The sequence below is a fragment of the Streptomyces sp. NBC_00385 genome, from assembly GCF_035917155.1.
GTDB classification, from domain to species: Bacteria; Actinomycetota; Actinomycetes; order Streptomycetales; family Streptomycetaceae; genus Streptomyces; species Streptomyces poriferorum.
The window spans coordinates 7,402,822-7,460,492 of sequence record NZ_CP107951.1 but is presented as its reverse complement, the minus strand read 5'-3'; the positions used below and the strand labels follow the sequence as shown (position 1 = coordinate 7,460,492).

The window sequence follows — 57,671 nt, the reverse complement described above, 5'->3', positions numbered from 1 at the left end:
GAGGTGGCCTCGGCGACGGGCAGCGAGTCGAGGCTGAGTCCGGGGCCGGGGCGGAAGGAGTACCAGGCCTCGGCGAACTTCCTGGGGTCGTTGGAGATCTGGCGCCCACGCCATTCGCTGACCTTGCCGACGACCACGCATTCGCCGGTGAGCGTGTGCTGCCATTCCAGCGCGACGTGTCCGCAGTCCTCCGCGAGCAGGAACTTGCGCAGGACGCCGGAGCTGGCGCCGCCCAGGGTGTTGCGGTGGCCGGGCAGCATCACCGAGAAGATCAGCTTCAGCAGGACGGACTTGCCGCCGCCGTTCTCCAGGAAGAGCACCCCGGCGGGGGCGGGCCGGCGCGGCGGGCCGACCGGTTCGTCCTCGAAGAACTCCGCCTGTGCCGGTGCGGGATGGGGCACGGGCTCACCGACGCCGCGCAGGTCGAGCACGGTGTCGGCGTAGCGCGCGCCGGCAGGCCCGATGGAGTAGAGGCGGACCCGGGACAGCTCGTACATGGCGGCGGACTCTCGTCGTTCAGGCAGCGGGAGGGTGGCGTCGGTGGCGGGGCCGGTCTGTGGCCGGCCCCGGCGGGGGTGGGCCGGTCAGCTGTGGAACGGCAGGCCGGCGTCGGCCACCAGTTCCAGGTCGTCGGGGTCGGGGGGCGGGAGCAGCGTGGCGGATCCGTCGGTGACCGGCACCACGCCGAGTTCCAGGAGCTCGGCCAGGGCGGCGCTTCCCGCCATGTCGCGGACCTGGAGCTGGTAGCGGGCCGTGGTGCGGAACGCGCCTCCGGCGTCGTCCCCGGTGCGCTGGAGGAAGCCTGAGTCGGTGAGGAAGGCCACGGCCTTGCCGACGATGCCGGTGGTGGATCCGGCCAGCCGCCGTGCGTCCTTGGTCGCTCCGGTGGCGCTGCGCCGGGAGTAGACACGCCAGCCCGCCTCCAGACCGGGGGCGTCAGTGGCCGGGTCGGTGTTGTCGCCGTGTTCGACCGCGCGCTCCTCCAGGCGGTGGCACGCCTGACGTACGAAGGCGTCGACGCCATTGACGGTGATCCGGCCGATGTACGCGTCGTCGGCGAGGTCCTCGGGGCGCGGGAAGGCCAGGGCCGCGACGGCGAGGTGCGCGAGGCCGTGAAGGAAGCGGTCGGCGGAGTCCGGGGAGGCCCGCCGGGCGTAGTCGCCCATGCGCACGGCGAAGACCGAGTCCTCGCCGGCCGTGACGGCCATCCCGGCCCGGGTGGACACCTCCAGCACGACGAGGCCGAGTCCGGTGGCCACGGCGTCGGCGAGCCGGGCGAAGGCGGGCTCCTCCCGGTAGCGGCGGAGCAGTTCGGCGTACTCGGCGTCCCGGGCGGGCAGCAGTTTCGGCTGGAGCCCGAAGGCGACGAGCCGGGAGGCGTCCGCCGCGTCCGCCGGGGTGACCGCGGCAGGCGCCGCCGGGCGCTCGGCGGGATACCCGGACGCCGCCCGGTCGGCCGGGTGCGCGGCGGTCGGGTGCGCGGCCGGGTCGCTCCACGCGTCGGTGTGCTCTGCGCGGTGTTCGCTCACGACGGTCGCTCCTCGTTGCGGAAGGTCTTCGGTACGGGGTGCCCTGCCCGGGCAGGTGCGGCTGCGGCGCAGGTTCTCGCGGGCGCGGTTCCCGAAGGGCCGGTTCTCGCGCGGGCGGCCGGCGTGTGAGGCGTCCTCATGTCGCCTCCGAGCGGTCCGCCGCCATGCCCACGGCGTCCAGCAGGGCCGTACCCACGATCAGGTCGGCGCCGCCGAACTCGGGGTCGTCGAGCTGGGTGCCGTCGTCGACGGAGAACAGCAGGCGGCGCTCGCCCTGGCGGTAGGCGGTGCCGACCGGAGGGCTGGCGGCGTGCACCGCGAGCAGGGCGACCAGGTAGGGCAGTTCCGCGTCGCGCCGCCGGGCCTCGGCCAGGAGACCGGAGAGGCGGCGCGGGGCGTCGTGCTCCAGATCGAGCAGTTCCATGGCCGAAGCCAGCTGCTCCTCGCTGAACCGGCTGTCGTCCGGGGTGGCGATCAGATCGGGTTCGGGCATCTCGGCGCCCAGGTGTTCCCGTTCGAGCGGCGGGGTGAGCAGCATGTCGACCAGGTCGCCCACCCGCACCGAGGTGGGTGTGCGCAGGCCCGTCCCCCGGGCGAAGAACGCGTCGGTGGCCCGGATCGCCTGCTCGACGGGGAGCGGCAGCAGTGGGGCCAGGAGCTGGCCGTAGAGGTCGAGACCGGTGCGGGCGGCCGGGGCGGCGAAGGCCTGGCGGTCCTGCTCGGCACGGAACAGCGGTCCGGCCTCCAGGAGGCGGGACTGGAGCTGGGTGTGGCGGCGGATGCAGTCCTTGACGATGTCGACGAGCTCGGCGGCGCGCCTCTTGTGCTCGGGTTCCTCGGCCTCGTCCCGGGCTTTGCGGATGTTGGTGAGGATGGCGTTCTCGTGGCGGTAGCGGTCGGCTACGTGGTCGAGTGCCTCGGCGATCATGTCGGGCACGGCGTTGAGCCAGTCGACCGCGCGGACGTTGCGCCGGGTCGCGTCGAGCGTCTTGCGGAGCGTCTCCGCGTACTGCACGGTCCGGTAGCGGGCCTGCTCGGCGGCGAGCTGGGCGTCGGCGAGGCGGCCGCGGCTGATCAGGACCTCCAGTTTCACCTCGGCGGCGATCTGGGCGCTGGTGACGTCCGTGTCGAGTGCGCCGACCAGGACGTTGACCGCTTCGTCGGTGGCCCGCAGGTAGACGCTGCCGCCGTATCCGGGGACCTCCTCGATCAGCTTGAAGTCGTAGTCCCGGCGGACGTAGACGCCGTCGGGTCCGAAGGTGCCGTAGACCGCCCGGAAGCCGCGGTCCACACTGCCGACGTTGATCAGGTTCTCCAGCACCCAGCGGGCGACCCGTTCGTGCTCGGCGACGGGGCGGCTCGGGGCCTGGGCGGCGACGCGGGGCAGCAGTCTGGCCACTATCTGGTCGTGGTCGGCCCCGGTGTCGAAGTCCATGTTGAGGGTGACGTGGTCGATGGCCGCGAGGGCGACCTCGGCCATCGCGTACACGGTGTACTCACCGGCGAGGTTCGCCTTGCGCACGTCGAGGTCGTGCAGCGGCGCCGTGCAGGCGAGCGCGCGCAGCCGTCGCGAGAGCCCCTCGTCGGCGGCCGGGCCCGGTGCGGGCCGCGGCCCCGCGCTGAGCTGGGGCGCAGCGTTTTCCGTGTAGGCAGGCGAAGTCACGCTGCACAGATTAGGTCCTCGGACTGACAACGGTCGAAACGGCGCAGAAGCGGCCGCTTGCCCCGAGTCGGTCATGCCCCGCCCTGGGGGTCACCAGGGGCCCGGTCGCCGGTCATGTCCGAGGCTCCCCGCCCCCGCCGCCCGGCCCTCCGCGGCCCCGGTCGCCGGTCGTGTCCGGGGCTCCGTACCCCCCGCCGCCCGGGGTGCGCAGGACCAGTACGTCCCCGGCGTCCAGCTCGGCGGTGTCGCAGCCCTTCAGCGGGGTGCGGCCGCCGTCGGCGCGTTCGACGTGCTGGCTGCCCAGGGTGCCCGGGCCGCCACCCGCCATGCCGTACGGCGGGACACGGCGGTGCCCGGTGAGCAGGGCAACCGTGACGGGTTCGAGGAAACGGATCCGGCGTTCCACGCCGCATCCGCCGTGCCGGCGGCCCGCTCCCCCGCTTCCCTCGCGCACCCGGAAGCTCTCCAGCAGCACCGGATAGCGCCATTCGAGGATCTCCGGATCGGTGAGCCGTGAATTGGTCATGTGCGTCTGCACGGCGTCGGTGCCGTCGAAGTCCTCCCCCGCGCCCGATCCGCTCGCCACGGTCTCGTAGTACTGCACCCGTTCGTTGCCGAACGTGAGGTTGTTCATGGTGCCCGAGCCCTCGGCCTGGACGCCCAGAGCGGCGTACAGCGCTCCGGTGACTGCCTGCGAGGTCTCCACGTTCCCGGCGACCGTGGCCGCGGGGTGGACGGGTGCCAGCATCGAGCCTTCCGGGACCCTGATGTCCAGGGGGGTGAGGCAGCCGCTGTTGAGCGGGATGTCATCGGCCACCAGGGTCCGGAACACGTACAGCACCGCGGCCATGACCACCGACTTCGGCGCGTTGAAGTTGCCGGGCTGCTGCGGCGAGGTGCCGGTGAAGTCGACGAGCGCGCTGCGGGCCTCCCGGTCCACGGTCAGCGTCACCTCGATCACGGCCCCGTTGTCGGTCTCGTACCGGCAGTGGCCGTCGTGCAGCCCGGCGACGATGCGGCGCACGGACTCCTCGGCGTTGTCCTGCACATGGCCCATATAGGCGTCGACGACGTCGGGACCGAACTGCTCGACCATGCGGCGCAGTTCGGCGATGCCCTTCTCGTTGGCGGCGATCTGGGCGCGCAGGTCGGCGAGGTTGGTGTCCGGGTCGCGGGAGGGGTACGCGGCGGAGCCGAGCAGCTCGCGGGTCTCGGCCTCGCGGAAGGTGCCGTCCCGTACCAGGAGCCAGTTGTCGAAGAGCACGCCCTCCTCGTCGACGGTGCGGCTGAAGGCCGGCATGGAGCCGGGCGTGATGCCGCCGATCTCGGCGTGGTGACCGCGCGAGGCCACCAGGAACCTCAGCGCGTCAGGAGCATCGTCCCGCTCGTCGAACACCGGCGTCACGACGGTCACGTCGGGCAGATGCGTGCCGCCGTGGTACGGATCGTTGATGGCGTACACGTCGCCGGGCCGCATCGTGCCGTGGTTGCGGCTCAGCACTTCCTTGATGGACTCCCCCATGGAGCCGAGGTGCACCGGGATGTGCGGTGCGTTGGCGATCAGGTTGCCGTCCGCGTCGAAGAGGGCGCAGGAGAAGTCGAGACGCTCCTTGATGTTGACGGAGTGGGCGGTGTTCTCCAGGCGCACGCCCATCTGCTCGGCGATGGACATGAAGAGGTTGTTGAAGACCTCCAGCATGACCGGGTCGACCCGGGTGCCGACGGCCTGTCTCGCCGGGCGCGGGCGTGCGCGGGTCAGGATCAGATGGCCGCAGGGGTCGAGGGCGGCCTGCCAGCCGGGGTCGACGACGGTGGTCGCGCCGTCCTCGGCGATGACGGCCGGGCCCGTCACGGTGTCCGTGGTCCGCAGCTCCGCCCGCCGGTGAAGGGCGGCATCCTGCCAGCTGTCCCCGGCGAACATCCGTGCGATGTCGTGGGGTTGCGGCGTGGTGGCCCCGCCCGGCTCCGGTCCGGACGGCCGCCCATCCGACCGCTCCCCCGCCGCACCGGTCGCCTCGACGGAGACCGCCCCGACGACCAGCGGCCGGTCCATCGTGAAGCCGTAACGGGCGCGGTGCTCCTCCGTGAACGCCTCGGTCATGGCCGCCACCGTGTCCAGGTCCACGGAGAGGCTCGCGTCCGTTCCCTCGTACCGCAGGAGTACGCGTGCCCGGGTGCCGATGGCGCGGTCGGGGACGCCGTCGGCGCGCAGTTCGGCCCGGGTACGGTCGGCCAGCGCCTCGCAGACCTGGCTCAGCCGGTCCCGGGCGCAGACGTCGAGCGGTGCCTCGACGGACTGTTCGCGCATCGCGGTCGCGTCGGCCAGCCCGATGCCGTAGGCGGACAGCACCCCGGCGAGCGGGGGTACGAGGACCGTGTCGATGCCGAGGGCGTCGGCGACGGCGCAGACGTGCTGGCCGCCGGCGCCGCCGAAGCCGGTGAGGGCGTACCGGGTGATGTCGTGCCCGCGCTGCACGGAGATCTTCTTGACCGCGTTCGCCATGTTGAGCACGGCGATCTCCAGGAAGCCGGCGGCGGTCTCGGCAGCCGTCCGGCGGGTTCCGGTGGCCCGTGCGACCTCATCGGCGAGTTCCTCGAAGCGTCTGTGCACGATGTCCGCGTCGAGGGGCAGATCGCCGTCCGGCCCGAAGACGGCGGGGAAGTGGGCCGGCTGGATCCGTCCGAGCATCACCTGCGCATCGGTGACGGTCAGCGGGCCGTCCCTGCGGTAGCAGGCCGGGCCCGGCACCGCTCCGGCCGAGTCGGGGCCGACCCGGTAGCGCCGGCCGTCGAAGTGCAGGACCGATCCGCCGCCGGCCGCGACGGTGTGGATGTTCATCATGGGGGCGCGCATCCGCACACCCGCCACCTCGGTGCCGAGTTCGCGTTCGAACTCGCCCGCGTAGTGCGAGACATCGGTGGAGGTGCCGCCCATGTCGAAGCCGACGACCCGGTCGTATCCGGCCTGGGCGGAGGTGCGGGCCATGCCGACGACGCCACCGGCCGGCCCGGAGAGGACCGCGTCCTTGCCCCGGAAGCGGGCGGCCTCGCGCAGACCGCCGTTGGACTGCATGAACATCAGCCGGATCCCGTCGAGTTCGGTGGCGATCGTGTCGACGTACCGGCGCAGGATCGGTGAGAGGTAGGCGTCGACGACCGTGGTGTCGCCGCGCGGCACCAGTTTGATCAGCGGGCTGACCTCATGGGAGCAGCTGATCTGGGTGAACCCCGCCGCGCGGGCCTCGGCGGCGACCGCCTTCTCGTGGTCCGGGTGGCGGTAGCCGTGCATGAGGACGACGGCCGCGCTGCTCAGTCCGTCGTCACGCGCCTCGCGCAGCCGCCCGGCCACCGCGGCCCGGTCCAGGGGCCTGACGGTCCGCCCCTGGGCGTCGATCCGCTCGGGAACCTCGATCACCCGCTCGTACACGGCCTCCGGAAGCAGGATGTGGCGGTCGAAGAGCCGGGGCCGGTTCTGGTACGCGATGCGCAGGGCGTCGCGGAAGCCTTCGGTGATGACGAGGACAGTGGGTTCACCGCGGCGCTCCAGCAGGGCGTTGGTGGCGACGGTGGTGCCCATCTTGACGGCGGCGACCCGGTCGGCGGGGACCGGTTCGTCCGGCCCGAGTCCCAGCAGCAGCCGGATCCCTGCGACGGCGGCGTCCCGGTAGCGGTCCGGGTCGTGCGAGAGGAGCTTGCGGGTGACCAGCTGTCCGTCGGGGTCCCGGCCCACCACATCGGTGAACGTGCCGCCTCGGTCGATCCAGAACTCCCAGCGCCCGGTCATCCCTCCATAGTGGCGCGCGGCCCTTCGGGAGGCGCGCGGGACGCGAGGAGGTCCGGTCCTGATGTACGGGGCTCTTCGGCGCGGCGCGCCCCCGACGCGCTGCGCTCCTGCCGTTCCCGGCCGTGCGGCCTCCGGCGGCGATCCCGGCGTGGTCAGAGCGCCGGTGCGTCCGGCCCGATCCTGCTGCGTACGGCCGACTGGACCTCGGCCTCCTCGGCCGGATCGGCGGCCAGCCGGCGCAGGCGCTCGGCCACCCTGATGTCACCGGTCTCCGCATGGCGTGCGGCGACCTCGCGGGTCGTCTCCTCGCAGTCCCACAGGCATTCGACGGCGAAGCCGGTGGCGAAGGAGGGGTCGGTGGCGGCGAGGGCCCGGGCGGCCCTGCCCCGCAGGTGGGAGGAGGACGTCTCGCGGTAGACGTGGCGCAGTACGGGCGCGGCGCAGGCGATGCCGAGCCGGCCGGCGCCGTCGACCAGGGTCCACAGGCGGAGCGCGTCCGGTCCTTCGCCCCGTACGGCGTTCCGCAGGGCGCCGAGGACGAGCGGGGCGTCCTGTGCGCCGCCGCGGCCGGCCAGTACACCGGCCGCCGAGGCGCCGAGCGCGTCGGGCCGCAGGGCCCAGCGGCGCGCGCGCTCCACGGCCGGCTCGCCGCACATCCGCTCGAAGGCTGCGACGGCCGCTTCGGCGACGGCCGGTGACGCGTTGAGCGTCGCGGCCTCGATCAGGTCGAGGACGACCGGGTCGCGGACCTCGGCGGCGAGGTAGTGCAGCGCGGTGCATCGGGCGCCGTCAAAACCGCTGCGGGCGGCCTCGACGATCAGGGGCCGGTCCTCGGGCCCCGCCACCGCGGAGAGGCAGCGGGCGGCCGGTACGTGCAGGGCACTGCCTCGGTCGAGCCCTTCCTGGGCCCAGTCGAAGACGGCCCGGACGCCCCAGCCGGGGCGTGGACCGCCCGGCCGCATCTGCCGCTGCCAGCGGTCGAAGGAGCCCTGTTCCGAGGCGGCCCTGACCCGGGCACCCACCGATGGGCGCGGATCCTCGGCCCAGAGCCGCCAGGGGCGGGGCTCGTAGGCGTCCCGCACGGTGGCGGCGAGCTCGGCACGGCCCTCGGCGTTCTCCGGGAAGCGGGCGAGCACGGGCACGGCGAGGGAGCGCAGTCCGGCGTCGTCGTCACGCAGCGCGAGCTCGTCCAGGGCCCAGGCCCAGTTGGAGCCGGTCGCGGCGTAGCGCCGCAGCAGGGCCAGGGCGTCGTCGCGGCCGTACGAGGCGAGGTGGCCGAGGACCGCCAGGGCGAGGCCGGTCCGCGAGTCGTCCGTGTCGAGGTGGTCGTCGGCGTCGCAGAGGTGCCGTTCGATCTCCTCGATCCCGCCGTCGAGGTCGAGATACAGGCGTGCGTAGTAGAGGGAGCGGTTCTCCACCTGCCAGTCGTGACGCGGGTCGCTCAGGACGCAGTGGTTGAGAGCCGCCAGGGCCTCGGGGCGTGGTGCGGCGAGTGCGTGGAGCGTGCCGTCGCCGCGGCCCCTCTGCAGCAGGCCGAGCAGGGTGCCGCTCGGCGCTATGAACGGATCAAACATGGGAAAAGCCTCACATCAAGCTGTCGACGCAACCGGGACTGTGCAGTTCCATGTGGACGAAACGCCCCCTAGACCGCGCAGCAACATGATCGGCCGACCGCCGTCTTCTGCCTGGTGCAGACCATCTTCCCTGCCTCTCGTCGGTGGCCCGAATCGGGCCCGCGACGTCATGATGACCCAGCCATTTCGCCACCGCGACCACATTTACGGCGAAGCCCCTTCAGCGGGCGCCGAAGAGTTCCAGCAGGTCGGCCTTGCCGAACATGCGCGCCGTGTCCAGCGCGGAGGGTGTTCCGGCCGCCGGATCGGCTCCCGCGTCGAGCAGGGCCCTGACGACCGCGTCCTCGCCCTTGAAGACGGCTCCGGCGAGCGGCGTCTGCCCTCGGTCGTTGGCACGGTCCGGGTCGGCGCCGCGGCCGGCCAGAGCGACGACCGCCGGGGCGTGCCCGTGGTAGGCGGCGAGCATCAGCAGCGAGTCGCCCCGGTCATTGGTGAGATTGGCCGGGACGCCGGCGTCGACGTAGGCCGCGAGGGCGTCGGCGTCGCCGTGGCGTGCCAGGTCGAAGACCTTGGTCGCCAGCTCGACCACCTCGGGATCAGGGGTTTCGCTCATCGGGGGACCGCCTTCCTGTAACCGTTCGCGCTGATGCCGGCCAGCCGGGGCGTGTGCCGGGTGGGCCGTACGAGTGAATCGACAGGGTACTGCCCGGGGGCACACATGCCCGGGCCCACCCATGGCAAAAGATCACGTCCAGTGACGACGACGAGAGGCCCGGCCCCCGAAACCCCTTCCGACGGCGCCCTCTTGTACGCCAGTCAAGTGAAAAAACAGACTTTTCACCCAATTGCAGCTTTTATCATATAGATACTTCCGGTGAGCTTGGAAGGACTCATGGTGACTGTCCCCCCAACCAGGAGAACCACTCATGATCCTTTCCATGTCAGGCGTCGTCATCCTCGGCATCATCGTCTTCCTGTTCTTCAGGAAGGACGGCCTCAAGGCGTCGCACGCCCTCGTCACCGCCCTGTTCGGCTTCTACCTGGCCGGCACCGCCATCGCACCGAGCATCACCGCGGGCGGAGCGAGCCTCGCCGGCCTCTTGGGCGGGATCAAGTTCTGACCTTCCGGTACCGCTCCCACCCCCTTCAGGAGACCGACGTGGCCCGGCGACCACTCCCCCGCATTCTGAGCAGCGGCAGCGCTTCGATCACTCGCAGTCGAGAGTTCGCGCGCACGGCCGCCGACAGCGCCACCGACGTGCTCCATCCGCTGATCATGATCACTCGTGGTCTGCGGCTGCTGGCCGGTGCAGGACGGCAGAAGTGGGCCGCGACGCCCAAGGACCGGCGTGGTCCCACGCTGTTCCTCGTCGCGGCCTGCGTACTCGTGGTCGCGCTCATCCCGTACGGGCCGCTGCTGGCCCTCGTTACGGTGATGGGCGCCGCCGCATGGAAGGGACGGGAACGCACACCCGTCAAGACCGGCCCGGACGAGGCGGAAACAGGGCGCCTGCAGGCTCTGTACGAGGCCCTCGTGCCGTACTTCTCGACTGCCGACGACCCCGGTCCGCTGTTCACCCACGGCGGCGACTGGGACAAGGTCTTCAGCGGGTACGAGTTCGACGGCGACGGCCGGGTCAGCAGTCTCCGTGTGACGTACCCCGCCTACTTCACCGACAGCGAGGCCGCCTCCCGCGCCCGGATCGAACAGTTGCTGCACGCCAAGTCGGGCCGCGGCCGGGAGTACCTCTTCAGCTGGGACGAGGAGGGCAACCAGCTCCTCATGAACGTGCTCGACGCCCTGCCCACCACCCTCACCGCCCAGCGCTTCGTCACCGCCCCCGGCGAGACGGTCCTCGGGTTCACCGACGACGACGCGGTACAGCGCACCGTGCCGGTGAGCGACGGCGACGAGACCCGCGACGCGCCCGGCGTCGTCTGGCGGACCGGCGCACGCTCCACCGAACCGCATCTGCTGATCGCCGGACAGCCCGGCAGCGGCACCACCACACTCATGCGCTCCATCGCCCTCCAGGCGCTCCAGCACGGCGACATCCTGATCGTCGAGGGCAGCGGCACCGGCGAGTACGCGTGCTTCACCGGCCGTGAGGGCGTCCTGGCCGTCGAATGCGCACTGGCAGGGGCGCTGTCCACCCTGGAGTGGGCGGCCAGCGAGACGGAGCGCCGGCTGATCGAGGCCAACCGCGCCCGGCAGTCCGGTCAGGCCGCGCCCGAGGACATCAGGCGGCCCCTCTGGATCCTGCTGGACCGGCCGAGCGTGCTCGGCCATCTCGCCGCCGCGGACGGCGGCCCCGATCCGCAGGAGCTGCTCCAGGTGCCCCTGCGCCATGGCAGGGCCGCCAACGTCACCGTGGTGATGACCGAGCAGTTCGACAGCCTGGACGGCCTGAGCGACACCGTCCGGTCCCACACCAGGGCCCGGGTCGTGCTCGGCCACTGCTCGCCGGGCCAGATCGAGTCCGTCCTCGGTCTGGAGCCGCACACCACCCCCACTCCGGACGTCCCGCCCGGCCGTGGGTACGCACGGCTCGGCACCGGCCAGGTGCTGCGCATCCAGGTGCCCGCCACTCCCGATCCGTACGACGACGCGACGAGCGAGGCGCAGCGCCAGGCGGTGCTCGACCTGCTTCCCGAGCGGCGCACCGCCGTCGAGGCGAGCAGGCCCGAACCCGTGATGGCGGACACCGTGACGGCGTCCGTCGCCGTCGAGGGCCTGGCGCTCAGCGACTGACCCAGCCATGACGAGGGGCCCGCGGACCAACGGATCGCGGGCCCTCGTCCTGTGCCGCGGCAGCTCAGGCGACGAACGTCCGGGGCGCCTCCGCCCCCGCGCCCGCCCCCGAACCGACCAGCTGGGCGGCGGCGGCCAGTCGCTGGGCCGCCTCGTCCGCGACCGGGCCGCCGACCGTGAACGGCAGCCGCACATAGCCCTCGAAGGCCCCGTCGACCCCGAACCGGGGCCCGGACGGCACGCGCACCCCGACCCGCTCCCCGGCCACCGCGAGCCGCGATCCGGAGAGCCCGCCGGTACGCACCCAGAGGGTCAGCCCGCCACGCGGCACGGCGAACTCCCAGTCAGGCAGCTCCCGGCGCAGCGCGGCGACGAGCGCGTCACGGTTGTCCCGCGCCTGCTCCCGGCGGATCTGCACAGCCTCCTCCCAGCCGCCGGTCCGCATCAGCCAGTTGACGGCGAGCTGTTCGAGGACCGGGGTCCCCATGTCGGCATAGGCGCGGGCGGCCACCAGGCTGCGGATCACGTCGGGGGCGGCACGGACCCAGCCGATGCGCATGCCCGCCCAGAAGGCCTTGCTGGCCGATCCGACGGTGAGGACGGTGCTGCCGGCGGGATCGAAGGCACAGACCCGGCGCGGCATGTCCACGTCGTCGTCCAAATACAGCTCGTGCATCGTCTCGTCGACCACCAGGACCGTGCCGGCCGAACGCGCGGCGTCCACCAGCGCGCGCCGGCGGTCCTCGTCGGCCAGGGCGCCGGTGGGGTTGTGGAAGTCCGCGACGACGTACGCGAGCCGGGGCGCCGCGTCCCTCAGCACCTGGCGCCACCGGTTCATGTCCCAGCCGCCGAGCCCCTCCTCCATGGCCACCGGCACGAGGCGGGCGCCCGCCTCCCGCATCAGCTGGAGGATGTTGGCGTAGCTCGGGGACTCCACCGCGATCCGTTCGCCGCGGCCGGCGAAGAGGTGGCAGATCGCGTCGATCGCGCCCATCGCCCCGGTCGTGACCATGATCTGTTCGGGCATCGTCGGGATGCCGCTCGCGGTGTACCGGTCGGCGATCATCTGCCGCAGCGCGGGAAGTCCGGCCGGATAGTCGCCATGGGTGTGGGCGTAGGGGGCCAGCTCCTCCAGGGCACCCTGGACGGCCCGGGTGAGCCATGGCTCGGGGGCGGGCAGCGAGGCGCAGCCCAGGTCGATCATCGATCCGAGCGCCTCGGGCGGCAGTGGTTCCAGTCCGCGGGCGGGCAGCGGGTTGCCCGCGGGAACCGCCGTCCAGCTGCCGGCTCCGCGCCGGGACTCCAGGAAACCCTCGGCCCGCAGCGCCTCGTAGGCCGCGGCGACCGTCGTACGGCTGACGGAGAGGGCCAGCGCGAGTTCACGCTCGGCGGGGAGGCGGGCGGCGACCGGGACCCGGCCTTCGAGGACGAGCAGCCGGATGCCGTCGGCGAGCGCACGGTAGGCGGGCGGCCTGCGGGTGCCGGGGCCGGCGGGCCGGGGCTGCTGGGCGTGGAGCTGCCGGGCGAGCTGCGCCGCACCGACGGCCGAAGTCCACTGCGCCATGAGAATCAGTCCACCTTCCTCTGATTGGCCATAGTTGGCAGCCAATCCCCTGCCACAGAGTGACATGCAGCAGTCCACCACCACCACACCAGGGGGCACCACTTGTCCATCACCGCCGTTCCGCGCGGGGCTCACCTCACCCGCCGGCTGATCCAGCTCTACGCGGGCCTGGCGCTGTACGGGGCGAGCTCGGCACTCCTGGTCGTCGCCGGACTCGGCCTGGAGCCCTGGGGTGTGCTGCACCAGGGGCTCGCGGAGCGCACCGGGATCAGCATCGGGGTCGTCTCGATCATCATCGGGGCGATCGTGCTTCTGGTCTGGATCCCGCTCCGGCAGCGGCCGGGCCTGGGCACCGTCTCGAACGTCTTCGCCGTCGGTCTCGCGATGGACGGCACGCTCGCCCTCGTCCCCGAGGTGCACGGGCTCGTGGCGCAGGCCGGGGTGATGGTGGCGGGGATCGTCCTCAACGGTGTGGCGACAGGCCTCTACATCGCCGCCCGGTTCGGTCCCGGGCCGCGCGACGGGCTGATGACCGGACTGCACCGGCGGACCGGCCGGTCGATCCGGTTCGTCCGCACGGCGATCGAGATCGCGGTCGTGGTCACCGGGTTCCTGCTCGGCGGCTCCCTCGGCGCGGGAACGGTCCTGTACGCCCTGGCCATCGGCCCGCTCGCCCAGTTCTTCCTGCGCTTCTTCACGATCACGGACGACGGTGGCACCACGGTCGCCGCCCGGACACCCGGGCAGGCCATACTGCCGCAGTGACTTCCGTACGCCACCCCTACCTGGACCACCCCGCCCCTCTCGCGTTCGCCCACCGGGGCGGGGCGGCGGACGGGATCGAGAACACGGCGGCCGCGTTCCGCCGGGCCGCCGACGCCGGGTACCGGTACTTCGAGACCGATGTGCACGCCTCGGCGGACGGCCGGCTGGTCGCCTTCCACGACCCCACGCTGGACCGGGTCACGGACTCCCGGGGCCGGATAGCGGAGCTGCCGTGGAGCGAGATACGGCGGGCCCGGGTGGCCGGGCAGGAGCCGCTGCCACTGTTCGAGGAGCTGCTGGAGGCGTTCCCCGAGGCCCGCTGGAACGTGGACATCAAGGCCGGGCCGGCCCTGGTGCCGCTCGTGGAGCTGATCCGCCGTACGGACTCCTGGGACCGGGTGTGCGTCGGGTCCTTCTCCGAGGCCCGGGTGGCCCGGGCGCACCGGCTCGCGGGCCCGCGGCTCGCCACGTCCTACGGCGTGCGGGGCGTCCTGGGGCTGCGGCTGCGCTCGTACGGGATCCCGGCGGCCCTGCGCGCCGGTGCGGTCTGCGCACAGGTTCCGGAGAGCCAGGGCGGTGTCCGGGTCGTCGACCGGCGCTTCGTACGGGAGGCGCACGCGCGCGGACTCCAGGTGCACGTGTGGACGGTCAACGAACCGGAGCGGATGACCGCGCTCCTGGACCTCGGAGTGGATGGCATCATGACCGATCACATCGAGACGCTGCGTACGGTGCTGAGCGAGCGGGGGGCCTGGGCCTGACGCGGGCCGGCGACGTCTTCACGGGGAGAGACGAGGGGTGCGCATGAGCGCCGAGACCGCGGACACCGCCGAGCCTGCGGACGGGACGGCCGGGCCGGACGGCCCCGGCGAGCGGCGCCGCGAGCAGCGTGGCTGGTACTTCTACGACTTCGCCTGTTCCGTCTACTCGACGAGCGTCCTCACGGTGTTCCTCGGGCCGTATCTGACGTCGGTCGCCAAGGCCGCCGCCGATGCCGAGGGATACGTCCATCCGCTCGGGGTGCCGGTCCGGGCCGGGTCTCTGTTCGCGTACGCGGTCTCGGCCTCCCTCGTCGTCGCGGTGATCCTGATGCCGATCGTGGGTGCGGCGGCCGACCGTACGGGCCGCAAGAAGCCGCTGCTCGCGGCGGCGGCGTACACGGGTGCGACCGCGACGGCAGCGATGTTCTTCCTGGACGGGGACCGCTATCTGCTCGGTGTCCTCCTGCTCATCGTGGCCAACGCCTCGATCTCCGTGTCGATGGTGCTCTACAACGCCTATCTGCCGCAGATCGCGGAGCCCGACGAACGGGACGCGGTCTCCTCCCGCGGCTGGGCGTTCGGCTACACGTCGGGGGCGCTGGTCCTCGTCCTCAACCTGGTCCTCTACACGGGCCACGACTCCTTCGGTCTCTCCGAGTCGGACGCCGTGCGGATCTGCCTCGCCTCGGCCGGTGTGTGGTGGGGCGCCTTCACCATCATTCCGCTGCGCCGGCTGCGTGACCGGAACGCGAAGGGGGCCGGCGCCGAGCCGGTCGGATCCGGTTGGCGGCAGCTGAGGGCGACCCTGCGCGACATGCGCCGCCACCCGCTCACCCTCTCCTTCCTGCTGGCGTACCTCGTCTACAACGACGGTGTGCAGACCGTCATCTCCCAGGCGTCCGTATACGGCTCCGAGGAACTGGGCCTGAGCCAGACGACACTGATCACGGCCGTGCTGCTGGTCCAGGTGCTGGCGGTCGCCGGGGCGCTCGGCATGGGACGCATGGCCCGGGTGTACGGGGCGAAGCACACGATTCTCGGGTCACTCGTGGTCTGGACGCTGATCCTCGTCGCCGGCTACTTCCTGCCCGCCGGCTCGCCTGTCTTCTTCTACGCGCTGGCCGCGGCGATCGGCCTGGTCCTCGGCGGCAGCCAGGCGCTGTCCCGGTCCCTCTACTCGCATCTGGTGCCGCGCGGCAAGGAGGCGGAGTACTTCTCCGCGTACGAGATGAGCGACCGCGGACTGAGCTGGCTGGGGCCACTGGTGTTCGGGCTCGCATACCAGCTGACCGGCAGTTATCGGGATGCGATCATCTCGTTGGTGGTCTTCTTCGTGGTCGGTTCCGTGCTGCTTGCGAGGGTGCCGGTACGGCAGGCTGTGGCGGCCGCCGGTAACCCGGTTCCCGAACGGATTTAGACGTTGAAGTGAAAGGCCGGTAGTGTACGCCTTTGGCCTGCCCGGAGGACCGTTACTGCGAGTGGAAGAATCCAAACCGTTGGGTGACAACTTCCGCCAGATGTGACAAACCGGGCATTGGCGGGTACTTCAACACTCGCAAACCTGAAAAAGCAGCGGCACGACGGGCGACGCATGACCGGCAACGGGAATCTTTGCCGCCGACCGGACGTTGACCGGATGACGACGACAGCGACATTTGTCCTGTGGGCGACAAGCCCGGGAGGCACGATTCATGAGTGAGCGAGCTCTCCGCGGCACGCGACTCGTGGTTACCAGCTACGAGACGGACCGCGGCATCGATCTGGCCCCGCGCCAGGCGGTGGAGTACGCATGCCAGAACGGACATCGATTTGAGATGCCGTTCTCGGTAGAGGCGGAAATTCCGCCGGAGTGGGAGTGCAAGGCGTGTGGCGCCCAGGCACTCCTGGTGGACGGGGATGGCCCCGAGGAGAAGAAGGGCAAGCCTGCGCGTACGCACTGGGACATGCTCATGGAGCGGCGCACACGCGAGGAGCTGGAAGAGGTGCTGGCCGAGAGGCTGGCGGTTCTGCGCTCCGGCGCCATGAATATCGCCGTGCATCCGCGGGACAGCAGGAAGTCTGCTTGACCGCGTAGCACGCATAGAGACAGAGCCGCGGGCCGCGACACCTTGTGTGTCGCGGCCCGCGGCTCTTCGCGGTGCCCTTGGGCGGCCGGCTGCGGGGGCTCGGGATGGATGCCCCCTTGGGCGTGGCCCGGCCCCTGGGGCTCGACTCGCCTCGTCGGCCGCCGCCGCTGATGTCCTCGATCGCCGGGCGTGCTTGACATGGCCGCACCGAGCGTGATGTGGCCGGACTCTGCTCGAGCGTGATGTGGCCTGACTCTGCTTGGGAGAGACCGGCTCACTTGCCGGGCAGTGTTACGGCGTCAGCGGCGGGCGCGGGGTGTCGTCCGGGCGGGAGGGTTCCTCGCGGATGACCTCGCCCTGGACGACCTTTCCGTCCGGACGGTGCATACGGGCCTGCTGGAAGGCGTCCGAGAGGCTGCCGGGACCGGCCGCCCTCATCCGCCGTTCCAGTGAGCGCTCCGCGTACCCGCTGAGCGCCGACCGGACCGGCGGCACCAGAAGCAGCAGTCCGGCCACGTCCGAGATCATCCCCGGAATCATGATCAGGAGCCCGGCCAGCATCAGGAAGCCGTTGCCCCGGGTACTCGACGGGGCGGGCGACGAACCGCCGGCCCCCGGCTGTCCCGGCATCTGCTGGAGCGTCTCGGTGAGGTTGCGAAAGGCGCGGCGGCCGGCCCGCTTCATCACCACGGCTCCGAGAACGACCCCTGCGGCCAGGAGCAGCAGCACGGTGAACCCGCCCGCCACGTCCGCCACCACGGTGAGCAGCCAGATCTCCAGCACCGCCCAGGCGGCGATGGCGAGAGGTACGAAGGTCCGGGCGCGCGAGCGCTTGCGGGCGGTCGGGGGCGGTGTGCCGGTCGTCATGTCCCCAGTGTGCCTGGGCCGGCGTCCGGACGGGGTAAGCGGGGTGACGGAGGCCGGCCGGATCCGGGGTCAGGTGTTCTTGCGGCCGAGCACCCGGTTCGTCCGCGTGGTGACACCCCACGCGGTCACGCGCCAGAGCGCCTCGACCAGGATGTCGCGGCTCATCTTGGAGTCACCGACCTCCCGGTCCACGAAGGTGATCGGGACCTCGACGACGTGGAAGCCGGCCTCGATCGCGCGCCGGGCCAGGTCGACCTGGAAGCAGTAGCCCTGCGAGGCGACCTCGTCCAGGCCGATGCCCTGCAGCGTCTCGGTGCGGAACGCCCGGTAGCCGCCGGTGACGTCGCGCGTCTGCAGTCCGAGCATCAGCCGGGAGTACGTGCTGCCGCCGCGGGAGATCATCTCGCGGGACTTGGGCCAGTTGACCACCCGCCCGCCGGGGACCCAGCGGGAACCGAGCACCAGGTCCGCGCCCTTGAGGGCGGTGAGCAGGCGCGGCAGTTCCTCGGGCTGGTGGGAGCCGTCGGCGTCCATCTCGACGAGAACGCCGTAGTCGTGGTCCATGCCCCAGCGGAAACCTGCGAGGTAGGCGGCGCCGAGCCCCTCCTTGCCCTTGCGGTGCAGGACGTGGACCTGGTCGTCCGTCGCGGCGATCTCATCGGCGAGCTTGCCGGTGCCGTCCGGACTGTTGTCGTCGGCGACCAGGATGTCAGCCTCCGGCACGGCGGCGCGCACCCGGCTGACGATCGGCTTGATGTTCTCGGCCTCGTTGTAGGTCGGAATGATCACCAATGCTCTGCCGAGCGGGCCGTATCGCCTCTGACCGCCGTCGTTCACTTACTGCCCCTTAAGTCCGTACGCAGATGCACACCATATCGAGCGCGGCACGTGCACAGACCGACCCGGTCGGGCGGCGTGGGGGACGGCGGCGGACAGAAGCACGGAAGTGCGGACAGAACTGCGGATCGGGGCCCGGCGCCCTTCGGGCCGACCTGGGACCCGCCGGCTGCGGGTCGACCTAGAGCCGTTGTCTACTGAACGTCCGGGCCCCACCCGGGTCGCACCCTCCGCCCGGCTTAAACCGTCCCTCGCCCCCGAGGCGCGGGCGCTGAACCTGGCTGTCAGTGGTGGTGCGCCGGTGCGGCACACCACCCCATGACCCAGCGGCGTTCGACGACTGCGTGGAGGTTTAACCGGTCGGACGTCCTGTGGTGGACCTGGCCGAACCTACCGGCCAGTGGGCGCATTCTGTCAATAGTTGCCTGACCTGCATCGTTTACCGAACTTGCCTGGTCAGTCCCGAAGATCCCCAGGTCGTGGCAGAACGGGGGCGCCTTCGATCGGCGGTACGAAATGTCCGCACGTCACTCGTTCGGCCGTACGTAGACAGTTTGTCCGAAGACAACGGTGCGCAGGCAGACCGGGAGTTCGGCACCGGGGCTGAGGTCGGGCAGACCCGGCGTGCCCGACCGGGGGTCCGTCGACCAGCGCGCCACCCGGTCGTCCGGGGCCTGGACCACCAGCTCCTCGGTGCGCCAGATCGCGTAGTCGGCCGGCGCGCCGGGCACCAGGGTGCCCGCGTCGTCTCGCCCGACCGCCCTCCAGCCACCCCTGGTGTGGGCGGTGAAGCCCGCCCGTACCGAGATCCGGTGCTCGGGCGTCCGGTGGAACGCGGCGGCCCGCACCGTCCCCCACGGGTCCAGCGGGGTCACCGGGCTGTCGGAGCCGAACGCAAGGGGCACACCGGCCCGCAGGAGCGCCGCGTACGGGTTGAGGGTCCTCGCCCGCCCGGCGCCCAGCCTGCGGGCGTACATGCCCTCCTCACCGCCCCAGGCGGCATCGAAGGCGGGCTGGACCGAGGCGGTGAGGCCCAGCTCGGCGAACGCGGCGACGGTCTCGGGGGTGAGCATCTCGGCGTGCTCGATGCGGTGCCTGGCGGCCCGGACCCGGCCGAGGCCGACCTTCCCGGCCGCCGCCCTGACGCCGTCGACGACGGCGGTGAGCGCCGCGTCGCCGATGGCGTGGAAGCCTGCCTGGAGACCGGCCTCGGTACAGGCCGCGACATGGGCGGCGATCTGCCCGGCATCCAGATGGGTGGCGCCCGCGACCGGCGCGTCGGCGTACGGCTCGTGGAGGCAGGCGGTGTGGGAGCCGAGCGACCCGTCGACGAAGAGGTCTCCCGCCGCGCCCACCGCCCCGAGCTCCCTGATGCGCCGGGCGTCCTTCTCGCCGCCGACCTGTTCGGCCCAGTAGCCGAAGACGCGCGGCCCCGGCTCCCCGGCCGCCAGCTTCAGCAGCGCGGTGAAGTCCTCCTCGTCGGAGATGTCCGGGCCGCCGCACTCGTGGACCGTTCCGATTCCGAGGGACGCCGCGTGCGCCAGCGCGGCACGCTGGGCGTCGGCACGCTGCCGCGGCGAGACGGCGCCGTGGGCGGCGGCGCGCACGGCGTGGTGTGCGGCGCCCGTCAGCGGCGCGTCGGGCCGGTAGCCGGCCAGGGAGGCGGCCTGGGGGACGAGATCGAGCAGCGCGGTGGTGACGACCGCCGAATGCACGTCGATCCGGGGCAGATAGACCGCCCGCCCGCCCGCCGCCTCGTCCAGCTCGCCGCGCGTGGGCGGGCGCTGCTCGGGCCAGCGCGTGGCGTCCCAGCCGTGCCCCAGGACCACCCGGTCGGCGGGGTGCGCCGCCACGTACGACCGTACGAGGCCGAGGGCCTCGGTGAGGGTGCCCGCGCCGGAGAGGTCGAGGCCGGTGAGGGCCAGACCGGTCGACGTGGTGTGGACGTGCGCGTCGGTGAACGCGGGGGTGACCAGGGCCCCGTCGAGGTCGATCACGTCGTCGACGCCGCTCGCGAAGGCGTCGGCGGCCCCTTCGGAACCCACCCAGGCGACATGACCCCGTTCGACCACCATGGCGGTCGCGAAGGGGTCGGCGGGGCTGTGGACGTCTCCACCGCGCAGCAGCACGGTGCGGTGTTCGCTCTGGGGGGCGGTGCTCTCGGTCATGAGGACCAGTCTCCCGCCTGCCGGGGCCCGCGCCGTGCGCGACCCCCCTTTCGGCCCCACCCGCGACCCGCGGCGGCGGGCGCGCGTCAGATCTGCGGCGGGCGCGCCTCGTAGGCCGTGGAGAGGACGACGGTGGTACGGGTGGACACGCCGGCGAGCGTACGGATCCGGGTGAGCAGGTGCTCCAGCTCCCGCGGGGTCGCGACCCGCACCTTGAGAATGTAGTTCTCGTCGCCCGCGACGCTGTGGCAGGCCTCCAGTTCCGGGACGCCGGCGAGCCGGTCCGCGATGTCGTCCGGCGCACTCGGGTCGAACGGCTTCACCGAGATGAACGCGGTCAGGGGCAGCCCGACGGCCTCGGGGTCGACGACCGCGGCATAGCCCCGGATCACCCCGCGCTGCTCCAGCCTGCGGACGCGCTGATGAACGGCCGAGGTGGACAGGCCGGTGGCCTTGCCCAGGTCGGTGTAGCTCATCCGCCCGTCCTTGACGAGCAACTCCACGATTTGTCGGTCCAGCTCCTCCATATGGATCAATCTATGGCCACTGGCCCTCCAGGCACAGCCGTGGAGGGCGGTGAAGGGCACCTGCGAGCGGCATGTGACGAATGCCACAGGTTTACGCACCGGTAGCCGGGGCCCTCACGGTTACGGCGTATGTGCGACGGGAAGTGCTTGCTGTGGTCGAGGCCGCGGCGCCTTGTCGGCCCACCCGAGGGGGGAATTTCCCATGCAGAGCCTGAAGCTCACCGGACGTACCGAACCGGAGCCTGTTGATCCTTTCGAGGACACCGCTCCCGACGCGTACGACACGTTCGAGATGTACCGGGTCGTCTGCCCGGACTGTGCGCAGCCCATCGCGCTCCTGGCGGACGAGGACGTACTGCCGGAGCACGCACTGTGCCCCACTCCGTGGAACCCGTTCGTCCTGACGGTGTGCGCCGGAACCGGCCGCGCCGCCTCCGGGGCCCGGCCCGCCGACGAGTCGGCGGAGGCCCAGGAGCAGGAGACGGCCCTGCTGCTGACGCTCCCCCAGGGGCTCGACTGGAGGATGCAGCCGTTCTCGCACGCCGGGGGTGCCGGCTCGCACCCGCTCCGGGTGCCCCACCAGCTGCGCCGCGACGCCGCCTGAGACCGCCGCGCCCTGGGGCCCGTCCGCCCTGATCCACCGGTCGGACCCCGAGGGCGCCGGGACGGACCGCCCGCACCACGCCCCGGCCGGAGCGCGGCGATGCGGGCGGTCCGCAGCCGCTCCGGCCCGGTGCGGCACGCCGAGAGGACCTGACGAACAGGCGCTCGAATCGGCCGGGCAGTGACCCGGCCCGGCTCCGTACCGTTGGCCCGGCATGACCCTGCTGCATTCCACGGCCGGCCCCGGTCGTCGCCGTCTCGCCGCTCCGGCCTCCGAAGAATCGGTTCCGCAATCCCCTGCCCCGGCGGCGCCGTCGCAGACGCCCCGCCCGGCACCGCGATCCGGGCCCCACTCGACCGATCCGCCCATCTACCGGGCGCTGCTCCGGCACTGGGAGAGCACCGGCAGGACGCTGCCGGGCCGCCACGACCAGGAGTGGAACCGGATCATGACGACGCCGGTGTGGGCGGACCGTCCGCTGCGGGTCAGCGCGTCTCAGGACCCGCGAGGTGGCGGGCGATGACCATCCGCTGGATCTGGTTGGTGCCCTCGACGATCTGCAGCACCTTCGCCTCGCGCATCAGCCGCTCGACGGGGAAGTCCAGCGTGTAGCCGTATCCGCCGAGTACCTGGACGGCGTCGATGGTGACCCGCATCGCGGCGTCCGTGCAGAAGAGCTTGGCCATGGCCGCCTGCCGCGAGAAGGGGCTTCCCGCGTCGCGCAGCCGGGCCGCCTCCAGGTAGAGCGCCCGGCCCGCCTCGATCTGGGTGGCCATGTCGGCGAGCATGAAACGCAGCCCCTGGAAGTCGGCGATGGGGCGGCCGAACTGCCGGCGCCCGGTGGCGTAGGCGACGGCCTCGTTCATGGCGGCCTGCGCCACGCCGATGGCACAGGAGGCGATGCCCAGCCGGCCGGAGTCGAGCGCGGACAGGGCGATCGCGAAGCCCTGCCCCTCGTCACCGATCCGGCGCGCGTCGGGGACCCGCACGCCGTCGAAGTGCAGCTGCGCGGTGGGCGAGCCCTTCATCCCCATCTTCTTCTCGGGCACGGCCGCGCTCAGGCCCGTGGCGTCGCCCGGGACGAGGAAGGCGGTGATGCCGCGGGGGCCGTCGACGCCGGTGCGGGCCAGGACCGTGTAGAAGTCGGCGATGCCGCCGTGGGTGATCCAGGCCTTGGTGCCGGTGATGACCCAGTCCTCACCGTCCCGTACGGCCTTGGTACGCAGCGAGGCGGCGTCGGAGCCCGAGGCGGGCTCCGAAAGGCAGTAGGCGCCCAGCAGGCCTCCCGAGAGCATCGCCGGGAGGTGGTCGGCCTGCTGGTCCTTGGTGCCGTAGCCGGCGACCGCGTGGCAGGCGAGGGAGTGGACGCTGACGCCGAGTCCGACGGTGAGCCGGGCGGCGGCGAGTTCTTCGAGGACCTGGAGGTAGACCTCGTACGGCTGGTCCCCGCCGCCGTGGGCGGAGTCGTAGGGCAGGCCGAGCAGGCCGGACTCGGAGAGCAGGGTGAAGATCTCGCGCGGGAAACGGCCCGCGTCCTCCTCCTCGGCGGCCCGCGGCACGATCTCCCGCTGGGCGATGTCGCGGACGAGCGCGACGAGTTGCCTGGACTCCTCGGTGGGCAGACGGCGTTCCACCGATTGCAGGGCACGGTCGGACATGACGGCGCTCTCCTCCCTGTCGGGCGTTGCGGCGGTCGCACGCGCGGGGTGTGAGCGGCGCCGCCGGGGGATCTCCGGACGATGCCCGGAAAACACTGCTGCCCAGCCGATGTTGCCCTCCCGGATTACGAGAGGCGCAGGCAGGCGGCTGTGGCGGGTTGAGTATGCCCGATCGGACGGTATCCGTCACCGGTTGACGGAACACGCCCGAAAAGCGGTGCGGGCCGCCGGGACGATCACGGAAATTGGTCCGAACCATTGACCCAACTGGTCTAGTCCATCTACGGTTTCGGCGAACCGACTTTCCGCGTTCATGCCAAATCTGCACGTACGCCGGAAGGCCGGCCGTCCACTGGCACGTCCCCTCCCCCACGAGGAGCAACCATGACCGGACTTCACCGCCCGCGGGCCCGCCTCCGGGCCCTCGCAGCCGCCGCCTGTACCGCCGCCCTGGGCGCCGCCCTGCTCGGCGTCGCGGGCACCGGGTCCGCCGGAGCGGCCCCCGCCGCCCAGCAGGCCGCCGTACCGGCAGCAGCACCGGCCGCCCCCACAGCGGCCGGCAGCAAGGTGGTCGGATACTTCACCAACTGGGGTGTCTACCAGCGCAATTACCACGTAAAGAACATCGAGACCTCCGGCTCGGCCGACAAGCTCACCCACATCAACTACGCCTTCGGCAACGTCCAGGGCGGTAAGTGCACGATCGGCGACTCGTACGCCGACTACGAGAAGGCCTATACGGCGGACCAGTCGGTCGACGGGGTCGCGGACACCTGGGACCAGGAACTGCGCGGCAACTTCAACCAGCTGCGCAAGCTGAAGAAGCTGCACCCTGAGCTCAAGATCATCTGGTCGTTCGGCGGCTGGACCTGGTCCGGCGGGTTCGGTGAGGCGGCCAAGAACCCGGCCGCGTTCGCCGAGTCCTGCCACAGCCTGGTGGAGGATCCGCGCTGGGCCGACGTCTTCGACGGCATCGACATCGACTGGGAGTACCCCAACGCCTGCGGACTGACCTGCGACACCAGCGGCCGTGACGCCTACGGCAACCTGCTGTCGGCACTGCGCACCGAGTTCGGCGCGGACAGCCTGGTCACCTCGGCGATCAGCGCGGACGGTTCCGAGGGCGGCAAGCTCGACGCGGTCGACTACGGCGGCGCGTCGAAGTACGTCGACTGGTACAACCCGATGACGTACGACTTCTTCGGCGCCTGGGACGCGAAGGGTCCGACGGCCCCGCACTCCCCGCTGACGTCCTACACGGGCATCCCGAAGGAGGGCTTCAACAGCGAGGCGGCCATCGACAAGCTGAAGGCACAGGGCGTCCCGGCCTCCAAGATGCTGCTCGGCATCGGCTTCTACGGCCGCGGCTGGACCGGCGTCACCCAGGACGAGCCGGGCGGCACGGCGACCGGCGCGGCCCCCGGCACGTACGAGGCGGGCATCGAGGACTACAAGGTGCTCAAGAACAGCTGCCCCACGACCGGCACCGTCGCCGGTACGGCGTACGCGCACTGCGGCACCAACTGGTGGAGCTACGACACCCCGGCCACCATCGGCACCAAGATGGCGTACAAGAACCAGCAGGGCCTCGGCGGCACCTTCTTCTGGGAGCTCAGCGGTGACACCACGAACGGCGAGCTGATCAAGGCGATCGACTGACGTCGTCGCGGCGGGCATGACGAGGCGGGGAGCCGGGCGGGCTCCCCGCCTCCGTCACGTCCGGGGCCGGACGCGGGTCACATGAGGCCGAGCTGCGTGACGAACATGGCGATGACGACGACAAGCGTCCAGCCCAGGACGTTCTCCAGCAGCTTGGAGCCGTCGTCGGGCCCGCCGGTCCGTGCGCGGCGGCGGGCATGGGTGGTGGTTGCGGCGGAAGTCGCGGTCATGGCATCTCGTTCGGTCGGCCGGCAGTCGTTGTCCCCCGAGGACCCGACCACAGTGCCAGCCCGACGGGCCACCGGGGTAGAGATCTGCGTCACGGCCCCGGGACCGGCAGGGCCGCGCCAGAGGATGCCGACGGCCGCCCGGCCCGCCGCTGGGCGGCTGCCGGACGGGCGGGTGGGTACAGGCAGCGGACGCCGCCTGTGCCCGACACCACACCGGCTACCCAGGCGCGCAGACAGCTCCATCGGCTGCGCCGCGAAGGCGCCGCAGGGCGAACATCGCACCGAATCCCGGGGTCGGGGCAAGCCACCTGGCACGCGAGGAAGCGGCGCCCGGGGCCACCCAGGTCATCGCGATGGCGACGAGGTAGGCCGTGCCGTGGAGCGGCCCGCAGAGCGAGGTGACCGGCTCGGCGTGGACGGTGAACACGTTGGCCAGCAGGACAAGGAGGGAGACGGCCTCGACGGCGGCCGCGGCCCGCAGGGTACGCACGCCCATCACGCACCCGTCGTGGAGCCGGGACGGACGATCATCAGGATCACGACGACCGTCCACAGCAGGTTGAAGACACCGGTGAGCATGGCCAGCCTGCTCGGCGGCGGAGGCGGCGCGACCGGAGCGGCCGATCCGTCGGCCGACGCCAGTACGCGCATGGTGGGGTGGGCGGGCACGACCGCCAGCGTGTCCATGGCCGTCGCCGCACTCGCCCTCGCCACCGCCTCCGCCCTGGCCACGAACTGGCCGCTGACAGCGCTCGCCGGCGCACTGGCCGCCGCCTCGCACGGCTGGATGGCCGGCTCGGTCCGCGCCTGCCGCGCGTGCGCGCGCCTGCCGGTCCTGGAACGCGCCGTCGGGCAGCACCTGCCCGGGTGACCGGGCCCCGGGCGGCCCGGTCACCCCGGTCGCGGTCCGCGCACCGGGCAGCGGCAGGAGGCCGTCGTCAGGCCAAGGGGCCGCAGATGCTCACACCAGGCCCAGCGACCGCAGCGCGCGGCGCTGGCCCGCTGTCGGCCGGGCGGGCCAGTAGAGGTAACAGACCCCGCCCGTACCGCTTCTGACCTGTCCGTTCGCGTCGTACCGCTTGGTGCGGAGCCAGATCGTCTCCCACTCGTGCCGCAGATAGACATGGCGCACCGCCTCGTTGCTCGGCGACGCCGGGTCGTTGGCGATCACGTCGCCGTCCTCGGTGAAGCCGATCACCGTCATCAGGTGGCCGGAGGTGCCGTAGCCCGCACCGGTCAGCTCCGTCTTGAGGAACGACTGCGACGTTATGACGGGGATGCCGGCCCCGACCAGCGTCTCCAGGTCCCGCAGCGAGCCGAGCCGGGTCACCACTGCGTTCATGTCCTCGTACGTCGCCGCGTAGGCGGCGTTGAAGGGCCAGTTCCCGCAGCCCTCGTACTGGTTGTCGTACGTGAAGCGCGCCGCGTGGCAGACCTGCGGGTCCTCCAGCTCCGGCTTGACCCAGGCGAGGTCCTCGGCGGAGGGCTTGCGCCCCCAGTACTCGATGATCATCTGCGAGGAGGTGGGGCTGCACCACGCCTCACCGCCGTTGTCGTACTCGGGGTACTGCCCCACGTGCACGTTCTGCGAGTAGCGCGGCACCGGCAGCTCCCGGGCGAGGCCGGGGACGGAGGCGGGCACGGTGAAGCGGTCGGGGATGTCCGACGCCATCGCGCCGATGCGCCACACCGTGGGCGTGAGACGGGTGCCCGGGCTTCGGTAGAGGGTCAGCCGCAGCCGGTAGGACAGCAGGCGCAGGCCGCCGGTCGCGTCGTCGACCGAGAAGGTGTCGGTCCAGATGGAGCTCTTGCCGTCGGTCTGGTCGTCGACGGAGGTACGGCGGATGTCACCGTCGCCCGCGGCCCAGCGGCCCATGACGTACCAGGGGGTCTCCGTACCGTCCGAGTAGCCGCCGCGCAGTTCGATCTGGATCCAGGTGCCGGCGGGCGTGTCGGCGTTCCAGGACGCGATCACCTCGGTGGCCGGGACGGTGGAACGGTGGACCGGCGAGGTCCAGGTGGCGTACTCCCACGCCGCGGTGGTGCCGGTGTGCGGGTCGGTGTAGTCGGTACGGCCGAGCGGGTGCCCGATGACCAGGCCCGCGCGGCGGCCCGCGACGGCACGGGTCCCGGCGCCGGAGCCGCAGCGCCAGTCGGTGTACGTCGTCCAGAAACGGTTGTCCACGGATGGGGCCGCCGAAGGTGCGTCGGGCCGGGTACGGGAGGGAGCCGCCGCCGAGGCGGAAGCGGCGGACGACACCGCTCCGGCGCCGGCCGCTGCGGCGATCGCGGCGGTGAGCACGGTTCTGCGTGAGGTCGGACTGGGCATGGGCGAGACCCCCGGTCGTAAGCGGAATGGTGCGGCGGGTGCACGACAGTGCGCCAACTATTGCCGGTCGTCCCCCGGTTCGGCCAGCGATTCGGCTCGTGCCGAAGAACCAATATTGGTGTGGACCACTGGCGTGACCTGCGGCTGCCGCGCACCGGCCACCGGCTCGTAGGCTGGCGCCATGAACGACCTCTCGCGCCTCGCCGCACGGCTGCGCACCCTGGCGCCGTCCTGCGGGCCGGTCCGGCTGATCGGCGTCGACGGCCACGCGGGATCCGGCAAGAGCACCTTCGCCGCCCGGCTCGCGGCGGCCCTCGGCGACGTCCCCGTGCTGCATCTGGACGATCTGGCCACGCACGACGAACTGTTCGACTGGACCGGCCGGCTGCGGGAGCAGGTGACCGGCCCGCTGTCGCGCGGCGAGACCGCCCGGTACGCGCCGTACGACTGGACGGCGCGCGACTTCGGGCCGCCGCGCACGCTGGCGCCCGCCCCGCTGGTGCTGATCGAGGGTGTCGGCGCGGGGCGGCGGGCCCTGCGCCCCGCTCTCGCCCATCTGTTGTGGATGGACCTGCCGGCTGCGGAGTCCTGGGAGCGGGGCCGACGGCGGGACGGGCCGGCCCTGAGCGCCTTCTGGGACGGCTGGACCGCGGCCGAAGCGGCTCATTTCTCGGCCGATCCCTCACGCCCCTGGGCCGATGCTCTGGTACGCCAGTTGCCTGTGGGGTACGAGTGGCTGGAGTGAGCCCCTCCGGCAGCAGGAATGAACCATTCCGTCACCCAAAGTGATCACCCTGCGCCGCCATACTGAGCAGTCGGAAATCGGACCCGAAGTGCCTCAACTCTGCTTGACCCGGGGGCGGTACAGGTCTTACGTTCTCAATGTGCGGCTTTTCGGAGCCCCCGCAGACGCGAAGCCCCCGGTTGTTCCCCCGTGATCGGGGGCTTCGTTCTGTGCCCGACACCGACTTCCGGCCCCACGCGCCCCATTCCGCTCACCGTGGGTCACGTCCGGTCTTCGGCCTGCGGCGCCCTTAGTCGCACACTCCCTGCGCAGGTACGATGCCTCTCGGTGCGGTCAATTCCCGTCCATGGCACAGTGATTCGGCGCGCCTCGGCGGGCTGTCGTGCGGCGGGACATCCTGGGGGCACGGTTTGTGGGGGACCTGATGGACATCGGCACGCAGGGCGCACAGGCCCCGGCCGACCTCGCGTGGCTGCGCGGCGTGGACGCCTACACGATGGGCGCGTATCCGCAGGCCGAGGAGGAGTTCAGAGCTGCGGTGCGCCTCGATCCCACCATGGCGGACGCCTGGCTCGGCCTCCATGCGCTGAGGGTCGACACGACGACGGCACTGCTGCACATGTACCGCCACCGCGACCGCTTCGGCGATCAGCGCGGGCGCTACCGACGCACACTCAATTCCTGGTACTGGCTGGGCTGGTGGGTGCAGCCGGTGCTGGAGAGCCCGCGCGACCTGCTGCTCGCGCACGCCTCGCACTGGCTGGACGGCCGCCATGTGCCGGATCTCGACCGGGCACTGGCCGGCCTGCCGCCGGTGGACGCCGATCCGCAGGTCCGCTTCCTGCACGCCTGCCGTTCCTATCTCGTCAAGGACTGGGAGCAGCTCGTACGCCATACGGAGCACCTGATCGACGATCCGCTGCTGGGCATCGAAGCAGGGCTCTTCGGCGGGATGGCGCGGGTGCGGCTGGAGATGTACGGGCAGGCCGAACCCCTGTTGTCCACCGCGCTGATGCGCTGCCGCAGCGAACAGCCCCAGCGCAAGGAGCTGCGCTACTGGCTGGCACGCGCGCACGAGGGCACCGGCCGCAGCGCTGCCGCGCTGCCCCTGTACCGGGCGGTCCACCGGATCGACCCGGCGTTCATGGACACCTCGGCGCGGCTGGCCGCGATCGCGGACTACGACGGGCTGGACGGCTCCGAGGAGGCATCCGGCCTGGCCGCCGTCTCGCTGACCGGTCTGGGCGCCGACGGTACGTTCACGGAGACGCAGCCGGACGGCGATTCACTGCTGGGCACCGATCTGGTGGACGGCAGGGAGCTGCGGCCCGGCGTCGAACCGCAGGACCTGCCGGGCATCGACGTGTCACCGCCACCGGGCGGGGCCCGGCAGAAGACCGCGGTCCCCGGTCAGCCCGCGCCGCAGTCGTTCCCGGCCGGGCCGAGCGACCCCGTGCTGCTCGCCGAGGCGCTGGCGGAGCTGGAGCGGATGGTCGGCCTGGAACCGGTGAAGCGGCAGGTCAAGGCGTTGTCGGCGCAGCTGAACATGGCAAGGCTGCGGGCGGGCCAGGGGCTGCCCGTGCAGCCGCCGAAGCGGCATTTCGTCTTCTCGGGTCCGTCCGGGACCGGCAAGACCACGGTGGCGCGGATCCTCGGCCGGGTGTTCTACGCGCTGGGCCTGCTCGGCGGGGACCATCTGGTCGAGGCCCAGCGGGCGGACCTGGTGGGCGAGTTCCTGGGGCAGACGGCGGTGAAGGCCAACGAGCTGATCGACTCGGCGCTCGGCGGGGTGCTCTTCGTCGACGAGGCGTACAGCCTCTCCAACACCGGATACAGCAAGGGCGACGCGTACGGCGACGAGGCTCTGCAGGTCCTCCTCAAGCGCGCGGAGGACAACCGGGACCATCTCGTCGTCATCCTGGCCGGCTATCCGGAGGGCATGGACCGGCTGTTGTCGACCAACCCCGGGCTCTCCTCGCGCTTCACCACACGGGTGGACTTCCCCAGCTACCGGCCGCTGGAGCTCACCTCCATCGGTGAGGTGCTGGCGGCCGAGAACGGGGACGCCTGGGACGAGGAGTCGCTGGAGGAGCTGCGGTCCATCAGCGGCCACGTCGTCGGCCAGGGCTGGCTCGACGAGCTCGGCAACGGCCGCTTTCTGCGCACGCTGTACGAGAAGAGCTGCGCCTACCGCGATCTGCGGCTCTCGGGGTACTCGACGGTGCCGACGCGGGACGATCTGGCGACGCTGCGGCTGCCGGACCTGATGCAGGCCTACGGCGAGGTGCTGTCCGGACGGGGACCGGTGGGCCGGGGCCGGCAGGAGCCGCCCGAGGTGTGAGGCGGTTCCTGCCGGTCCGATCCGGCCGAAAGGGGCTAGCCGACCAGGGCGGACAGTTCGTCCGAGCCGGTCTGCCGCTCCTCGGTGCGGCGCGGCTCCGAGACCCGGTGGGCCGGGTCCCGTACCTCTCCGACCAGCATTTCCAGTACGTCCTCCATGGCGACCAGGCCGAGTATCCGGCCCGACGCGTCGGCGACCTGGGCCAGATGCGTCGCCGCGCGGCGCATCACGGTCAGGGCGTCGTCCAGGGGCAGCTCGGCCCGCACGGTGGCCATCGGGCGCCACACGTGCTGCGGGACGGCCCGCTCGCCGTCCTCCAGGTCGAGGACGTCCTTGACGTGCAGGTAGCCCATGAAGGGGCCGCCGCCCTCCGCGCAGACGGGGAAGCGCGAGTAGCCGGTCCGTACGGTGAGCTCCTCGATCCGGCGCGGGGTGACGGAGGGGTCCACCGTCACCAGGGCCGCCCTGCGGAGGAGCACATCGGTGACGGGCCTGCTGCCGAGCTCCAGGGCGTCCTCCAGCCGTTCCTGCGCCTCCGGCTCCAGGAGTCCGGCCTGCCCGGAGTCCTCGACGAGGCGGTTGAGCTGCTCGCTGGTGAAGACGGCCTCCACCTCGTCCTTCGGCTCGACACCGAAGAGCCGGAGTACCAGCCGGGCACAAGCGCCCAGCGCCGAGGTGACCGGCCGGCAGAGCCGGGCGAAGCCGACGAGGCCGGGGCTGAGCCACAGCGAGGTCTTCTCCGGAGCCGCCATCGCCAGGTTCTTCGGGACCATCTCGCCGATGACGAGGTGGAGGAAGACGACGAGGACCAGCGCCAGCACGAAGCCGAGCGGGTGGATCATGCCCTCGGGCAGGTGCGCCGCGTGGAAGACCGGCTCCAGCAGACGGGCGACGGTCGGTTCCGCGACGGCACCGAGGGTCAGCGAGCAGATGGTGATGCCGAACTGGGCGGCCGCCATCATCTGCGGCAGGTTCTCCAGGCCGTACAGCACCTGGCGGGCCCGGCTCGACCCGGCTGCCGCAAGGGGTTCGATCTGGCTGCGGCGCACCGAGACGAGGGCGAACTCCGCCCCCACGAAGAAGCCGTTCGCCAGGACGAGAAGTCCGGCGAAGAGCAACTGGACGAGGCTCATCGCGCTGCCTCCAGGACCCGGCGGGACGCCCGCGGCGCGGCGGCCGGTGCGGGTGAGTCGGCCAGGCGCACGAAGCGGACCTTCTCGGCCCGGTAGTGGCCGACCTGGCGGACGGCGATCCGCCAGCCGGGCAGTTCGGTCCGGTCGCCGGGGGCGGGGATCCGGCCCAGCAGGTCGGCGACCAGTCCGGCGACGGTCTCGTAGGGGCCGTCGGGTACGTCGAGGCCTATGCGGCGCAGGGTCAGTACCCGGCAGCTGCCTTCGGCGTCCCAGGCGGGGCGCCCGTCCTCGGGGGCGGCGGCGGCCAGCTCGGGACGGTCGGCGCCTTCGGCGTCGTGCTCGTCGCGCACCTCGCCGACGAGCTCCTCGATGATGTCCTCCAGCGTGACGACTCCGGCGGTGCCGCCGTACTCGTCGACCACGACGGCGATCGGCTGCTCGTTGCGCAGCCGCTGGAGCAGCTGCTCCACGGGCAGGGTCTCGGGCACCAGGAGCGGCGGCACGGCGATCCGGCCGGCGGGGGTACGCAGGCGGTCCCGGGCGGGGACGGCGAGCGCGTCCTTGAGGTGGATCATGCCGACGACCTCGTCGATGCGCTCCCGGTAGACGGGAAAGCGGGACAGGCCGGTGGCGCGGGTGAGGTTGAGGACGTCCTGCGCGGTCGCGGAGGACTGGAGGGCGCTGACCTTCACGCGCGGGGTCATCACGTGCTGGGCGGTGAGCCCGGCGAGCGACAGCGTCCGTACGAAGAGGTCCGCGGTGTCCTGTTCGAGGGTGCCGGCCTCCGCCGAGTGCCGCGCGAGGGAGACCAGCTCTCCCGGTGTGCGGGCGGATGCCAGCTCATCGGTCGGTTCGACTCCGAAGAGCCGCACCAGCCGGTTGGCGGCGGTGTTCAGCAGGCCGATCACCGGGCGGAAGACCCGGGTGAACCCCTGCTGGGGCCCGGCGACGAACCGTGCGACCTGGAGCGGCTTGGAGACCGCCCAGTTCTTCGGCACGAGCTCGCCGATGACCATCTGGACGGCGGCCGCGAGCAGCATGCCGATGACCACGCTGATGCCGGGGACGGCACCGTCGGGCAGACCGGTCACGGAGAGCGGGCCCTCCAGCAGCTGGGCGAGCGCCGGCTCGGCGAGCATGCCGACCACCAGTGAGGTGATCGTGATGCCGAGCTGGGTGCCGGAGAGCTGGAAGGAGAGTTCACGCAGGGCGTCGACGACGGTTCGGGCCCGTCGGTCGCCCTCGGCGGCGGCGCGCTCGGCGTCCGCCCGTTCCACGGTGACGAGCCCGAATTCGGCTGCCACGAAGAATCCGTTGGCGAGGATGAGAAGGAATGCCGCACCGAGAAGCAGCAGGGGGGTGGTCATACCGCCGCCTCCGCAGAAGGGGCGGCGCAGGTACTACCGGACGATCCGTCCATTGCTGGAGGGAGTCACTCCTTGGGTCGCAGGAAAGCCCCGCGGGCCTCGGAGGCCTCTGGTGCGGGGCGGGGCGCACAGGGCGCCGCCGCCCTCCAGAGTAATCAACGAGAGGCCGTACGAGGCAGGGGGCTCAGCGGTTGTCCGTGCCGGTGCCGTGGTTCTCGGCGAGGGCGCGGAGCGTTCGGGCGTCGCGGATGGCCTGCTCCTTGGCGATTCCGGGCTGGATGCCGAGAGCGGGCATGCTGGTCCCGTCGCTGAGGTCGAGGAAGACCCACGGGTCGCCGGCGCGCAGGTTGACGCGCACGATCTCCGCCCAGGACAGCCGCCTGGTACGGGTGAGGTTGACGACCGTCACCCCGCTGTCGTCCGCCACGATCCGGGGGCGGCTGAGCAGCGCCAGGACGCCGAAGAAGAGCAGCGCGGTGAAGACGAAGCTGACCCGCTCTCCCCCGCTGAGCTGTTCCAGGGTGAAGGCGACGGCGGTGATGACGGCGAACATCGCCGCCCCGACGGTCAGCAGGACCACCCGGGTCCGGGTGGGCCGGAAGGTGACCGGAAGGGCGGGGAGTGCGGGGGCTGGCATGGTCTTCTTCCGTGTCCCGCCGTCAGAGGCGGCAGGCGTGGATGGCCGTGGTGAGGATGGCGCGGGCGCCGAGGTCGTACAGGTCGTCCATGATCCGCTGCGCCTCCTTGGAGGCGACCATGGAGCGGACGGCGACCCAGCCCTCGTGGTGCAGCGGGGAGATGGTCGGCGACTCCAGGCCCGGGGTGAGGGCCACGGCGCGTTCCAGGTGCTCGACGCGGCAGTCGTAGTCCATCATCACGTAGCTGCGGGCCACCAGGACGCCCTGGAGGCGGCGCAGGAACTGCTGGACCTTGGGATCGTCGACGGCGGCGCCGGTGCGGCGGATGACGACCGCTTCCGACTTCATGATCGGCTCACCGATGACTTCGAGTCCGGCGTTGCGCATGCTGGTGCCGGTCTCGACGACGTCGGCGATGATCTGGGCGACGCCGAGCTCGATGGCGGTCTCGACGGCACCGTCGAGGTGGACGACGGAGGCGTTGACGCCGGTGTCGGCCAGGTGCTTGGCGACGATGCCCTCGTAGGAGGTGGCGATCGTCATGCCGTCGAAGTCCTGGGGCCCGGCGGCGGTGCCGGGCTTGGTGGCGTAGCGGAAGGTGGAGCGGGCGAAGCCGAGCTGGAGGATCTCCTCGGCGTCGGCACCGGAGTCCAGCAGCAGGTCGCGGCCGGTGATGCCGATGTCGAGGCGGCCCGAGCTCACGTAGATCGCGATGTCGCGCGGGCGCAGGTAGAAGAACTCGACCTGGTTCTCGGGGTCGACGAGGACGAGCTCCTTGGACTCCTTGCGCTGCTTGTAGCCCGCCTCATGGAGCATCGCCATCGCAGGCCCGGAGATAGCACCCTTGTTGGGGACGGCGATGCGCAGCATGAGGTCGGGTTTCCTTTGCGAAAGAGGTCGGGAACGTCGGGCGGGTGAGGAGGTCGTGCTCAGAGGTGGGCGTAGACGTCGTCGAGGGAGATTCCGCGCGCGACCATCATCACCTGGACGTGGTAGAGCAGTTGCGAGATCTCCTCGGCGGCTGCGTCCTTGCTCTCGTGCTCGGCGGCCATCCAGACTTCGGCGGCCTCCTCGACGACCTTCTTGCCGATGGCATGCACGCCCTTGTCCACCAGTTCGGCGGTACGGGAGGTGGAGGGGTCGCCGTTGGCGGCCTTGAGCTGCAGCTCGGCGAAGAGCTCTTCGAAGGTTTTGTTCGCCATGATGTCCTTAAGAATACGGGGTCCCGGACCCGCACTCAGCGCCAGGGTTCGCTGACCGAGCGCAGTGTGGTGGCGGTGGCCACGGCGGCGGTGACCGCTTCGTGCCCCTTGTCCTCGTTGGACCCGTCCAGGCCGGCCCGGTCGAGTGCCTGCTCCTCCGTGTCGCAGGTGAGGACACCGAAGCCGACGGGGACACCGGTGTCCACGGCGACCTGGGTGAGGCCGAGGGTGACACCGTGGGACACGTATTCGAAGTGCGGGGTGCCTCCGCGAATGATCACGCCGAGGGCGACGATCGCGTCGTAACCGCGGCCGGCCAGCACCTTCGCGACGACCGGGAGCTCGAAGCTGCCGGGGACCCGCAGCAGGGTCGGCTCGTCGATGCCCAGCTCGTGCAGCGCGCGCAGTGCACCGTCGACGAGTCCGTCCATCACCTTCTCGTGCCACTGCGCCGCGACGACGGCGACGCGCAGGTCACCGCAGTTGCGTACGGACAGTTCGGGTGCGCCCTTGCCGCTCATGTCTCTCCTACTTCGTTCCGGATATGTGCTGGTGTGTTACTGGTTGCCGCAGGTCGACGCGGTGGCGGCGTCGAGCCAGGGCAGGTCGTGCCCCATGCGGTCGCGCTTGGTGCGCAGGTAGCGCAGGTTGTGCTCGCCCGCCTGGACGGGCATCGGCTCCCGGCCGGTGACGGCCAGGCCGTGCCGCAGGACGGCGGCGGTCTTCTCCGGGTTGTTCGTCATGAGCCGAAGGCTGTGGACGCCGAGGTCCTTGAGGATCTGGGCGCCGGCCGCGTAGTCCCGGGCGTCGGCGGGCAGGCCGAGCTCCAGGTTGGCGTCGAGGGTGTCGACGCCGCGCTCCTGGAGTTCGTACGCGCGCAGCTTGGACAGCAGTCCGATGCCGCGGCCCTCGTGGCCGCGCAGATAGACCACGACGCCGCGGCCCTCCTCCGTGATGCGCCGCATCGAGGCCTGCAGCTGGGGGCCGCAGTCGCAGCGCTGGGACCGGAAGATGTCGCCGGTCAGGCACTCGGAGTGGACCCGGACGAGAACGTCCTCGCCGGTCCCGATGTCGCCGTGGACCAGGGCGACGTGCTCGACGCCGTCCACGGTGGAGCGGTAGCCGTACGCGGTGAACGCGCCGAAGTCGGTCGGCAGCCGCACCTCGGCCTCACGGCGGACGGTGGGCTCGGAGGTACGGCGGTACGCGATCAGGTCCTCGATGGAGATGATCGTCAGTCCGTGCTTGCGGGCGAACGGCACCAACTGGGGCAGGCGCAGCATGACGCCGTCCTCCCCGGCGATCTCGACGATGGCCCCGGCGGGCCGCAGTCCGGCCAGCCGGGCGAGGTCGACGGCGGCCTCGGTGTGGCCGTTGCGCACGAGGACCCCGCCGGAGCGGGCGCGCAGCGGGAAGATGTGGCCGGGGCGCACGAAGTCGCCCGGTCCTGCCGTGCCGCCCGCGAGCAGCCGGAGCGTGGCGGCCCGGTCGGCGGCGGAGATGCCGGTGCTCACGCCGTGTGCGGCCGAGGCGTCGACGGAGACGGTGAAGGCGGTCTTCATCGACTCGGTGTTGTGCACGACCATCTGCGGCAGTTCGAGCCGTTCCAGCTCGTCGTTCTCCATGGGCGCGCAGATGAGTCCGCGGCACTCGCTCATCATGAAGGCGACGATCTCGGGCGTGGCCTTCTCGGCCGCGATGACGAGGTCGCCCTCGTTCTCCCGGTCCTCGTCGTCGACGACCACGACGGGCCGGCCTGCGGCGATGTCACGGATGGCCTGCTCGACGGGGTCGAGGGAGAGGTCCTCGACGGGTGCGTCGTGATCGCGGTGCAACCAGGTGGGCTGGGCAGTCATGCCGTGGCTCCTTCCAGAGCGGGTGTCCGCGTACGCAGCCACCAGTCGCGCATGCCCCACAGGACGAGGGCCCCGTAGACGACGTAGATGAGACCGGAGAAGGCGAGCCCGCTGTGGAAGTTGAGCGGGACGCCGACCAGGTCGACGAGGAGCCAGGCGAACCAGAACTCGACCATGCCGCGCGCCTGGGCGAGCATCGCCACGAGCGTGCCGGCGAATATGTACGCGTCCGCCCACGGGCTCCACGAGAGCGAGGGGAACGCGGTGAACAGGCCACCGACCGCGAGGGTGCCGAGGGCGGCGCCGCCGAGCAGGTAGCCGCGCTCGCGCCAGGTGGCGAACCGTACGGCGATGGAACCGTCCTGGGCCTGCTGCCGGCCCCGGGTCCACTGCTGCCAGCCCCACACCGCGACGGCGATGACGACCAGCTGCTTGCCGACGCTGCCCGCCTGATGGACGGAGACGTTGGCGGCGACCAGCACGACGCCGGACAGGAGCTGGGCGGGCCAGGTCCAGATCGAGCGGAGCCAGCCCAGGGTCAGGGCGATCAGACCGATCGTGTTGCCGATCATGTCGGACCAGATGATGTGCTGGTCGAAGACGGTGAACGCCTCCGAGTTCAGCCAGTGCAGGGCGCTCACTTCGCCGTCTCCCCGGGCTCCTGCGCGGAGTTGCCGAGCAGCCGCTCGACGTACTTCGCGATGACGTCCACCTCGAGGTTGACCGGGTCGCCGGGCTCCTTGATGCCGAGCGTGGTCAGGGCGAGGGTGGTGGGGATGAGGCTGATGGTGAAGTAGTCGGGTCCGGCGTCCACGACGGTCAGGCTGACTCCGTCGACGGTGATCGACCCCTTCTCCACCACGTACCGGGTGAGGTCCGCGGGGAGGGAGATCTTCACGATCTCCCAGTTCTCGGAGATCTTGCGTTCGATGATGCGGCCCGTGCCGTCGACGTGCCCCTGGACGATGTGCCCACCGAGCCGGCCGCCGAGCGCCATGGGGCGCTCCAGGTTCACCCGGGAGCCGGTGGCCAGGGCGCCGAGGCTGGAGCGGTTCAGCGTCTCGGCCATCACGTCGGCGGTGAACTCGTGCTCGCCGAGGTCCACGACGGTCAGGCAGACACCGTTGACGGCGATCGAGTCACCGTGCTTGGCGCCCTCGGTGACGACGGGGCCGCGCAGGCGGAATCGGGAGGCGTCGTCGAGCCTCTCGACGGCGGTGACCTCACCCAGTTCTTCGACAATTCCGGTGAACACTCAGATTTCCTTCCGGGCGGGGCCGGGGACGGCGGTGATGCGCAGATCGGGGCCGATGTGTTCGGTCTCGGTCACATCGAGGCGCAACGCCTCGGCGATGGTGGAGATTCCGGCGTCGGCGAGGGCCGCGGGGCCGGCGCCGAGGAGCACGGGGGCGAGGTAGCCGACGACCTTGTCGACCAGTCCCGCCGCGACGAAGGCCCCGGCCAGGGTCGGGCCGCCTTCGAGGAGTACGGAGCGGACGCCGCGCCCGTGGAGGGCGGCGAGCAGTGCGGGAAGGTCCAGCCCGGGGCCGCCCGCCGCGCGGGGCAGCCGCAGGACGGACTCGGCGGGGAGGTGGCGGGCGTCGGCGTCGTCGGCGACCGCGATCACGGTGGGTGCGGTGGGGTCGAGGACCCGGGCACCGGGCCGTACGGCGGTGGCGGCGGTGTCGACGACCACCCTCAGCGGCTGGACGGCGCCGTCGATACCCCGTACCCCGAGCTGGGGGTCGTCGGTGCGGGCGGTGCCGGAGCCGACCACGACCGCGTCCGCCTCGGCACGCAGGCGGTGGACGTCGGCACGGGACTCCGCGGAGGTGATCCAGCGGCTGGTGGCGTCGGCGGCCGCGATCCGGCCGTCCAGGGTCGCCGCGTACTTCCAGGTGACGTGCGGGCGGCCGAGGCGCACCGAGGTCAGCCAGGCGGCGTTGACCGCTTCGGCCTCCTCCGCGAGCAGGCCCCGCTCGGCCTTGGTCCCGGCGGCGCGCAGGGTGTCCGCACCGCCGGTGGCCTGCGGGTTCGGGTCGCCGACCGCGTACACGACCCGGGCGATCCCGGCCTCGACGAGCGCCTGGGCACAGGGGCCGGTGCGGCCGGTGTGGTTGCAGGGTTCGAGGGTGACGTAGGCGGTGCCGCCGCGGGCCTTCTCGCCGGCCGCGCGCAGGGCGTGGATCTCGGCGTGCGGCCCGCCGGCGCGCTGGTGGTAGCCCTCGCCGACGGGGTGTCCCGTCGCGTCGAGGACGACGCATCCGACGACCGGATTGGGGCTGGTGGAGCCGAGGCCGCGGGCGGCGAGCGTGACGGCTCGGCGCATGGCGGTGGTGTCGGCTGCGGTGTCCACCGGGTCCTCCTGCCTCTTCGGGCACGGACTCCGGGGCCTGTCGATGACGACAGATGAAGCGGTACGTTGCACAGGAAGACGCCGAATGCCCGAAAAACGGATGGATCGGTCGCCCGAAACCCATCCGCCGACGGCGGCGTACCCGCGAAACGGCCCGCCGCGCACTGCCTCCCATCCGGACTTTAACCGTCGGTCCAGGAATCCCACCTGGTCAACCGGCCGCTGGATGCGGACGGGTCGCGGACTATAACCGCCGGTTCGGAATTGCACCGACCCCGGAGTGCGCTGCTGCTGGTACACGATCAGTGTGCCACGAGTGGCCATGACCCATACGGGCGAACGCTGTGGAGTGGCTCACAGACAGGCCGTGACAAGGGCTCTTTTCGGACACTCGCACCCTATTGGTCCAGACCTATTGACGCACTGGTCTAGTCCTCTTAATCTCTGCGTCACCTCCGAGGAGCGGTTCCGGGTGTGCGCACACCCGGCAACCAACACGACCCACCCCCTTGTCAGTTGTGTTCTGCCGACCTCCCCAGGAGGAACCGAACGTGCTGTCCCCCACTCGCGCGAGAGCCACCCTGCTCGCAGCCGGCGCCAGTGTCGCCGCCCTGCTGATCGGCTCGCTCGCCGCAACCCCCTCGCAAGCCGCCGACCAGGAGTCCTGTCGCCCCGACGGGCTCTACGAGACACCGGGCGTAGCCGTCCCGTACTGCTCCGTGTACGACTCCGAGGGCCGCGAGAAGATGGGCGCCGACCACCCGCGGCGGGTCATCGGCTACTTCACCAACTGGCGGACCGGCAAGGACGGCAAGCCCGCCTACCTCGCCTCCGACATCCCGTGGGACAAGGTCACCCACCTCAACTACGCGTTCGCCCACGTCGACGGCGCCAACAAGATCTCGGTCGGCGGCGACGGGCCGGACAACGCCTCGACCGGTATGACGTGGCCGGGAGTCGCCGGTGCGGAAATGGACCCGGGCCTCCCCTACAAGGGCCATTTCAACCTGCTCAACAAGTTCAAGAAGCAGCACCCGAACGTGAAGACGATGGTGTCGGTGGGCGGCTGGGCCGAGACCGGCGGCTACTTCGACGACAGCGGCAAGCGGGTCGACTCCGGCGGCTTCTACTCGATGGCGACCAACGCCGACGGCTCGGTCAACCAGGCCGGGATCAACACCTTCGCCGACTCGACGGTCGACTTCATCAAGAAGTACGGCTTCAACGGCGTCGACATCGACTACGAGTACCCGACCACCATGAAGGACGCCGGCAACCCGCTGGACTGGACCCTGTCCAACGCCCGCCGGGCCGGTCTGGTCAAGAGCTACGCCGCGCTGATGAAGACGCTGCGCGAGAAGCTCGACCGCGCGTCGGCAGCCGACGGCAAGCACTACCTGCTCAGCGTCGCCGCGCCCTCGTCCGGCTACCTGCTGCGCGGCATGGAGACCTTCCAGGTCCAGAAGTACCTGGACTACGTCAACATCATGTCGTACGACCTGCACGGCGCCTGGAACGAGTACGTCGGCCCGAACGCCGCCCTGTTCGACGACGGCAAGGACGCCGAACTCGCCCAGGCGAGCGTCTACTCGACCTCGCAGTACGGCGGGACCGGCTATCTCAACACCGACTGGGCCTACCACTACTTCCGCGGTTCGATGCCGTCCGGGCGCATCAACATCGGGCTGCCGTACTACACCCGCGGCTTCAAGAACGTGCAGGGCGGCACCAACGGCCTGTGGGGCAAGGCGGCTTCCACCGACTGTCCGGCCGGCGCGGGGCTGACCAAGTGCGGGGACGGTGCCGTCGGCATCGACAACCTCTGGCACGACCAGGACACCGCGGGCAAGGAGGCGCCGGCCGGCTCCAACCCGATGTGGCACGCGAAGAACCTGGAGAAGGGCGTCGTCGGCGACTACGTCACGGACTACGGATTCGCCGCGGACACGAAGCTGACCGGCACCTACGTCCGCAACTACGACTCGACGCTCGTCGCGCCGTGGCTGTGGAACGCCGAGAAGAAGGTCTTCCTCTCCACCGAGGACGAGCAGTCGGTGAAGGCCAAGGCGGACTACGTGGCCGACAAGGGCATCGGCGGCACGATGATCTGGGAACTCGCGGGCGACTACGGCTGGAACGCGGCCAAGGGCCAGTACGAGCCGGGCTCCACGCTCACCTCCACGATGTACGACACCTTCAAGTCGGCGGGACCGTACGGGGCGAAGCGCTCCACCATCGGCCTGCCCACGCAGGCGCTGGACATCGACGTGTCCTTCGACCAGTTCCCGCTGGGTGACTCCAACTACCCGATCAGCCCCAAGCTGAAGATCACCAACAACACGAAGGCGACACTGCCCGGCGGTACGGAGTTCCAGTTCGACTACGCGACGTCGGCACCCGCCAACGCCAAGGACCAGTCCGGCTTCGGCACCACGATCGTGCGCAGCGACCACACCGCCGCGAACAACATCGGCGGGCTGAAGGGCGACTACAACCGCGTCTCGCTGAAGCTGCCCGCCTGGCAGAGCCTGGCGCCCGGCGCCTCGGTGCAGGTGGACTTCGTCTACTACCTGCCGACGTCCACACCGTCCAACTGGACGGTGACGTTCGGGGGGCAGTCGTACGCGCTGGCCGTCGACCTGGCCCGCGGTACGACCGTCGTCGAGCCGGGCGGCAGCACACCGTCGCCGGACCCGACCGGCACCACCGGGCCGAGCCCGGACCCGACCGGCGGCACGTGCGCCGCGGCGGCCTGGAACGCGTCGGACTCCTACGGGGCCGGGGCAACCGTCAGCCACGGTGCGCACCAGTGGAAGGCCAAGTGGTGGACGAAGGGTGAGACGCCCGGATCCACCGGCGAATGGGGTGTCTGGCAGGACCTCGGCGCCTGCTGACGCGGTACGGAGGCGGGGTTCCCGCCGGTGCGGGTTCCCTGCGGGGTGCGGGTTCCCGCCGGTGCGGGTTCCCGCCGGTGCGGGGTTCCCGCCGGTGCGGGGTTCCCGCCGGTGCGGGGTTCCCGCCGGTGCGGGGTTCCGTCCTCAATCGCCGGACGGGCTTGGGTAGTGCGGGTGCCCCGCCGGGTGCGGGACGCCTGCTCCGGTGGTGGGGGTCCGGGGCCCCTCCGGGGAGATCTCCTCGGACGCCGCACGTTCCGCGGGTACGCGAAGGACCCGGGTCGATGTGCGTCGTCCTGCGGGGACTCCCCTGCACGGCCCCGGACCGGCCCGTCTTGCGTCTGCGACAGTCGTCACGCCGGTGTGCACACGCGACTGATGCCGGGTGGGGGCGTGCAGGGGAGTCCCCGCAGGAAATGGCGTACGACCCGGGTCGATCGCGTAGCCGGGTGAACACGCCAGTTCCGAGGAGATCTCCCCGGAGGGCCCCCACCCCCACCCGCCGGACAGAGGCGCACCCCACGGGCGACCCGCGCATCTCAAGCCCGTCCGGCGATTGAGGACGGAACCCCCCGCCCCGGAAAGGGGCAACAGCAGAGGGCCCCGCGCCCCGGGCACCCTCACCGGCCGCCCGCCCAAGGGCCCCTCACGCCACCGGGGTGAACAACGCGTCCTGGGCCGCCTCACGGGCGGTCAGCACCGCGCCCCGCAGGACCGCGGTGCCGCCCAGCAGGCCGGCTCTGACCTCGGTGCGCAACGGGGACAGCTTGGTCAGCCGTTCCTCGACCCGGGCGGCCAGCGCGTCGCCGCCCGCATGGCCGACCTCGCCCGAGAGCAGGACGCAGCCCGGGTCGAGCACCGAGGCGACGGCGGCGACGCCGAGGGCGAGCCGGTCGGCGAGGGTGTCCAGGAAGGTCTCGCTGTCGCCCTCCCCCGCCAGGGCCGCGCGCACGGCGACCGCGCCGCCGGGCTCCTGGCCTCCCGCCGGTGCGGTGATGCCGTGGGCGGTGGCCAGTTCGACGAGCGGCGCCGAGCCCACCAGGGAGTGGAAGCCGCCGTCGCAGTTGACCGCGGACGGGGTCCCTATCGTGCCGGGCACCGGCAGAAAGCCGATCTCGCCCGCACCGCCCGAGGCGCCGCGACGCAACTTTCCGTCCAGCATGACGGCCGCACCCACGCCGTGGCCCAGCCAGAGCAGGACGAACGTGTCGTGGTCCCGGGCCGCTCCGACCCGGTGTTCGGCGACCGCGGCGAGATTGGTCTCGTTCTCGACGAGCACGGTCGCCGGCAGACGCTGCTGGAGCGCCCGGACCAGCCGGCGGTGCCAGGCGGGCAGGCCCGTGGTGTCCCGTAGTTCACCGGTGACCGGGTCGATGAGGCCCGGGGCACCGATGCCGACGCTGTGCAGGGGCGCCGTTCCGGCTGCGCGCGCCGTGCGTTCCAGGAGGGCGACGGCCCGTTCGACGGCGTCGTCGGCGGCGGTGTCGCTGCCGATGGGCAGGGTCGCTTCGGCGAGGGTCGCGCCCAGCAGGTCGGCGACGACGACGGCGACGCTGTCGGTGCGTACGTCGAGTCCGGCGAGATGGGCCCGGTCGGCGACGATGCCGTAGAGCCGGGCGTTGGGGCCGCGTCGCTCGGCCCCGGTCTCGCCGACCACCTGGATGAGGCCCGCGCCCTGCAGCCGTTCGACCAGGTCGGCGACGGTGGGCCGGGACAGCCCGGTCAGGGTCTTCAACTGGGTGGCCGTCAGCGGGCCGTCCTGCTGGAGGAGGCGCAGGGCGAGCCGGTCGTTGATGGCCCGGGCGGTGCTCGGTGATGCGGGCATGCCGGGATCCTTCCAGATCACTGTCACGGGCGGGACCGGGCAGTCTATTTATCAGGCAGGGTTCCTGATAGTTTACTGCCCGCATCGTGGAGAAGGGCGCCGGGGAGCGTCTCGAACCGCGCGGACATTCCCAGGGGAGGGCACGGCGGTATGACTACGGATTCGACGGCTACGGGCTTCGGCACACAGGAGGTGCGTCGGGCCAGGTACGCCATCGCCGCTGTCTTCACCGTGCACGGCGCGGTGACCGGCAGCTTCGCCACCCGGGTTCCCTGGATCCAGGACCACGCCGGGGTCAGCGCCGGACAGCTCGGCATCGCCCTGGCCTTCCCCGCGATCGGCGCCTCGCTCGCGATGCCGCTCGCCGGTACGGTCAGCCACCGCTTCGGAGCCAGGACCGCGCTGCGCGGGCTGCTGGCCCTGTGGACCCTGGCACTGATCCTGCCCGCCCTGGCCCCGAACCTGCTGACGCTGTGCGCGGCGCTCTTCGTCTACGGGGCGTCCGCCGGAATGTCGGACGTCGCGATGAACGCGCTCGGTGTCGAGGTGGAGAACCGGCTCGACAAGTCGATCATGTCCGGGCTGCACGGGATGTGGAGCGTCGGCGCCCTCATCGGTTCGGCGGCGGGCACGGTGGCCGCCCATCTGGGGGCCGACGCACGGCTGCACCACACGCTCGTCGCGCTGGTCCTCACCGTCCTGGGCCTCATCGCCTGTCAGCGGGTACTGGACCTGCGCAGCGAACCGGACGAGGAGCCGCCGCCGCGCTTCGCCCTGCCGCCGAAGTCGGCCCTGATCATCGGCGCGGTCGGCTTCTGCGCGGTCTTCGCCGAGGGCGCGAGTCTGGACTGGTCGGCGGTCTACCTGCGTGACGTACTGGACAGTTCGGCAGGGCTCGCGGCCGCTTCGACGACCGCGTTCGCCCTGACCATGGCCATTGCCCGGATCGCCGGCGACCGGATCGTCGACCGCTTCGGTGCGGTGCGGACCGTGCGGACCGGCGGCGTTCTGGCCACGGTCGGCGGGATCATGGTGGTCACCGCCCCGAACGCGGCCCTGGCGATGTCCGGTTTCGGGCTGATGGGGCTCGGCATCGCCGTGGTCGTGCCGCTCGCCTTCGCGGCGGCCGGGCGCAGCGGTCCGAACCCGAGCCAGGCGATCGCCGGCGTCGCCACGATCACGTACACCTCGGGGCTCATCGCCCCGTCGGCCATCGGCTCCCTGGCCGAGGCCACCTCGCTGGTCGTCTCGTTCGGTGTGGTGTCGGTGCTGGCGTTCGGGCTGGTGCTCGGCGCCGGGGTGCTGCGGGCCGGCGACCGCAAGACCGTGGCGTCCTCGGACGCCGGTGCCGCGAGCCGGGCCGCGGCCGAGCCGCGTCCCTGACGTGCGGCGGGCCGGTCCCCGGCCGAGAGGGCATGCCTTTCCGGCACTAACATGGCGCTGATCTTTTCCGCGGTGGCGCCAAGCCCGACGAGGACTCGACGACGCGGGCCGAATCCCCACCCTCACGGCCAGTCCTGTCGGCATGCGCCTGAACCGCATGTTCCGCTGGCCGTCGAGCCCGCGGTCCGGTCGGCGGAGCTCAGCACCACCCCAGCAACACATCAAGGAGCAAGACCATGGCGGCCTTCGGCTGGAAGCTGCACGGCGACGGCAAAAGCCTCGCACCGGGCGAAGTCGTCAGACCGGATGAGCGGCTGACCTGGGGGCGCACGGCCGGCCTCGGTGCGCAGCACGTGGTCTCGATGATCGGGGCCTGTTTCGTCGCCCCGATTCTGATGGGTCTGGATGCCAACCTCGCCGTCATGGCCTCCGGTGTGGCCACCATCCTCTTCCTGCTGATCACCCGCGGCCGTATCCCCAGCTATCTCGGCAGCAGCCTGTCGTTCATCGGCGTGGCCGCCGTCATCAAGACTCAGGGCGGCGACGCGGCAACGCTCACGGGCGCTCTGCTCGTTGTCGGCGCGGTCCTCTTCCTGTGCGGGGCAGTCGTTCGCGCTCTGGGCGCCCGCATCATCCACGCCGTCCTGCCGCCGGTGGTCACCGGTGCGGTGGTCATGCTGATCGGGTTCAACCTGGCGCCCGTGACGGCCGGCACCTACTGGCCGCAGGATCAGTGGACCGCGCTGCTCACCATGCTCTTCACAGGTTTTGCTCTCGTCGTGCTGCGTGGCTTCTGGTCCCGCATCGCGATCTTCCTCGGCCTGGCCTTCGGCTACCTGATCTCGTGGGTGCTCGACCGGGCCTTCGGTAAGATCCACTCCCCTGCGGGAGGAACGGAATCGGTCGACCACTGGCGCCTCGACCTCTCAGGGGTGGCCAAGGCAGACTGGATCGGCCTTCCCGCCTTCCATGCCCCGAGCTTCTCCCTCTCCGCGGTTCTTGTCGCCCTGCCCGTCGTCATCGCGCTCATCGCGGAGAACGCCGGGCACGTCAAGGCCGTGGGCGAGATGACGGGCGATCCGCTGGACGACAAGCTCGGCACGGCGATCATGGCCGACGGCGCAGCCACCGTGCTGTCGACATCGGTCGGCGGGCCCGCCACGACCACGTACGCCGAGAACATCGGTGTCATGGCGGCTACCCGCGTCTACTCGACCGCTGCCTACTGGTGCGCCGCAGGCTTCGCAATCCTGTTCGGCCTCTGTCCCAAGTTCGGTGCGGTCGTGGCCGCCATTCCTGGCGGAGTTCTCGGCGGGATCACCGTCATCCTCTACGGCATGATCGGCCTGCTGGGCGCCCAGATCTGGGTCCGCTCCCGCGTCGACCTGTCCAATCCGCTCCACCTCGTGCCCGTGGCTGCGGGACTCATCGTGGGAATCGGCAATGTCAGCCTGACACTCACCGACAACTTCGAGCTCAGCGGCATCGCTTTGGGCACGCTGATCGTCGTCATCGGCTACCACGCTCTCCGGGCCCTGGCACCTGCCCACATGAAGGGCGAGCCGCCACTCGTCGAATCGGACGATCCGGGGTATGACCGAGGTCTCGGGAAGCCTTGATCCTGTCGCCCCGGCCCCCGAAGCCACCCTGCGCACGCCTGCACCCGATCAACGGGAGCGATCCGCCAGGGTCAGCAGGAGATGAGCGGATTCCGGACGGAGAAAGTCGGAGTGGGCGCCCGAGGGGTGGAAGCAGCTGCCGCGGTAGAGCCAGTCGGCGTCGATGTTGACCAGTCGGTGGTCCAGGACCTCCTGCGGATAGTCGGTGCCGGTGGGCAGCAGGCGTGTGGAGAACTGGGGCACCGGGGCCGCCCCGGCACCGGAGTGGCCTATCCCTGGCGTCTTCTCTGCGCGCAGGTGCCAGAATCCGGTGGCGCGGTCCCAACGGGAGTGGGTGAGGGCTATCGGGCCGCGTATCGGGGCGCCGGGGCGCGTGGCTGTCGGGAACAGCGTGTCGAACCGGCGGAGGAACGCATCGCGAGGTGCCGCCATCTGGAAGATCAGCATGCTGTCGACGGTGAAGGGGCGACGTGGGTCGAACGGCGTGCTCCAGCCGAGCACCGGCGGCTCCTCGGCCGCCCGCTGCACCGCCTCGCACAGGAACCGGCCGCCGAAGGAGTGGCCCATCAGGTGCAGGTACTGGCCGGCCCGGTTGGACAGGACCGCAGGGCCCGAAGGGTCGCCCCGTTCGGCATCCAGGTAGCCCAGCAAGTGCCCGATGACGTAGGGGGCATGCCCCTGCCCTTCGGCACTCATGGCATGCGCACGGTCCCTGATCCGTTCGTAGCCCTTCCTTCCGGGAAGGCTGGAGGACGGCCACCGGACCACGACGCACCACGGGCGGTATCCGGAGTTCAGAGCCGGGTAGCGGTCCGGGGCCGACTCGTACAGTTCGACGGCCTGCTCCAGCAGTTGTACGGCGGCGCTGGTCGCCCGGCTCGCCTTGGTCTGCCAGCCATGGACGTACACATGGATGTCGGTGGCCCAGTCGGGGATGCTCAGTCCGCGCGCCAGGTGATCTGCGGCACGGTCGACCGGCACCGGTGTGTCGCTGCCGGGCAGTATCAGGCGGCCCTGCTCATTGAGTTCGATCTCGGCCGGCGGAGCGATTCCCTGCCGTCGGGGATCGGGCTTCCGCTTGCGGGACGCGGTCATGAGACGAGGTCCAGACGGGTATTGATGCCGCAGTTCAGCGAGTAGGCGAGGGCGAGCGGGTTGTTCAGCTCCCGGGCGAAGTGCCGTACGAGCCACTGGCCTATCTCGCCCGCCGTGTACCCGCCTGTCAGATAGCGGTCCAGAAAGGCGTACGCGTATTCGGTCGCGAAGACCTGTGGAATCTCGATCTGCGGTGCCATGACGCCGTCGGCGCCCTGGTCGATGAGTTCCTGCCCGAGGTGCTTCAGTCGCCCCGGTTCGGCGGCCTTGGCCGAATGGCAGGCGTTCAGCAACACGAAGGGCTTGAAACGGGACTGTGGGCTCCGGATGTACGAGCGCCGCTTGCGCTTCACCACGGGACCGTCGATGTCCTCGGCGTCGGAGAGCCGTACGGCCAGGACCTGGCTGGAAGCTCCGGTGTGCACGAAGTGGCCGTGGCACCAGAAGTACGGTGATCGGGCCCGTCCGCGCGCTCGCGTTCTTCGGCCAGGGCCTCCAGCCTGTCGAGCGACGACTGGTGCCGACCCGCCGCTCGCTGAGCCATCGCTCAGTTCCGCCGCGAGCGGAGGGTACGCGGATGTTCAGCGCCCCATCTGCGGGTCCACGCTTCGATGGCCTCTTCGTACGAAGCGATGGCGCGGTCATGCTGCCCGTCGGCCGAGCAGGCTTCCGCAAGGTTCTCCAGCATGACCAGGGTGTCCGGGGCGTCGTCCCCCAGCAGCCTGCGGTGGTCGCCGAGAAGCGCGGTGAAGCCGGCGATCGCGCCGGCGTGGTCGTGGTCGCCCAGCCGGGCCAGCGCCAGCCCGTTGCGCGCATGCAGGGTGTCCGGGGCGCTCGGGCCCCGGAGCCGGGTGTGGTCCTCGATCAGATCCTGGTACACCGCTTGCGCCTGCTCGTTCTGCTCGGCGGACCGGAAGACCCAGGCTCGCCAGCTCCTGACGTTGAGCGTGTCCGGATGGTCCGGCCCCTGGATGCGGGTGTGGTCGGCGATCAGCGCGTCGAACACCTCGCCCGCCTGATCGAAGCGTGCGGCCTCACGGTGAGCCGCGCCTATCCACAGCCGTACAAGAAGAGCCATGGGGTGGTCGGGCCCGCAGAGCCGCTCGTAGTCCTGGGCCAGGGGTTCGTAGAGGTCCAGGGCCTCTGCCAGGCGGTCCTCCTCGGCGAACACCCGGGCCAGAGCGAGCCGCACGCCGAACGCCCGCGTGTTGTCAGGGCCCAGCAACCTCTGCATGTCCACGCGCAGCGCTTCCAGTTCCCGGACCGCACGGCCGTGGTCGCCGGACCACTGCACGGTGCGGGCCAGGGCTTCACGGGTGGCGAAGACCTCAGGATGCTCGGGACCCAGGACATCGCTGCGATCCCGCAGCACGTCCTCGTAGAGCCCGATCGAGGTCGGGAACTCGGACGCCGCACGATGGGCGAAGGCCAGGTTGGCCCGGGCGGCGAGCGTTGCCGGATGCCGGTCGCTCTGCGCCCGCCTTCGGTCCCCGACCAGGGCCTGGCGCTCCCGTATCGAGCGCCGATGGTCCCCCGCGAGCTGCCACGTGTAGGCCAGCGCGCCGCGAGCCCACAGAGTGTCCTGGTGGTCCTTGTCCCGGACCCTGGTGTAATCGGCGATCACCGCCTCGTAGGCGGCGGCCGCCCGCACGTAGTCCCGCCGGTCCTGGTGAGTCTCCGCTACGTCACGGCGGTAGTGGAGCGTGGCGGGATGGTCGGGCCCCTGAGCACGGGCGCTGTCCGCCGCCAGCGCCTCGAACTCCCGCAGCGCCGCATCCGGCCCAGCCGCGTTGGACAGGGCCCAGCCCAGATCGTGGCGGCTGCGCAGGGTATCCGGATGGTCCGCGCCCTGCACTCGCGTCCGGTCGGCGACCACGTCCCGGTACAGGGCGACCGCCATGCGCGGATCACCGGCCGCCTGGTGGGCGGAGGCCAGCCAGCCGCGGCTGGTCATCGTGTCGGGGTGGTCCGGACCGTGCTTACGCCGACGGTCCGTGATCGCCTGCTCATAGAGGCTCAGCGCGGTGCGGTGATCACCGGCCTGCAGGTGGGCGTAGGCGAGGTTGGTGCGGCTGGCGAGCGTGTCCTTGTGGGGTGCTCCCAGCAGGCGTTCGCGGTCGGCCACGACGGCCCGGAACTCCTCGACGGCGGCCTCGTACCGGCCTGCCGTCTGCAGCGCGTAGGCCAGGTTGTTGCGGCTGGTGAGCGTGTCCGGGTGTGCCTCGCCCTGGATCCGGCGGCGGTCGGCGACGACGGCGGTCAGTTCCTGCACGGCCTTGGTGACCTCGCCGGCCTTGCGGTACGCGTACGCCAGCCGTTCCCGGGCGGTGACGGTCTCTGCGGCATCCTGATCGTGGGACTGGACGCGGTCGAGATAGACGTCCTGACACAGCTTCACCGCGCGGGCCGGATCGCCCGCCTTCGCATGCAGCTCGGCCAGGCGGTCCCGATCGTCGAGCGTGGTCCCGTGGTCCACACCGAACAGCCGCGTGCTGCCGTCGACGGCCTGTGCCATCAGAGGGATCGCCAGAACGTGCTGTTCCCGGGCCAGGAGTTCATCGGTTCCGCGCCGGTACATCTCGACGGCCAACGTGTCCGGGCCGGCGGCAGGCCCCGTCTCAGCGAGCGCCTGGATGTGCACCAGCATCCGTCGTACGTACTCGGCGGATGCGCCTGAGAGTTCGGCGGCCAACGCGGCTTCGGCCAGGTCTCGGGCTTCGGGCACCTCGGCCGGATCGGCATGCTGGAGGGTCTGTCGGACGAGCCGGTGCAGGGTCGGGCCCTCGGGGTCGGGGGCGACCAAGTGGTAGGCCGCGAGTGCGGCAAGCGAGGGTTCGACGTCCTGGAGGCGCTGCCCAAGACGGTCGATCACCTCGCGCGGCACGGGCTCTGGGGCGTACCAGGCCAGGGTGTTCAGGAGAGGGACGGCCGAGGGGTGAACGCCTCGGATCGACTCGAGACTGGTCCGCCAGATCCGGGCGATGATCCGGTCCGCACCGCCGGCGCCGTCGCCCAGTACGGTGTCGGGCTGCCGGGCCAGCTTGTCCCGGTACGCGGCGAAGCCGATGCCGGTTTCCCGGAGGAAGGCCCCTGCCTGAGCGAGGGCCAGAGGCAGGTGCCCGAGTTCCTCCGCCAGCAGCGAGGCCTGCGAGGGAGCAGCACCGGATCCGGCCGTCGGGGTGACCTCCCCGAGCTCGGACGTGCGGTGCAGCAGGGTGACGGCGTCCTCGTGACCGAGTACATCCAGACTGACCAGGGCGGTACCCGCGGGCCAGCCGGAGCCGAGCCGACTCGTGGCCAGTTGGTGGCCGTGACCGAGTAATCGCCCGAGGAACGGGGTCAGTTCCTCGGGCCGTTCCACATTGTCGTAGACGACCAGCCAGTCGTCGTGGCTCTCCAGCCACGTCAGCGCCCACTCGGTACGTTCCTTGGCGGTGGCCTCGTGTGCCCATGTCGGGTGCAGGAGCATCGCCAGGTCACCGAATCCGGAGGTGATCTGTTCCTCCGACTCTGCGACGATCCACCAGACAAGTCGGTACCGGTCCCGCTCTTCGTGGGCGTATCTGAGGACCAGAGCAGTCTTGCCGATGCCGCCCAGGCCCCTCACCGTGGTCGTCTGGGTGACCACCCCGCCGCCGGCGCGCAGGGATGCACCCAATTGGGACAGGGCCAGCGCACGGCCGATGAAAGGCTGCGTGGACAGCACGGGCAGGTTGTCCAGCCGGGATACGGGGTTTATCCGGGCCGCGGATGCCTTCGCCTGGCTGGACAGAAAGGTTGCATGTCTCTCGAGGTGAGGGTTGCCGCCCGCGTGGGAGGCCCCGGCGTCCTGCCCTGGAACTGTTGGGTCACCTTGCAGGGTGGGGGGCAAGGTGGCCTGCGACTCCTCGACGATGATCATGACTCCCCCGTGGTGATCATCTGTAGCACGATCGAGCGAACAACTTTACTGACGAACGCGGGAGTTGTCAGGAGGCAGAGGCACGCGACTGCCTGATTACTGCCCCTCGCCCACCCCTTGACGCAACCACCGAGCCGGCCACCTGACGCTCAAAGTCCTCAGGACATACGAATTCTGGACAACTACTGATCCGGTTTCGAGCGCTTTCACGGTGGCCAAGGAGAGCGGGTGGCAATCAATCCGACCGCCCGAGAATTCCTCGGATACGGTGTGCTCGCTTCACGTCAACATCATCCGATACCCAAACCCCAACGATCCACTAATCATAAGGATCACGACATAATGCGTAGTCAAAGACCGGGCGGAAGAGCACCACTTGCGCTCACTCTCGCCACCCTGATGTCAGTACCCCTGTTCCTGACCTCCGGACCCGCCGCCGCCGTGACCGGCCCTGCGGCGCCCTCCGGCGACAACACCTTTGCCTATAGCGCGCAGCTCAGCATCGGCACGTACGACCGCAGCTGTTCCGGCGTCCTGGTGGACGCCGAGTGGCTGCTCACCGCCGCCAGTTGTTTCGCCGCCACCCCGGACTCGAGCGTCGCGGCACTCGCGGGCAAGCCCGCTCTCACGACGACCGCGACCATCGGCCGCGCCGACCTGACCGGCACCTCGGGGGCAGTCCGCGAGGTTGTGGAACTTGTGCCCCGTACCGACCGCGATGTGGTTCTGGCCCGATTGAATCGGCCCGTCACCAATGTCAGCCCCGTCGCCCTGGCCACCACCGCGCCCACCGCCGGCGAGGAGCTGAGGTTCGCCGGGTACGGACGCACCACGACCGAGTGGGTACCGGGGAGCCTGCACACCGGCGCACTGTCGGTGGATGCTTCCGCCGCTACCACGACCACGGTGACCGGAAAGGACGGCGCGGCCGCCTGCATGGGCGACACGGGTGGCCCCGTGGTCCGTGTGGAGGGCGGGACGCACCGGCTTGCCGCCCTCAGCAGCCTCTCCTTCCAGGGAGGTTGCTTCGGCAGCGACACGACTGAGACCAGAACCGGTGGGATAGCCGCGCGCGTCGACGACCTGGCTTCCTGGGTGGAGGCCGAGGTCGGTGCACCGCGCATCACGGACTTCAACTGCGACGGTGCCGAGGACATCGCGGTCTCCGACCCCAAGGCCGCTGTCGGCGGCAAGGCCGGCGCCGGACTGGTACGGATTGTCTACGGCGACGGCAAGGGCACCGCCGAGATCAACCAGAACCTTGGCTGGGTAGCGGGCGACTCCGAGACCGGCGACGCGTTCGGCGAATCCCTGGCCATCGTCGACTATGACGAGGACGGCTGCAGCGACCTGATCGTCGGCACCCCATCCGACGACATCGGCACCGTCGCCGACGCCGGCATGGTCGACATCCTGCACGGCGCCGCCAACGGCATCGGAACGGGCTCGAAGAAGGACACCCACTTCGAGCAGGGTGTCGGTACCGGCATTTTCGCCGCGTCCGCCAGCGAGAGCGGCGACCGTATGGGTCACGCCCTCGCCGCCGGCACGACCGCCGCCGGCGAGCCCTTCCTCGTGATCGGCGTCCCCGGCGAGTCCGTCGGCACCATCGCCAAGGCCGGCGCGTTCTTCTACCTGCGCGGCACCACCAACGTCGCAGTCCAACAGGACTCCACCGACGTCTCCGGGACCGCGGAGGCGAACGACGGTTTCGGCGCCGTCATAGCGGCCGATGCCAACCACTTCGCCGTGGGGGCCCCCAACGAGGCCGTCGGCACCGCCACGGGCGCAGGCGCGCTGTTGGTCTTCGACCACAAGCTCAACGCGGTGGGCAAGCCGACCCAGCTGTTCGGTCTCGATCAGGACCTGGACACGGTCTCCGGCGTCGCCGAGGCCGGTGACCGGTTCAGCGAGTCCCTGGCCATGGTCACCTACCGTCCGTCGGGCGCCGCGGCCGCAACGGAGTCGATCCTCGCGGTCGGCTCCCCGGGAGAGGACCTGGCCATCGACGGCGCGGACAGGGTCGACACAGGCTCCGCGTACACCTTCCGCATCACCGCTGCGGGCACGTACAGCCAGCACAACACATACACGACGGGCACCGCCGACGACGACGTGGCCGGCACCGCCGAGGCCGGCGACCGGTTCGGCACGACCCTGACCGCCGTGAACACCGCGCCGCGTGCAGTGAGCACCGCCTCCACGATGAAGATGGCCGTCGGTAGCCCGAACGAGGCCCTGGAGACCGAGGCGAACGCGGGCGCGATCAGCGCCTTCTCGCTCCTGGGCGCACCCGGCGCCAACGACAAGTGGCTCATAGCGGGCGACGGCATTCCCGGTGCCTACGCCGCCAACCAGCGGGTGGGCGCGAGCCTCCACTTCACCGGCACCCAGTTGTACATCGGTATGCCGTACGGCCCGAGCACCTACGGCGCCCTGCACGCCCTGCCGGTCTCCAACGTGACCGCCGGCGGCACCGTCGCCGCCGTGACCACCTACCAGCCCGGTCAGGGCGGCCTCCCGGCCGCCGGAACGGACTTCGGCTACCTGGCACGATAGAAAACCAGCGGATCCAACCCCGTCCGAACGAGCCCTCGAGAGTCGCGACTCTCGAGGGCTCGTTCGGACGGGGTACGCGCGGCGAGCACCTACGGCGAGGCCGGGCTCCTTCAGCCCTCGTGATACGCGTAGAAAAGGGCCACAGAGCGTTCGGGACCCTGGTCGCGTCTGTAGAAACCGAAGGACTCACGACGGGAGGCCAAGGCCTCACCTGGCTGGTACCGGCACATCGCCCTCGCAGGAACCGCCGGCCTCCGGGGCCTGATCCCGTCAGCCGGTGGCCAGCTGGTAGGCGTAATCGGGGGTGAAGGACCCCGCCGCGCCCTTGCAGCCGTCGGACTCGCCGGGCAGTTTCACCCACAGGTAGGCGTCGACGCGGGACTCCCCCGTGTCGGTCGTGGGTGTCCGGCCGAGCGCCCGGCCCGCCGGATCGCACCACGCGCCGGCCTCGGGCGGTCCGTTCCCGTTGCGGCTGGTGTCGATGACGGCGCCGAGCCGGGCCGGGCCGCCGAGTGCGGCCAGCACCCGGCGGGCGTAGGCGGCCTCGTCGGCGGTGCGGTGGAAGTTCGACACGTTGGTGAAGATGCCGTCGCTGCTGCCGGCCGCGCCCGCCGCCCGGAGTGCCGCGGCCTGTTTCGAGACCGTGTGCCAGCCGGAGTGGCCGCCGTCGAAGTAGACCCGGGCGTTCGGGTCGGCCGCGTGCAGGGTGCGGCCGGCCCGGGCCAGGGAGGCGTAGCGCGCCGCACGGTCGCCGGGCGGGAGACAGTCGGCGAGTGCGATGGCGTCGGGTTCCAGGATCACGATGACCGGCCCGCCGCCGAGTCCCGCCGCGAACTCACGGATCCACGCGTCGTACGCCGCGAGGCCGGGTGCCCCGCCCTGGGACGCCCCTCCGCAGTCCCGGTCGGGGATGGCGTACGGCACCAGCACCGGCGTCCGGCCCGCCCGCGCCGCGGCCGCGGTGACCGACCGGACCTGCCCGGTGACGGCCCCCGGGTTGTAGGCGGCGAACCAGACGGCGGCGGGCTGCGCCGCGATCCGTGTCTCGATCAGCGGGCGCCGCGGGTCGTCGCGGTGGGCGGCGACCCAGTCCAGGACCTGCGAGGCGGGGTGGCGGTAGAGCCGGCCGCCGGGCGGAGCCGCCGCGCTGCGGGACGCCGCCGGCGCCGGCTTCTTCGACGGGCGGGGTGTACGGGAGGCGGTGGGCGCCGTGGCGGACGGGCCGGGCGAGGCCGCCGTCGGGCTCGGGACGGCGGGCAGGGGAGCCACGGTCGGCGACGCCGTGGTGTCGGGGCGGGCGGTGGTCCGCTCCTCCTCACCCGCGACGGCGGAGATCACGCCCGCCGCTGTGCCGGCGGCCACCACGGCCGAGGCGACCACCGCCATGACCTGCCGGCGAGCACGGCGTCCGCGTTCCCTGAACTCCTTCCGTGCGACCCGGCGTTGTATGCGTGCGCCCGACACTCCTCGTTCCCCTCCCCGGCCCCGGCGGTGCTGCCGTCGTTACCCCATTCCGATGAACCGACGGCTCCCGGGTGCCACGGCGAGCCTATGGCTGGGACGCTGCCCCCATGGCGCAGTTCGAGCAGTTGGAGCAAGTCGTGGACGGGCCCGCCGCCGAGGGCGCACGGACCGGCACGGGCACGGTGATCGGGCGGATGCGCGCGTTCCGGCCGTCGGCGGGCCGCGGCGAGGACGGGATCGCCGTCTTCCACCGGGTCTGTCTCGCCGTTCTCGACACGCAGGCCGGGGCGGTGTCCGGGGCGCTGGCGGAACGCCTGGCCGAACGGTATCTGGCCGCTGTCGACCCCGCCGCGTCCGGGCACCGGATGCCGGACTGCTGGCGCCCGCTGTTCCAGTACCGGCGCCACCCCGGCGTACGACCGGTGCAGTTCGCCCTTGCGGGTCTGAACGCGCAGGCCGGTCACGATCTCGCGCTCGCCGTCGTCGACACCTGCCGTACGCTCCGCTGCGCCCCGGCGGACCTGGCGGAGGAGTTCGACCGGGTGGGCGGTCTGCTGCTGATGCTGGAGGAGCGGATCGGCGAGGATCTGATGCCGGGTCCGGACCGGCTGGAGGTCACCGATCCGCTCACCCATCTGGTGGGCAGCTGGAACCTGGAGCGCGCCTGTGAGGCGTCCTGGTCGGCGGCCCGGGTGCTGTGGAGGCTGCGTGATGTGCCGCTGCTGGCCGCGGAGTTCGGGCAGCGGCTGGACGCGGGGGCGGGGCTGGTCGGGCGCTGTCTGCTCACGCCCTGCCGCTGACCGGGCCCGGCCGCCGGTTCCCCGCAGCCGCGGCGCTCAGAAGCAGTCGCCGTACCAGTGAACCGCGCCGGGCGCCGTGACAGTGGCGCGCACGGAGGCGGCCGTGGCGTGCAGGGGCCGCGCCATCCCCGTGTGTTCCGTCACCTGGCGGGCATCGGCCAGCAGGGCGGGCAGGGCCGCCGCCACCTCGGGGGCTGCGGGGATCCGAATCCGGGCCCGGGCCGGCCCCGCCGCCCGGGCGCGCGCGCCGACGGCCGCGAGCAGGGAGCCCAGGCAGTCGGCCACGCCCGCGAACTCGCGCACCTCCACGCGGTCCGCGACGTGCTGCGCCACGATCCAGCCGGTGAGCGCCCCGGAGACGGGGTCCACCGTCACGAGCGGCTGTTCGGCGGGGCCGTACCAGGCGGGCACCCGCACCGCCCAGTCACCGGGTTCGCGCAGCGAGGTGAGCGGCCGGCGCGCGTTGTACGCGTGGTGCAGCGCGGCCACCTCCACGGCGTCGTCGGGGGTGGCCTCGCGGACCGGGAAGGCTCCGGGCGCGGCCGAGGGGGCGAGCGTCCCCTCTGTGTACGAACGCGCGAACTCCTCCCAGCCCGAGCTCCGGTAGACACCGGGCGTGCCGGTGAACAGCAGGGACCAGGCGCACTGTTCGGCGCTCATGGTGCGCTCCGCCGCCGCGAGCAGCAGCCTGATCAGCCCCCGGCCCCGGGCCTCGGGGCGGGTGGCGACGCTGCCGATGCCGCCGACGCGCTGCGGGGCGCCCGAGGCGTCACGGATCAGCCTCGGCACGTAGACGACGACCGCGTCGATCCCGTCGCCCTCGGCGTTCTCCGCGACGAAGGTGTGGCGGTGGCGGTCCGGGTCGAGGGCGTGCAGGTCGCAGAGGTGCGGGGCGACGAAGCAGCGGCGCCAGAGGGCGGCGAGGGCGGGGTCGTCGGCGGCGGTCGTGGTGCGGACGACGGCGTTCACAGGACGAGGTTCCCGTCCGTGCGTACCGTGTCGCCGGCAGGAGGCATCGCGCTGCGCCGTGTGCCGTCCTCGACGCACGTGGTGTGGAGAACCGAGGCGAGGGCGTCGGGGGCGAGGTGGAGGGTACCGCCGGTGAAGCGGCTGCCGGTGGCCGCGTAGTGATTCGTGCCGTCGGCGATGCGGATGT

47 protein-coding genes, 2 pseudogenes and 1 riboswitch (2 of these 50 only partly in view) are annotated in these 57,671 nt (G+C 71.5%); of the genes and pseudogenes, 16 read left to right on the top strand and 33 right to left on the bottom strand.

Translation table 11 applies throughout. The annotated features are described in order from the left end of the window. The 6 genes from OG959_RS33265 to OG959_RS33240 form a co-directional block, all read right to left on the bottom strand. A protein-coding gene (locus OG959_RS33265) for a hypothetical protein (RefSeq protein WP_326664429.1) crosses the window boundary here: on the bottom strand, positions 1–497 show its start. It extends 4,303 nt beyond the left edge of the window; the window shows 497 of its 4,800 coding nt (coding positions 1–497); its start codon is at positions 495–497; the stop codon falls past the left edge of the window. An 87-nt stretch (positions 498–584) separates the two neighbouring features. Continuing rightward, positions 585–1,529, bottom strand: coding sequence for a hypothetical protein (locus tag OG959_RS33260; protein WP_326664428.1), 945 nt, complete (start codon positions 1,527–1,529; stop codon positions 585–587). A gap of 136 nt (positions 1,530–1,665) precedes the next feature. Further along, positions 1,666–3,192 (bottom strand): hypothetical protein, encoded by a 1,527-nt coding sequence (locus OG959_RS33255; RefSeq protein ID WP_326664427.1) that lies wholly within the window; start codon positions 3,190–3,192, stop codon positions 1,666–1,668. 112 nt (positions 3,193–3,304) lie between these two features. Further along, on the bottom strand, positions 3,305–6,976 hold the full coding sequence (locus OG959_RS33250; protein ID WP_326664426.1) for a hydantoinase B/oxoprolinase family protein: 3,672 nt from the start codon (positions 6,974–6,976) through the stop codon (positions 3,305–3,307). Positions 6,977–7,128: 152 nt separating this feature from the next. Further along, on the bottom strand, positions 7,129–8,550 hold the full coding sequence (locus tag OG959_RS33245; RefSeq protein ID WP_326664425.1) for a HEAT repeat domain-containing protein: 1,422 nt from the start codon (positions 8,548–8,550) through the stop codon (positions 7,129–7,131). 220 nt (positions 8,551–8,770) lie between these two features. Further along, positions 8,771–9,163, bottom strand: a complete 393-nt coding sequence (locus OG959_RS33240; RefSeq protein WP_326664424.1) for an ankyrin repeat domain-containing protein — start codon at positions 9,161–9,163, stop codon at positions 8,771–8,773. Between the two features lie 313 nt (positions 9,164–9,476). Here OG959_RS33240 and OG959_RS33235 point away from each other — a divergent pair, with 313 nt between their 5' ends. Continuing rightward, positions 9,477–9,671, top strand: a complete 195-nt coding sequence (locus OG959_RS33235; RefSeq protein WP_018103962.1) for a hypothetical protein — start codon at positions 9,477–9,479, stop codon at positions 9,669–9,671. A gap of 38 nt (positions 9,672–9,709) precedes the next feature. Continuing rightward, positions 9,710–11,302 (top strand): hypothetical protein, encoded by a 1,593-nt coding sequence (locus OG959_RS33230; protein ID WP_326664423.1) that lies wholly within the window; start codon positions 9,710–9,712, stop codon positions 11,300–11,302. Between the two features lie 64 nt (positions 11,303–11,366). Here the strand turns inward: OG959_RS33230 and OG959_RS33225 are convergent, their stop codons facing one another. Then, on the bottom strand, positions 11,367–12,866 hold the full coding sequence (locus OG959_RS33225; protein WP_326664422.1) for an SCO1417 family MocR-like transcription factor: 1,500 nt from the start codon (positions 12,864–12,866) through the stop codon (positions 11,367–11,369). Positions 12,867–12,968: 102 nt separating this feature from the next. On the opposite strand from OG959_RS33225, the gene yczE reads away from it, so the two are divergent. From yczE to OG959_RS33205, 4 genes are all read left to right on the top strand, one after another. Beyond that, positions 12,969–13,631: a membrane protein YczE gene (gene yczE / locus OG959_RS33220; protein WP_326664421.1), complete on the top strand. Its 663-nt coding sequence runs from the start codon at positions 12,969–12,971 to the stop codon at positions 13,629–13,631. Then, complete coding sequence (locus OG959_RS33215) at positions 13,628–14,392, top strand: glycerophosphodiester phosphodiesterase (protein WP_326664420.1); 765 nt, start codon at positions 13,628–13,630, stop codon at positions 14,390–14,392. The genes yczE and OG959_RS33215 overlap by 4 nt, the downstream gene beginning before the upstream one ends. A gap of 43 nt (positions 14,393–14,435) precedes the next feature. Further along, positions 14,436–15,809, top strand: a complete 1,374-nt coding sequence (locus tag OG959_RS33210) for an MFS transporter (RefSeq protein ID WP_326664419.1) — start codon at positions 14,436–14,438, stop codon at positions 15,807–15,809. Between the two features lie 274 nt (positions 15,810–16,083). After that, positions 16,084–16,458, top strand: coding sequence for an RNA polymerase-binding protein RbpA (locus OG959_RS33205; protein WP_003959706.1), 375 nt, complete (start codon positions 16,084–16,086; stop codon positions 16,456–16,458). A 291-nt stretch (positions 16,459–16,749) separates the two neighbouring features. Here OG959_RS33205 and fxsA read toward each other — a convergent pair whose 3' ends face one another. From fxsA to OG959_RS33185, 4 genes are all read right to left on the bottom strand, one after another. Beyond that, on the bottom strand, positions 16,750–17,325 hold the full coding sequence (gene fxsA, locus OG959_RS33200) for an FxsA family membrane protein (protein ID WP_326664418.1): 576 nt from the start codon (positions 17,323–17,325) through the stop codon (positions 16,750–16,752). Positions 17,326–17,394: 69 nt separating this feature from the next. Then, positions 17,395–18,162, bottom strand: a complete 768-nt coding sequence (locus OG959_RS33195; RefSeq protein ID WP_326664417.1) for a polyprenol monophosphomannose synthase — start codon at positions 18,160–18,162, stop codon at positions 17,395–17,397. 527 nt (positions 18,163–18,689) lie between these two features. Next, complete coding sequence (locus OG959_RS33190) at positions 18,690–20,330, bottom strand: amidohydrolase (protein WP_326664416.1); 1,641 nt, start codon at positions 20,328–20,330, stop codon at positions 18,690–18,692. Between the two features lie 86 nt (positions 20,331–20,416). Continuing rightward, positions 20,417–20,857, bottom strand: coding sequence for an Lrp/AsnC family transcriptional regulator (locus OG959_RS33185; protein ID WP_219571227.1), 441 nt, complete (start codon positions 20,855–20,857; stop codon positions 20,417–20,419). A 202-nt stretch (positions 20,858–21,059) separates the two neighbouring features. Between OG959_RS33185 and OG959_RS33180 the strand changes: the two genes are divergently transcribed. After that, on the top strand, positions 21,060–21,461 hold the full coding sequence (locus tag OG959_RS33180) for a hypothetical protein (protein ID WP_219571226.1): 402 nt from the start codon (positions 21,060–21,062) through the stop codon (positions 21,459–21,461). A gap of 485 nt (positions 21,462–21,946) precedes the next feature. On the opposite strand, the gene OG959_RS33175 is transcribed toward OG959_RS33180, so the two are convergent. Continuing rightward, positions 21,947–23,119: an acyl-CoA dehydrogenase family protein gene (locus tag OG959_RS33175; RefSeq protein WP_326664415.1), complete on the bottom strand. Its 1,173-nt coding sequence runs from the start codon at positions 23,117–23,119 to the stop codon at positions 21,947–21,949. Between the two features lie 384 nt (positions 23,120–23,503). Here OG959_RS33175 and OG959_RS33170 point away from each other — a divergent pair, with 384 nt between their 5' ends. Continuing rightward, entirely contained in the window at positions 23,504–24,778 is a 1,275-nt protein-coding gene (locus OG959_RS33170) for a glycoside hydrolase family 18 protein (RefSeq protein ID WP_326664414.1), read from the top strand. Between the two features lie 77 nt (positions 24,779–24,855). On the opposite strand, the gene OG959_RS33165 is transcribed toward OG959_RS33170, so the two are convergent. From OG959_RS33165 to OG959_RS33155, 3 genes are all read right to left on the bottom strand, one after another. Continuing rightward, a complete protein-coding gene (locus OG959_RS33165) occupies positions 24,856–25,008 on the bottom strand; it encodes an SCO1431 family membrane protein (RefSeq protein ID WP_326664413.1) in 153 nt (50 codons plus the stop codon). A 217-nt stretch (positions 25,009–25,225) separates the two neighbouring features. Then, positions 25,226–25,504, bottom strand: coding sequence for a DUF3817 domain-containing protein (locus OG959_RS33160; RefSeq protein WP_326664412.1), 279 nt, complete (start codon positions 25,502–25,504; stop codon positions 25,226–25,228). Beyond that, positions 25,504–25,695, bottom strand: coding sequence for a hypothetical protein (locus OG959_RS33155; protein WP_326666864.1), 192 nt, complete (start codon positions 25,693–25,695; stop codon positions 25,504–25,506). Before OG959_RS33155 ends, OG959_RS33160 begins: the two co-directional genes overlap by 1 nt. Between OG959_RS33155 and OG959_RS33150 the strand changes: the two are divergent. Further along, positions 25,661–25,879 (top strand): annotated as a pseudogene (locus OG959_RS33150) (hypothetical protein); the annotation flags it as partial. The gene OG959_RS33155 and the pseudogene OG959_RS33150 overlap by 35 nt on opposite strands. Positions 25,880–25,969: 90 nt before the next feature. On the opposite strand, the gene OG959_RS33145 reads toward OG959_RS33150, so the two are convergent. Further along, positions 25,970–27,337, bottom strand: coding sequence for a peptidase C39 family protein (locus tag OG959_RS33145; RefSeq protein ID WP_326664411.1), 1,368 nt, complete (start codon positions 27,335–27,337; stop codon positions 25,970–25,972). Between the two features lie 181 nt (positions 27,338–27,518). Here OG959_RS33145 and OG959_RS33140 point away from each other — a divergent pair. Both OG959_RS33140 and OG959_RS33135 read left to right on the top strand, forming a co-directional pair. Further along, positions 27,519–28,148 (top strand): annotated as a pseudogene (locus OG959_RS33140) (uridine kinase family protein). Between the two features lie 358 nt (positions 28,149–28,506). Continuing rightward, positions 28,507–30,423, top strand: a complete 1,917-nt coding sequence (locus OG959_RS33135; protein ID WP_326664408.1) for an AAA family ATPase — start codon at positions 28,507–28,509, stop codon at positions 30,421–30,423. Between the two features lie 35 nt (positions 30,424–30,458). On the opposite strand, the gene OG959_RS33130 is transcribed toward OG959_RS33135, so the two are convergent. The 10 genes from OG959_RS33130 to ribD all read right to left on the bottom strand — a co-directional run bounded on the left by OG959_RS33130 (position 30,459) and on the right by ribD (position 38,975). Then, positions 30,459–31,556 (bottom strand): hemolysin family protein, encoded by a 1,098-nt coding sequence (locus OG959_RS33130; protein WP_326664407.1) that lies wholly within the window; start codon positions 31,554–31,556, stop codon positions 30,459–30,461. After that, a complete protein-coding gene (locus tag OG959_RS33125) occupies positions 31,553–32,923 on the bottom strand; it encodes a hemolysin family protein (RefSeq protein ID WP_326664406.1) in 1,371 nt (456 codons plus the stop codon). Before OG959_RS33125 ends, OG959_RS33130 begins: the two co-directional genes overlap by 4 nt. Positions 32,924–33,107: 184 nt before the next feature. Then, positions 33,108–33,560 carry a PH domain-containing protein gene (locus OG959_RS33120; RefSeq protein ID WP_326664405.1) on the bottom strand — a complete coding sequence of 151 codons (453 nt, stop codon included), beginning with the start codon at positions 33,558–33,560 and terminating at the stop codon, positions 33,108–33,110. A 22-nt stretch (positions 33,561–33,582) separates the two neighbouring features. Next, a complete protein-coding gene (gene hisG, locus OG959_RS33115; protein WP_219573227.1) occupies positions 33,583–34,431 on the bottom strand; it encodes an ATP phosphoribosyltransferase in 849 nt (282 codons plus the stop codon). 59 nt (positions 34,432–34,490) lie between these two features. Then, positions 34,491–34,763: a phosphoribosyl-ATP diphosphatase gene (locus OG959_RS33110; RefSeq protein ID WP_018524273.1), complete on the bottom strand. Its 273-nt coding sequence runs from the start codon at positions 34,761–34,763 to the stop codon at positions 34,491–34,493. Between the two features lie 35 nt (positions 34,764–34,798). Then, positions 34,799–35,284, bottom strand: a complete 486-nt coding sequence (ribH, locus tag OG959_RS33105; RefSeq protein WP_219573226.1) for a 6,7-dimethyl-8-ribityllumazine synthase — start codon at positions 35,282–35,284, stop codon at positions 34,799–34,801. Between the two features lie 36 nt (positions 35,285–35,320). Continuing rightward, positions 35,321–36,619: a bifunctional 3,4-dihydroxy-2-butanone-4-phosphate synthase/GTP cyclohydrolase II gene (locus OG959_RS33100; protein WP_326664404.1), complete on the bottom strand. Its 1,299-nt coding sequence runs from the start codon at positions 36,617–36,619 to the stop codon at positions 35,321–35,323. After that, on the bottom strand, positions 36,616–37,260 hold the full coding sequence (locus OG959_RS33095) for a nicotinamide mononucleotide transporter family protein (protein ID WP_219573224.1): 645 nt from the start codon (positions 37,258–37,260) through the stop codon (positions 36,616–36,618). The genes OG959_RS33100 and OG959_RS33095 overlap by 4 nt, the downstream gene beginning before the upstream one ends. Continuing rightward, complete coding sequence (locus OG959_RS33090; RefSeq protein WP_326664401.1) at positions 37,257–37,874, bottom strand: riboflavin synthase; 618 nt, start codon at positions 37,872–37,874, stop codon at positions 37,257–37,259. Before OG959_RS33090 ends, OG959_RS33095 begins: the two co-directional genes overlap by 4 nt. Then, positions 37,875–38,975, bottom strand: coding sequence for a bifunctional diaminohydroxyphosphoribosylaminopyrimidine deaminase/5-amino-6-(5-phosphoribosylamino)uracil reductase RibD (gene ribD, locus OG959_RS33085; RefSeq protein ID WP_326664399.1), 1,101 nt, complete (start codon positions 38,973–38,975; stop codon positions 37,875–37,877). It lies immediately after the preceding gene. Between the two features lie 157 nt (positions 38,976–39,132). Further along, positions 39,133–39,263, bottom strand: a riboswitch (FMN riboswitch). 263 nt (positions 39,264–39,526) lie between these two features. On the opposite strand from ribD, the gene OG959_RS33080 reads away from it, so the two are divergent. Beyond that, positions 39,527–41,869 carry a chitinase C-terminal domain-containing protein gene (locus OG959_RS33080; protein WP_326664397.1) on the top strand — a complete coding sequence of 781 codons (2,343 nt, stop codon included), beginning with the start codon at positions 39,527–39,529 and terminating at the stop codon, positions 41,867–41,869. A gap of 646 nt (positions 41,870–42,515) precedes the next feature. Here OG959_RS33080 and OG959_RS33075 read toward each other — a convergent pair. Further along, positions 42,516–43,694 (bottom strand): ROK family transcriptional regulator, encoded by a 1,179-nt coding sequence (locus OG959_RS33075; RefSeq protein ID WP_326664395.1) that lies wholly within the window; start codon positions 43,692–43,694, stop codon positions 42,516–42,518. Positions 43,695–43,844: 150 nt separating this feature from the next. Here OG959_RS33075 and OG959_RS33070 point away from each other — a divergent pair, with 150 nt between their 5' ends. After that, positions 43,845–45,077: an MFS transporter gene (locus OG959_RS33070; protein WP_326664393.1), complete on the top strand. Its 1,233-nt coding sequence runs from the start codon at positions 43,845–43,847 to the stop codon at positions 45,075–45,077. A gap of 236 nt (positions 45,078–45,313) precedes the next feature. Then, entirely contained in the window at positions 45,314–46,696 is a 1,383-nt protein-coding gene (locus OG959_RS33065; RefSeq protein WP_326664391.1) for a uracil-xanthine permease family protein, read from the top strand. A 48-nt stretch (positions 46,697–46,744) separates the two neighbouring features. On the opposite strand, the gene OG959_RS33060 is transcribed toward OG959_RS33065, so the two are convergent. The 3 genes from OG959_RS33060 to fxsT form a co-directional block, all read right to left on the bottom strand. Beyond that, positions 46,745–47,791 (bottom strand): hypothetical protein, encoded by a 1,047-nt coding sequence (locus OG959_RS33060; RefSeq protein ID WP_326664389.1) that lies wholly within the window; start codon positions 47,789–47,791, stop codon positions 46,745–46,747. Further along, positions 47,788–48,216, bottom strand: coding sequence for a hypothetical protein (locus OG959_RS33055; RefSeq protein ID WP_326664387.1), 429 nt, complete (start codon positions 48,214–48,216; stop codon positions 47,788–47,790). Before OG959_RS33055 ends, OG959_RS33060 begins: the two co-directional genes overlap by 4 nt. Positions 48,217–48,338: 122 nt before the next feature. Next, positions 48,339–51,497, bottom strand: coding sequence for an FxSxx-COOH system tetratricopeptide repeat protein (gene fxsT / locus OG959_RS33050; RefSeq protein WP_326664386.1), 3,159 nt, complete (start codon positions 51,495–51,497; stop codon positions 48,339–48,341). A gap of 594 nt (positions 51,498–52,091) precedes the next feature. Between fxsT and OG959_RS33045 the strand changes: the two genes are divergently transcribed. Further along, entirely contained in the window at positions 52,092–54,251 is a 2,160-nt protein-coding gene (locus OG959_RS33045) for a S1 family peptidase (RefSeq protein ID WP_326664384.1), read from the top strand. Between the two features lie 270 nt (positions 54,252–54,521). On the opposite strand, the gene OG959_RS33040 is transcribed toward OG959_RS33045, so the two are convergent. Further along, positions 54,522–55,715: a glycoside hydrolase family 6 protein gene (locus tag OG959_RS33040; protein ID WP_442805679.1), complete on the bottom strand. Its 1,194-nt coding sequence runs from the start codon at positions 55,713–55,715 to the stop codon at positions 54,522–54,524. 107 nt (positions 55,716–55,822) lie between these two features. Between OG959_RS33040 and OG959_RS33035 the strand changes: the two genes are divergently transcribed. Next, the gene (locus OG959_RS33035; RefSeq protein ID WP_326664382.1) at positions 55,823–56,515 is read left to right on the top strand and encodes a DUF5995 family protein; all 693 of its coding nucleotides are present in this window, start codon (positions 55,823–55,825) and stop codon (positions 56,513–56,515) included. A 36-nt stretch (positions 56,516–56,551) separates the two neighbouring features. On the opposite strand, the gene OG959_RS33030 is transcribed toward OG959_RS33035, so the two are convergent. Together OG959_RS33030 and OG959_RS33025 are read right to left on the bottom strand one after the other, a co-directional pair. Continuing rightward, a complete protein-coding gene (locus OG959_RS33030; RefSeq protein ID WP_326664380.1) occupies positions 56,552–57,484 on the bottom strand; it encodes a GNAT family N-acetyltransferase in 933 nt (310 codons plus the stop codon). Next, on the bottom strand, positions 57,481–57,671 hold the 3' portion of the coding sequence (locus tag OG959_RS33025) for a peptidase C14 (RefSeq protein ID WP_326664379.1). It continues 1,972 nt past the right edge of the window; only the last 191 of its 2,163 coding nucleotides appear in the window; its start codon lies off the right edge, out of view; it ends in the stop codon at positions 57,481–57,483. Before OG959_RS33025 ends, OG959_RS33030 begins: the two co-directional genes overlap by 4 nt.

Bases quoted from the DNA above. Each gene is read 5' to 3' on its own strand.
- OG959_RS33135 (WP_326664408.1), top strand. From the start codon at position 28,507: ATGGACATCGGCACGCAGGGCGCACAGGCCCCGGCCGACCTCGCGTGG.
- OG959_RS33225 (WP_326664422.1), bottom strand. From the start codon at position 12,866: ATGGCGCAGTGGACTTCGGCCGTCGGTGCGGCGCAGCTCGCCCGGCAG.
- OG959_RS33120 (WP_326664405.1), bottom strand. From the start codon at position 33,560: ATGCCAGCCCCCGCACTCCCCGCCCTTCCGGTCACCTTCCGGCCCACC.
- ribH (WP_219573226.1), bottom strand. From the start codon at position 35,284: ATGAGCGGCAAGGGCGCACCCGAACTGTCCGTACGCAACTGCGGTGAC.
- OG959_RS33245 (WP_326664425.1), bottom strand. From the start codon at position 8,550: ATGTTTGATCCGTTCATAGCGCCGAGCGGCACCCTGCTCGGCCTGCTG.
- hisG (WP_219573227.1), bottom strand. From the start codon at position 34,431: ATGCTGCGCATCGCCGTCCCCAACAAGGGTGCTATCTCCGGGCCTGCG.
- OG959_RS33175 (WP_326664415.1), bottom strand. From the start codon at position 23,119: ATGTCCGACCGTGCCCTGCAATCGGTGGAACGCCGTCTGCCCACCGAG.
- OG959_RS33235 (WP_018103962.1), top strand. From the start codon at position 9,477: ATGATCCTTTCCATGTCAGGCGTCGTCATCCTCGGCATCATCGTCTTC.
- OG959_RS33125 (WP_326664406.1), bottom strand. From the start codon at position 32,923: ATGACCACCCCCCTGCTGCTTCTCGGTGCGGCATTCCTTCTCATCCTC.
- OG959_RS33130 (WP_326664407.1), bottom strand. From the start codon at position 31,556: ATGAGCCTCGTCCAGTTGCTCTTCGCCGGACTTCTCGTCCTGGCGAAC.
- OG959_RS33165 (WP_326664413.1), bottom strand. From the start codon at position 25,008: ATGACCGCGACTTCCGCCGCAACCACCACCCATGCCCGCCGCCGCGCA.
- OG959_RS33180 (WP_219571226.1), top strand. From the start codon at position 21,060: ATGCAGAGCCTGAAGCTCACCGGACGTACCGAACCGGAGCCTGTTGAT.
- OG959_RS33155 (WP_326666864.1), bottom strand. From the start codon at position 25,695: ATGGACACGCTGGCGGTCGTGCCCGCCCACCCCACCATGCGCGTACTG.
- OG959_RS33070 (WP_326664393.1), top strand. From the start codon at position 43,845: ATGACTACGGATTCGACGGCTACGGGCTTCGGCACACAGGAGGTGCGT.
- OG959_RS33065 (WP_326664391.1), top strand. From the start codon at position 45,314: ATGGCGGCCTTCGGCTGGAAGCTGCACGGCGACGGCAAAAGCCTCGCA.
- OG959_RS33145 (WP_326664411.1), bottom strand. From the start codon at position 27,337: ATGCCCAGTCCGACCTCACGCAGAACCGTGCTCACCGCCGCGATCGCC.
- OG959_RS33060 (WP_326664389.1), bottom strand. From the start codon at position 47,791: ATGACCGCGTCCCGCAAGCGGAAGCCCGATCCCCGACGGCAGGGAATC.
- OG959_RS33170 (WP_326664414.1), top strand. From the start codon at position 23,504: ATGACCGGACTTCACCGCCCGCGGGCCCGCCTCCGGGCCCTCGCAGCC.
- OG959_RS33240 (WP_326664424.1), bottom strand. From the start codon at position 9,163: ATGAGCGAAACCCCTGATCCCGAGGTGGTCGAGCTGGCGACCAAGGTC.
- OG959_RS33185 (WP_219571227.1), bottom strand. From the start codon at position 20,857: ATGGAGGAGCTGGACCGACAAATCGTGGAGTTGCTCGTCAAGGACGGG.
- OG959_RS33250 (WP_326664426.1), bottom strand. From the start codon at position 6,976: ATGACCGGGCGCTGGGAGTTCTGGATCGACCGAGGCGGCACGTTCACC.
- OG959_RS33190 (WP_326664416.1), bottom strand. From the start codon at position 20,330: ATGACCGAGAGCACCGCCCCCCAGAGCGAACACCGCACCGTGCTGCTG.
- fxsA (WP_326664418.1), bottom strand. From the start codon at position 17,325: ATGACGACCGGCACACCGCCCCCGACCGCCCGCAAGCGCTCGCGCGCC.
- OG959_RS33160 (WP_326664412.1), bottom strand. From the start codon at position 25,504: ATGGGCGTGCGTACCCTGCGGGCCGCGGCCGCCGTCGAGGCCGTCTCC.
- OG959_RS33075 (WP_326664395.1), bottom strand. From the start codon at position 43,694: ATGCCCGCATCACCGAGCACCGCCCGGGCCATCAACGACCGGCTCGCC.
- OG959_RS33210 (WP_326664419.1), top strand. From the start codon at position 14,436: ATGAGCGCCGAGACCGCGGACACCGCCGAGCCTGCGGACGGGACGGCC.
- OG959_RS33100 (WP_326664404.1), bottom strand. From the start codon at position 36,619: ATGACTGCCCAGCCCACCTGGTTGCACCGCGATCACGACGCACCCGTC.
- OG959_RS33110 (WP_018524273.1), bottom strand. From the start codon at position 34,763: ATGGCGAACAAAACCTTCGAAGAGCTCTTCGCCGAGCTGCAGCTCAAG.
- OG959_RS33035 (WP_326664382.1), top strand. From the start codon at position 55,823: ATGGCGCAGTTCGAGCAGTTGGAGCAAGTCGTGGACGGGCCCGCCGCC.
- OG959_RS33205 (WP_003959706.1), top strand. From the start codon at position 16,084: ATGAGTGAGCGAGCTCTCCGCGGCACGCGACTCGTGGTTACCAGCTAC.
- OG959_RS33045 (WP_326664384.1), top strand. From the start codon at position 52,092: ATGTCAGTACCCCTGTTCCTGACCTCCGGACCCGCCGCCGCCGTGACC.